Genomic DNA, 54722 nt, shown 5'->3' on the forward strand with positions numbered 1-54722 from the left:
GCCGAGCGGTTCGCCGTCTTTGCCGCGGCAGGGCTGCTCGAGGTCCCCGACCCTCGGCTCGCGGCCGACCAGTTCCTCGCGCTGACCTTCGGCGTCGCCCTGGACAGGCTCGGTTCCGCAAACGCCGCGGAGGACTCCCGCGTGCGGCCACTGGTCGTCGAGGGAGTGCGGACCTTTCTCCGCGCCTACCGGACCGTGTAGGAGACTGGCTGCAGGCTCCGCCCCTTCCGCCTCTGCGGCCCGGGCGAGGCGTTCGACCCAGTCCTGGTGATAGCGGTACAGCACACCGGGATGCTTACGCCCGAGCTCCTTGAGAAGAAGGGACCCTGCCGCGTTTCCTCGGTCAGTACGTGACAACCATCGTCCGTGACTGTGATTACGCAGCCGTGGTACGCGCTCGAACCGGTTTCGTCGGAGTCGACTGTTGTCTCCCACGAGAGCCTTGTGGATGACTCGTAGCCCGTCACCGTGTTGCCGCGGTGTCCAGGTCTCGATCTGTGCAGGTCACCGACGAAGGCTAGGACTCTGAGCGGCTCCGCCGGCATGCTCTCGAAGTAGGTGTGAGCTTGTGGCAAGATCGCGGGATGTTGCGACTCACCGATTTCATTATCGACTGCCCGGACACGATGAAGCTGGCGGCTTTCTACTCCGAGGTGACGGACCGTCCGATCAAGGAAGGCAGCTCTGCGGACTGGGCCGGCATCCAATTCGGCGAGATCGAGTTGGCATTCATCCGCGTGGATGACTACCGGGCTCCGCAGTGGCCCGACAGCGAGCACCCCAAGCAGTTCCACCTCGACTTCGAAGTCGACGAGATCGAGCCCGAGCAGCGTCGCGTCCTCGACCTCGGCGCGACGCTGAGGCAGGACTTCATCGGCCCCAACGGCTATGGCTGGCAGGTCTACACCGACCCGATCGGCCACCCCTTCTGCCTGTGCCGCAACAAGGGCGTCATCTGGACCGACCAGGGCCCGACGTGGCCCGAGCGAGACTAGGCCGCGCTGGCACGGCGGCGAGTCACTCAGCGACATCAGCCGAGCGGCTCCCTTTGTGTATCTGACCGGCTGCTTCGAGCTGCCTGGCCCCGAGCCGGCGCGCCGGGCGGAAAGCGAGTGGCCGCACCATCGCTTGGAGGCGAGCGAACTGTGCTTGGAGGCGAGTGAACTGTCTGCCCCTGGGCGCCCGTCTACCGGAGCTTGATTGAGGCTGCGTACGCCGAGTGGGCGGCCTCGCGCAGCCTGTACTCGTTCACGGGCCATTGGGTGCTGCGCTTCTCGACCGCCACGCGCCCGGGGACCTGAATCCGACGGGGCCGTACCGTGCCTGACGGCGAACAGCGACGGCACGTTCGGGGTGGGCATTGGGGTGGGCAGAGGGTTCCTGACTCCGGATCTCGGCCTGGTCGCCACTCCTGGCGAGGCTGTGGCACGGGCCGTATGCGAGCTGTCGCTCGGGCCAGGTTCGATGACCGACTGATCACGGGTCCTAGCCTCTCTCGCCCGCTTCTGCCGAAGGATCTCGAGCCCAGGACACTCGTGCGGGACCGTGGCTCACCGTTCGCCGCTACGCTCGCCTCGTGAGCGAGATCGTGGTGGTACGTGATGGCTCTGGGCCGGAGGTCCTGTTTGTGCATGGCGGTGCCGGCCCGCGGACGACGTGGGGTCCTGTCGCCCCACTGGCAGACCGGTGGACGCTGGCGTATGTCCACCGCCGTGGCTATCCGCCGAGCCCGCCACCGCGGGAGCGTCAGGACTTCGCGGTGGATGCCCTGGACCTGGCACCGCTGCTCGACAGCCGCCCGCATGTTGTCGCCCACTCCTACGGGGTCCTTGGGACATTGATCGCAGCCGCTGCCGCGCCGGGCAGCGTGCGCTCACTCACTCTGATCGAGCCGCCGCTCAACTACCTTGTCCCTGACGATCCCGAGGTGGCACGGCTCGAGCGCCTCGGCGATACGGTCCTCGCCCGCGGAATGGATACCGCCCCGACCCCACTGCGCGAGTTCCTCCGACTCACGGGTGCGCCCATCGGCGACGGCCCTCTCCCTGAGAACGTGGTCACCGGCGTTCGACGGGCGCACGGTGGCCGGCCGACCAGCGAGGCGCGACCACAGCTCGACGTGATCCGCGATGCTCACATCCCGGTGCTCGTCACGTCCGGAGGCCACGCGGCCGCGCTCGAGCGGATCTGCGACGCCCTCGCGGGTGCGCTCGGCGGCGAGCGCAGCGTGCATCCGGGCGCCGGTCACTTCGTCGCCGCAGCACCAGGCTTCGTCGAACGGCTTGAGACCTTCCTGCGCAAGAACGACATACGATGATCAGCCGCTCATTGTGCTTGCCCGCAGCAGTGCCGATGTGATCGGGCAGACGCTGCCTTTCACGGCCGCATGGAGGGCCCACCACGCCCCGTGCGCTGCGGCCCACCACGCCCCGTGCGCTGCGGGCGTCCGCAATACCGAGCACGAACTGCAGTTGCAGCAGCTGTTGGTGCAGAGCCATCAGTGCATCTGGCCCTATCCCACAAGGAACTCTTCGGCTCCGTGGCGGGCTACCGGGACATCCGCTGCGGAGTTCCACCGTGCTGGCGACATACGAGACGCTGACCGAACAGGTCATGGCCCTGTATGACCGGGATCTGGGCAGCTCGTGCTCGCCGAGTGCGCAGAGCAGGTGGCAGGGCAGGTGGAGGTCCTCCTGGTCATCGGCCACGACGGGGTATTGGCACGCAGCATGGAACAACGTCACTTCGCCGGACAGCGAAGCTTCCAGCAGGGATGCTCGTGCCCTGACCACCACAGCGATTGGAGTGGGCGCCGATATGACGACAGCGCACCGTAGTCCCGAGGTCCTCCGTTACACCGCTTTCTCCGCCGACCCCGCGGGAGGTAACCCCGCCGGAGTCGTCCTTGACGCCACAGGCCTGTCCGACGGGGAGCAATTGGCGATCGCCGCGGAGCTGGGCTACAGCGAGACCGCTTTCCTGACCGCACCGCCGGCGGAGCTCGCGGGCAAGGAACGCGCCTATACCGTCCGCTACTTCTCTCCCCAGGCCGAAGTCTCCTTCTGCGGACACGCCACGATCGCCACGGCTATCGCCTACGCGGAGCGCCACGGCCCCGGCGACCTGGTCCTGGCCACCCGTGCCGGCACCGTCCCGGTGTCGGTGACCAAGACGGCGGACGGCACCCTGCAGGCGACGCTGACCAGCGTCGAGCCCGCCGTCCACGACGTGACCCGGCAGGACGTCGACGAGGCGCTCGAAGCGCTCGGCTGGTCTGCCACCGACCTCGACCCGGCTTTTCCGCCACGGATCGGCTATGCCGGCGCTCGCCATCTGATCCTGGCCGCCGCCACCCGGGCCCGACTGGCCGACCTCTCCTACGACTTCGAGCGGCTGAAGAACTTCATGACCTGTCTTGACCTCACCACCGTGCAGTTGGTGTGGCGCGAGTCCGACACGGTCTTCCACGTACGTGACCCCTTCCCCGTCGGAGGCGTGGTCGAGGACCCCGCGACGGGGGCCGCGGCCGCCGCATTCGGCGCCTACGTACGCGACCTGGGCTCGACCCCGGCTGAATCGGTCCTCATCCTCCATCAGGGCGCGGACATGGGCCGCCCGGGGGTGTTGCGGGTCGAACTGCGCGAGGGCGATGCACGGGTGAGGGTGAGCGGGAGGGGCACCCGGATCGTGGAGCCCGACGTGCGGTAGCTCGTTCCCTACCGATACTTCACAGCGATCACAGACATCAGGAAGGTGTCCTTGATCGCATCCTGATCCTTCAGCAAGCTGGGTGGTACCCGAAGAGACAGGGCCGTCAGATACCTGGCTGCCGCCACGGCTCCATCCCGCGACTACTACTTTCGGAGAGAAGCTGTTGTCCGACACCACCTGCCACATGTCGATCTCACTCGATGGCTTCGTCGCCGGACCCGAGCAGGGCCGGGGCAATCCGCTGGGCAAGCGCGGCCAAGAGCTGCACAGCTGGCATATAGGCGACCCGCGTGCGACCGAAGCCGACAAGACGGCCAACAGTTGGCTGATGCGCCCGCGCGGCGCCTACGTCATGGGCCGAAACATGTTCGGACCGATCCGAGGCGAGTGGAACGAGACGTGGGACGGATGGTGGGGATCCGAGCCTCCCTACCACGCCCCGGTCTTCGTCCTGTCTCACTACGCCCACGAACCGATCGAGATGGAGGGAGGGACCACCTTCCACTTCGTCACCGAAGGCTTCGACGCCGCTTACGCGCGGGCGCTCGAAACCGCCGACGGTAAGGGCGTGGACATCGCCGGTGGCGCTTCGACGGTTCGACAGGCACTCAACGCCGGCGTGATCGATGAACTCACCCTCGACATCGCCCCCGTCCTACTCGGCAGCGGCGAGCGCATGTTCGACGGCGTCGAGACCTTCGATTTCGAGCCTGTCGAGGTGCTCCACTCACCGCTGACCACCCATATCCGCTACCGCAAACGCGACACCGATGCAGGCTGAGCAGCAACTGGGCCTTCGCTGTCTGCGTCCGCGAACGCCGCGTGCCCCGCTCCGCGTATCGCGGAACGGGGCACGGGGCACGGGGCACGTCCGATGGTGCTCCGGAACACGCCGGCTGGTGAAGACGGCGGCCGGTCTCAGCGTTTGAAGGTGTCCTTGCCCTTTTCCTTGCTCTCGCGGGCCTTGCCGCGAGCCTGAAGGGCCGCACCCTTGGCCGCGGTCCTGTCGTCGCCGAGGGCGTGGGCGCCCTTCTTCACGACCTTGCCCGCCTGCTCCGCCTTCGCCTTGGCCTTTTCTCCGGCACTCATGCTCAGTCCCTTCGTTGCCTTGGTGAGCGGTCTGTGGTCCCGCATGCCCGAGCACCTCACGCACAAACGTCGCTCATCGGCTGGCCGTAGAGGACTGAACGAGAGTCGTTTCGCGGTGCGTTGGGGAATGGCTGAGCGCGTCTGGCGTGATCAATCGCGATGGCTCTTGATGTCACTCGCCGCTGGTTCAGCTTTGTCTTCGGGCGTCGATATTGGGTTGCCGCGTTGTTCGGCGCTCAGGAGACTCGTGCTCGTGCCTGCGACTGCGCGTGATCTGACGCTTGAACACTTCCGGTGGATCGATGGTCACGCGGATGTGTGGGCGATCTTCCGGGATGCCAAGGCGCTGGCCGCGGTGGTCGCTGGTCTCGTCGAACCGTTTCGGGACGAGCGGATCACAGCGGTCTGCGGGATCGAGTCGCGGGGATTCCTCCTGGGTGGTGCCGCAGCCGTCGAGCTCGGTGTCGGATTCGTACCCATCCGGAAGGGTGAGGGGCTCTTCCCAGGCGACAAAGTCGTGCGTCAGTCGTCCCCCGACTACCGACGTCTTCGGCACACGCTGCGAGTCCAGCGATCCTCGCTGGGGCCGGGGGACCGTGTCCTGCTGATCGATGACTGGATTGAGACCGGCAGCCAGGCTGCGGCCGTCAGGAGCATGGCCGAGGAGTGCGGCTCCACCTGGGTGGGATGCAGCGTCATCGTTGATCAGCTCACCGATTCGCCGGAGCGCGCTCTCGGCACCGTTCGAGGGCTGTTGTCTGTGCAGGAACTACCACCGTGCGAATCCTGAAAGCGGCTCAGTGAGGGTGAGGCCGGGTGGGTTCGGCCAGTCAGGCTCAGCTCGCGGGCTGATCGGCCTGGGCTGTGGTGTGGGCGAGGCGGGGGAGGGGCCGGTGCCGGTCTGGATGATGGTGCAGTGGAAGGTGAGGCGGTCGACGATGGCCCCGCGGAGGCGAGCTTTCCACGGCGCCGCCGGCGGTGGCGGCTCCCTGGCTGTGCAGCTGAGCCCGCGGGGTGGGCGCCCGCGTGATCGGCACCGGCCGGTCAGCCGACCGTGACACCGCTCTCGACCTGGGTGTGATGCTTGCGTCGATCTCCGGGCTGACAAGCCTGGAGGACATGGGCGAGGCCGACGTGGTTGTTCGACGTGATTGGCGGCGAGATCCTGGCACACGCGGATGAGATGCCACACCAGCCAGACGATCGCATTGGCCTGGCCGTACGGGCGGAATGCGAGCCGGCGGTCAGCAGATCCCTGTCCGGATGCGGGCTCGGCTGGACCGGATGATCCTTGTTGTATGTCCGGAGATGCGCCTGTCATCGTGCACCCGCCCCTGCCGGGCGGTGGACGGCGAGTGATAATCCGCGGCGAGGCTGCGGGGACGGCCTACAACCTGCTCGACGTGATCGAGTTTCTACGCCGTGCGGGCTTGCCCGAGGCTGATACGACGATTGACGATCCTGAGCTGATCGACTGGCTGGGGGGCGGCCCGGATCATTGGGGTGAGGAGCCGCGGTCGGAGCCGCGGTCGTGACTGCTTCACGGCCGCACCCTTCTCGGCGCGTGGGCGGCCGAACGGGACGTGTTGAGCAACGAAATCGGAGTGAGGCTCTGGCTCCGCCGGGACAAGACCTGGGCCGGGAATCGCTGACTTAGGTCAACCCGGGCGCGGACCACCGTGAAGGCGGGGGAGCATTCGTCGGCCCGTCGGCCCGTCGGCCCGTCGGCCCGTCGGCCCGTCGGCCCGTCGGCCCGTCGGCCCGTCAGCCCGTCAGCTCGGCGGGTGGGCTGGTGGGTTTCTCGTCGTGGGCGTCGTCTGGGCCCACCGGTAGGGGGGGGCGGGGCCGGTCTTGCCGCCGATTGCCGGGATCTTTGGAGCGCTGGCCGGTGCGCCTTCGCGTGCCTCGGCCGTGGAGGGCCCGCTTGCCTCGCGCACGGCGGCCGCCGCTTCGGCGGGGCCAGGGGCGCAGCCGCCAACAGGCAACAGGATGAGGTGAGTTGAGGGCCGAAGAATGGCCGGACATCGCTCTGGCCGACGTCCCCAGTGGCCCGTACGCTCCCCTCGCCCCAGGCATTCCGCCTGTACGCACCAGGCTCCCCGCACTACAGCTCCACGCCCCACAGCTCCACGCACCACGGCTCCACGCACCACGGCACTTCTCCAAAACCCCTCCTTCGCAATGGAACGGAGAACCATGGCTGGTGCACTGCTGCTGTCCGGCGCCGTCGCGGCGCTGATCGGCTCGACACTTCCGGCGCAGGACACGACCCCGATCCTTGAACCGCCCCCGGACAAGATCGTGATCGAGGTCGCCACTGTGAACGGCTCGGGCTGCCCGCTGGGCACCGCGGCCGTCGCCGTCTCCCAGGACAACACGGCCTTCACCGTCACCTACAGCGACTACCTCGCCCAGGCGGGCGGCGGTGCGGACCCCACCGCGTTCCGCAGGAACTGCCAGCTCAACCTCATCGTGCACGTCCCGCAGGGGTTCACGTACGCGATCGCGAGCGCGGATTATCGCGGCTTCGCCTCGCTCCAGCCGGGCGCCAAGGGCATCGAGAAGGCCTCGTACTACTTCCAGGGCTCGCCGAACACGACCTCGATCTCCCATGAGTTCAAGGGCGCGTACAACGACAACTGGCAGGCCACCGACACGACGGACTGGGCGCAGCTGGTCTGGGCGCCCTGCGGGGAGCAGCGCAACTTCAACATCAACACGGAGTTGCGCGTCGACGCGGGTACATCGGATCCCGCGAAGGCGAGCTTCATGACGATGGACTCCACGGATGGGGACATCAGCACCGTGTACCACATGGCGTGGAAGGAGTGTCCGCGCCGCTGAGCCGTGGGCGGCGCCCCTGCCGACGGATGCCCAGCGGGCGCCGGATGTCTTCTCCGTGAACGATCGTCTCGCCCGGCATGGCCATGGCAGGGAGGGGAGGTTTGGTCGTACTCGGGACCACGCGCCGGAATCTCTCCAGCGTCTCGGCCGGGTCGCACCCAGCTGCTCGGCCGGCCGCATGGCCACCTGCTTGTCGCAGTCGAACCGACAACGGAGCACACTCGCCAGCCAGCGCACCGAGTTGAGGCTCGCCGCCGGGTGACCGTGGTGAGGTGCGCCAGCACCTCACTCGCCGTCAATTCGCTGCACAGCGACGTCGTTGCCCACTGGTCGTCAGTCAGATCTACGAGATCAGCCGCCAGCGCCGCCCTCTCAGCGCGGATCAGGGGCCAGACTCCAGTCCTCCGGCTGCGGTCTGGTGTCGGTTCCGGATCAGTCATGCGGGAGTGTCTTCTGCCACGGGGCGAACTCTGCGTTACGCCGGGCAGCCGGGACAGTCGCGCAGTCGACAAACGTTGTCCGCTTTCGGGCTCTGGTCCACTTCGTGCGGCGAGTAACGCTGCGTCGTGGCTCGACATCGAACAGCGCGAGGGCGGGAGGCGCTAGGACAAGCGCTTTGCGAAGACGCTTGAGGTTCGCGCGCCATTGCTTCAAGCCTTCGGAGCGACCCCAGTTGGGTGTAGCTCTTCTGCGGGGTGATGCCTGAGGCTGCCACCGACCCCTGGCAGGCCGGCACCTGCGCCTTGGTGTGGGGCGCCTGATCGAGTACAGGTGGCCCCGCCTCGATGCGCCGCAGTACCGGAGCCGGGCGGGCCTGCTTCGCTCCCGCGGCCCGCCCTGTCCAGGGCGGCGTAGGCGAGCATGCCCAGGTCCGCGACGGCAGCAGCGTGGCCAGGTGGCCAGGTCGCAGAAAACGCGTTGGCGGAACCACGGCAGCCACTGCTACCTTTCCGGAGGCCGTGCAAGAGAGCGAGGAGGTGGTACCCGTGAACGTTTCGACATGGGTGCTCTCCTCCGGGGTCACGGTCGGGCGATAGACAGGTCGTCCGGGAGCGCCGTTCCAGTGCACTCCCGAAAGGCACGACCATGCGTTTCACTTCCGAGCAACGTCTCGACGACGGCGTCCTCGAACGCGACTTCACCCTCGGTGAGATCCCCGGCATCCTGTGGACACCCGCATCCGCATCCGCATCCGCACCGGCGCCACTGATCCTGCTCGGCCACCCTCCCCTCGGGCTGCGCAAGATGTACCCCCGACTGGTGACCCGAGCCCAGCACTCTGCGGCGGATGGCTTCGCCGCGGCCACCATCGAGCTCCCCGGAAGCGGCGACCGGCCCCGATGGGCCGCCGCCGAGCAAGCCCGCGCCGACCTGCGCCAGGCGATGGAGGCCGGCGAGCCGGTCAGCGACGAGATCATCGACGCCCTCATCCTCCCGCTCGTCGAGAAGGCGGTCCCGGAATGGCAGGCCGCCCTGGACGCCCTCCTTGCGCTGCCCGAGATCGGCGGCAAGGTCGGATACTCGGGGGGAGTGATCTCCATCGGCGTCCGGCTGGCGGTGGTCGAGCCGCGCATCGCGGCCGCCGGTCTGTTCGCCGGGAGTTTCGTGCCTCGCGCCATGTTCGAGGAGGCCCGCCAGGTCACCATTCCGCTGCACGTCCTGCTGCAGTGGGACGACGAAGGCAACGACCGACAGGCGGCCCTGGACCTGTTCGACGCCTTCGGCTCCAAGGAGAAGTCCCTGCACGCCAATATGGGCGGGCACACCGGCGTCCCGCAGTCCGCGGGGGACGCCGCCGCCCAGTTCTTCACCCGACACCTGAAGTGACGCCGGGCCGTCAGGCCACCAGCAGACGGTAACCGTGTTGGCCAGGATGCTGCCCATCCAGGAGCACGCCCCGGCCCTCCTCGGCGCTCCACACCGCGGGCCCCTGCCAGACTATTGGCAGGGGCCTGTGCCTGCCCGAAGCCACGAATTGCTCGACGTTTGCAGAGCTTCGAGTGCTTCCCAAACTCGTGCACGGCTGCTGTCGGCTCGTGAACAAAGCCGCTCGATCACACCCTTTACCGGAAGACCCCATCAAAGAGCTTCTGCGATCTATGCATGCTGGATCCCGATCTGCTGGAACGGATACCGCGGGGGTGCGGCCTGGCTTCCCAGCTCCTCCGGGGCGAGGTGTCCCAGGAGGTGAAGCTGCGCCTCTACGGCCACCAGAGGAGCTGACGATTCTCGCCCGGCTGGCCCAGCCTCTGCGCTGGAAGCAGCACCTGGCGCATCCGGGGCAAGCCGGAATGCCGTGACGGCCAACTGCCTGCCGCGCGTGCCCCCGCCCCTGCCTGCCGCGCGTGCCCCGCCCTTGCAGGCAGACGTCTTCCCCCCGTCGCGTCCTTCACCCGGTGACGTGCCACTGTGCATGCATGGGCGACTACCGGGAACCCCGCCCACTATGGACTCCAACCTCATCTGTCCCATCACGTCGCACCTGCGCGTCGACGCCCTCGACCTCGTACTAGAAGCCCAGTTGACCCTCGCGTACACCACCAAGGATCCTTTGGCGGTCACTCTCACATTTCCGCCGCCCGCGGCCGAACTGGCCCCGACGACCTGGGTGTTCGCCAGGGATTTGCTGGCGTCAGGCCTCCAAGAGCCAGCGGGGGAAGGCGATGTCGTGATTCGGCCGACGGGGCATCACCGGGTGCTGGTGGCTCTCACGTCTCCAGGCGGACGCGTCTGGGGGGAACTTGAGCGGGCGCCGGTCGAGGCGTTCGTCCGCGAGGCGTACGCTCTGCTGCCCGCCCCCGAGGAGAGCGCGGCCCTCGCCCTGGACGAGCTGGTCACATTTCTCCTCACAGCATCCTGAATCCGGCCCCACCGCCTCAAGTACCTCACAGGCTGTGGGGAGTCCGGCCGCAGTAAGCCATGGCCAGCTGTCGCCGGGCGGACGTGAGGGCCGACTCCACGCCACGGGTGCAGGTGGAGACGCAGAGGGTGCCCGCGATGACCTCGGGCGCGGCGGCCTCCCGCCGTGTCATGCGGACCCGTGGCGGCAGACGCTGCAGCCGTATCTTGAGCGCTCGTGACGGTGACGAGATGAGGAAGGAGCGGTGAGTCGAGGGAATCGTGGGCGCTGAAGAAGCGATGGGCGCCGTTTTGCCTGGGGAAGGAAGGGGACTCGTACGGGCGATCGGTCGGAGGCGGCCGGGAACACGAGAAGAGGCGCAATCACCATGGAGTCAACGTCGGTGCGGGCCGACCGTCCGCCACAGGAGGAACGGGCCTCGTTGGAGGAAGAGATGACCGGAGATGCCGCTCCGGCCGAGGGGCCTTTCGCCTACGGTGTGCACATTGTTGTGGACTCGCGGGACCCGGAGGCGCACATCATCCGCAGCGTGAACTGAAGCGATGCCCACCGGTGGTCACTGTTCATAGAACGGAGCCATTTCCTGCCCTGTCTGAGGTGTCTGAGGGCCGGCGTCTGGACCTGGGGCGCGTCGCGGGCGCGGTTCCATGAGAGTCCAACCGTCCCGCCCTGTGTGCGAGGCCTCCGCGGTGCTGTCCGGGGAATCGGCAGTCCGGTGAGGGCACGGGCCGGGTGGTCATCACCATGGTGACGTAGGAGTGAGTGGCTGGTGGCGTGCAGTGAGGTGGCGGCGGGGGAGTTGGGCATCAACACGGGTAGTCAGCACGCTGAGCCAGGGCCTTCGACAGGTGTCGCCGGGGCGACGAGGGGCGCCGTCTAGAGGGCGACGTAGCGGCAGGCAACGCCGAGGCGCAGCACATCCCACATTCCTGGTCGGCCGATGTCTTCTGAGGGGGATGTGCGTCTGCCTGCGCCACTCACCCCGCACTTCGCACAGCAAGATGCCCGCCCGGGGTGAGGCCGCGTGCAGCGTGGGTACTCGGCGGCCATGCGTATCAGCGTGATTGACGTCGGGTCCAATACGGTGCGTCTCGCGGTGGCGGACGCGGAGGGTGGTGCGCCGCTGCCGGTGCACACGGCGAAGCAGCGGTTGCGGCTTTCGCAGTTGGTCGGGCGTGATCGTGAGCTTGGCCCCGAGGCGGTGGAACGGCTCGCCGTGGCCGTGTCGGCGGCGTGGGCCGAGGCTGGTCGGTGGGGAGCGGACGAGCCGTTCGTCTTTGCGACCGCGGTGGTGCGCGATGCCCCGAACCGGGACGAGGTCCTGCGCACCATTCGTGAGGAGACCCGCGTCCCGCTCCAGGTTCTGCCCGGGGAGGTCGAAGCCGAGCTGATATTCCTGGCGGCACGCCGCTGGATGGGCTGGCGGGCCGGGCCGCTGGCCGTTCTCGACATCGGTGGCGGTTCCTTGGAGGTGGCGTTCGGCCGTGGCCGGCTTCCGGACTTCGCGGTGTCCCTGCCGCTGGGTGCCAATCGCCTGACGCGGGAGCACCTGCACGGCCAGGACCCGCCCTCTGAGAAGGCCATGAAGTGGATGCGCCGCCGGATCCGCCATGAGTTGCGCGACGTCGCCGCCCGGATCCAGTGGGAGGGGCCACTGACAGCGGCCGCCACGTCCCGGACCTTCAGCCAGCTGGGAAGGCTCTGTGGGGCGCTGCCAGGACGTCACGGCCCGTTCGTCGACCGACAGCTGACGCGCCGTGACCTTCGCGGCGTCGTGGAGCAGTTGGCCGTCCTGCCTGCGGCGCGCCGTCGCGAGCTGCCGGGAATCTCGGCGCCACGAGCCGCGCAGTCCCTTGCCGGAGCTCTGGTGGGGCACACCGCGATGAAACTCATGGGCCTGGAATCCCTCACCCTGTGTCCCTGGGCGATCCGGGAGGGCATCTTGCTCCGTCGGATCGAGGACCCGGACTCCTGGCAGTTCGAGCAGCACGCCCACGGCATGGATGGTCCCGTGACCGGGCGGCAGCTCCGATTGGCTGCCCCGGACTGACATGCCGACCGAGTGCCGGAGCGGTCGCAGCTGATGTCGAGGTCTCCGCCACGACCGGGCGTCGCTCGGCTCAGGCTCTGCGAGTCGCCGCCCCGAAGGTTCCGCCACCCGCGCGGCGGGGCGACAGCTGCTCGCCCACCCTTTCTCATTCACGCCCGGAGGAGATCCAGGCCGAGTGGACGCGGCGGTGTTTCCTCGGCCGCCCGAGCGGTTACCCGGGTTTCGCATCGCCCGGGTTTCGCATCGACGGCGCAGCGAAACTGCTTGGGCGGCGGATCCTCGCTGAGGTCCGGTTGTGGGGCAGCGCGACAGAGGAGTGAATGAATTCATGGGATCATCGTCGGCGCCCGGTACACCGGCTCCAGTGCGGGAGACACGGTGAAGCGCGCATCCGTGGACATCGCCGGCCTGGAGCGGGCGCTGCGGGAGCGGGTCGATGGAGAGGTGCGCTTCGACGCGGGCAGCCGCGGTGCGTACGTCACGGACGGTTCCAACTACCGGCAGGTGCCGATGGGGGTGGTGGTCCCCCGTTCGGTCGAGGCCGGTGCGGAAGCGGTCTCAGTCTGCGCGCGGTTCGGCGCGCCGGTCCTTTCCCGGGGCGGCGGGACCAGTCTGGGCGGTCAGTGCACCAACACCGCGGTCGTCATCGACTGGACGAAACACTGCCACCGGGTGCTGTCGGTCGACGCCGATGAACGGAGCTGTGTGGTGGAGCCGGGGCTGGTACTCGATGAGCTGAACCGGCAGCTGGCTCGGCACAGGCTGAAGTTCGTGCCGGATCCGGAACCGACCGACCCACGCGTCGTCGTGCTGTGGCCTGACACCTGGTCACCGCGGCGGCAGTGGCCACTGCCTGTGCGGCAGCGGCGATCGGGGTGAGCGCTCTGGCACGCCGACACCGGCACCGAAGCCGCCGCTGAACATCCACATCTGCCACCTCTGATAGGAAGGGCCATTCCTGTGTCCATGAAAGTCTCGGATTACATCCTTCACCGGCTGCGCGAATGGGATGTGGAGCATGTCTTCGCCTATGCCGGAGACGGCATCAACGGGTTGCTCGCCGCCTGGGGGCGGGCAGACAACAAGCCGCAGTTCATTCAGGCCAGGCACGAGGAGATGGCCGCTTTCCAGGCGGTCGGGTACGCGAAGTTCTCCGGCAGGGTCGGTGTGTGCGCGGCGACCTCGGGCCCGGGTGCCATTCATCTGCTGAACGGTCTGTACGACGCGAAACTCGATCACGTTCCCGTGGTCGCGATCGTCGGGCAGACCAACCGCACTGCCATGGGCGGCTCTTACCAGCAAGAGGTCGACTTGATGAGCCTCTACAAGGACGTCGCCTCAGACTTCTGCGAGATGGTTACCGTCCCCGAGCAGCTCCCCAATGTCATCGACAGGGCCATGCGCACCGCTTACGCACGCCGGACGGTGACGGCGGTCATCATCCCTGCCGATGTGCAGGAGCTGGACTACTCACCGCCGAAACACGCGTTCAAGATGGTGCCCTCCAGCCTGGGAATGGCCTCATACACGCCCGTTCCCGCCGCCACTGAAATCACCAGGGCCGCAGAGGTGTTGAACACGGGGGAGAAGGTCGCCGTGCTCATCGGCCAGGGCGCCCGCGGCGCTCGCGCCGAGGTCGAGGCGATCGCCGAGACGCTGGGTGCCGGCGTCGCGAAGGCCCTGTTGGGCAAGGATGCGCTGTCCGACGATCTGCCGTACGTGACCGGGGCGATCGGTCTCTTGGGCACCCGCCCTTCGTATGAGCTCATGCAGGACTGCGACACGCTGCTCGTCATCGGCTCCAGCTTCCCGTACACCCAGTTCATGCCCGATCTGGACCAGGCCCGCGCGGTACAGATCGACATCGATCCTCACATGATCGGGTTGCGTTACCCCTTCGAGGTCAACTTGGTGGGTGACGCCAGTCAGACACTCAAGGCTCTCCTGCCGCAGCTGAAGAAAAAGAAGCACGGCGCCTGGCGGAAGAAGATCGAGAAGGACACGGCGCGCTGGTGGGAGGTCATGGAGCGGCGCGCTGCTGTGGAGGCCGATCCCATCAACCCCGAGTACGTGGTGCACGCGCTCGACGCCCTGTTGCCGAACGATGTGATCCTCGCCGCGGACTCCGGCTCCGCCGCGAACTGGTACGCCCGGCATCTGCGCATGCGAGGAACGATGCGGGGGTCCCTGTCCGGCACCCTCGCCACCATGGGGCCGGGCGTTCCCTACGTGATCGGCGCCAAGTTCGCCCACCCCGGGCGCCCCGCCATCGCGATCGTGGGCGATGGCGCCATGCAGATGAACGGTCTTGCCGAGCTCATCACGGCGGCCAAGTACTGGCAGGAGTGGCAGGATCCGCGACTGATCGTGGCCGTACTCAACAATCAGGACCTCAATCAGGTCAGTTGGGAGATGCGGGCGATGTCCGGGGCCCCGCAGTTCTTGCCCTCGCAGGAACTCCCCGACGTGCCCTACGCCGACTTCGCCCGATCCATCGGACTCGACGGCGTGCGGGTGGACAAGCCGGGTGACGTCGAAGCCGCTTGGCACCGCGCGCTCGGCGCCGACCGGCCGTTCGTCATCGACTTCCGCACCGATCCCGCGGTGCCACCGATTCCGCCGCACGCCAGCCTCGACCAGATCGAGGCCGCCGCATCGGCCATCGTCAAGGGTGACAGCGACCGCGTCGGCATGATCCGGCAGGGATTCAAGGCCAAGGTGCAGGAAATGCTGCCGGGCCGCCGCTCCGGCAGCGGCTCGGGCGCGGAGGGGGGAACGGACAGCCGATGAGCGCCGACAGCCACCTCGGCGGGGCTCCGGCGGTGGAGAGCGTCGAGGCGGCCGTGTAAACCGTGCCCCGCCGATGCGCCGGAGGGCGACGGCACCCTGACCTGGGATTCGACCACCCTGGTACTCGCCCAAGTGCGCTGCGGCGACACAGTGGGGCCTTGGCTGTACCTACGGAGCTCCGGCCACCGCACGGGTCAACACCAGCCACCTCACGTCCGCGGTGACCGGTCGGAACAGCGCGCACCAACCTGCATGGCGAAGGGCACGGGCAGCGGGCGCCGGACGAACCGGGCGCCGGACGAACCGGGCGCCGGACGAACCGGGCGTCGGACGAACCGGGCGTCGATGCGGTACTTCTGCTGACGCCGGTGAGGGGCGCACTACCGGGCGCGGACCCCCGCACTCTTGCCACGCTGGGCTGGGGGCCCTGGAGTGCGCCGGACGTCTCGCCGAGACACCGCCCGCACGGGCGTAGTGCCGCCACGAGGGAGCCCCGGCGGGCAGCACCGTCACAGAGGACGTGACCGGCATGCGACCCAGCAGCATGAAGGCGAGCGTGAGGGCTGCGAACGCGGCGTGGGGGAGCGTTGCGGGGCAGAGGAGCGTTGCGACGAAGGGGGCTTGTGCTCCAAAGCTGCGCCCGCATCCCGATGAAGTAGGCGAACAGGCCTCACAACAAGCAGCGGTCTGACCGCTGCCGTATGGGCCGTGGACGGTCGCAGTGGCCGAGGCATGCACTGATCAGGAATGATTTGCGGGGACGTCTGCCCTGGGGCACCGTTGACATAGGACCTTCTCTAGGAGGCGCTATGCCGGGCTCGCGGGACGGCGCTTCCGGCGGGGCACTTCCCTACGTGCCCACACGCGGCGGGATTCCGGCCCTGCGTCGTGCCGCTGCTGATTGCCGCGGCTGTTCGCTGTATGCAGATGCCACCCAGACCGTGTTCGGTGCGGGCCCCGCCCGCGCGCGCCTCATGCTGGTCGGAGAGCAGCCCGGGGACCAGGAGGACAAGGCTGGTGAGCCGTTCGTGGGCCCGGCCGGGCACCTGCTCCGTACAGCTCTCGCCGAGGCCGGTATCGATGAGGACCAGGCCTACTTCACGAACGCCGTCAAGCACTTCAAGTTCGCGCCCATCACCGAGGGCCGCAAGCGTCGTATACACAAGGCGCCCAACCTCGGGGAGCTCACCGCCTGTCGCCCCTGGCTCGCGGCCGAGGTGAGACGGGTGAATCCGGAACTGCTCATCGCGCTCGGAGCGACCGCCGGCAAGTCCTTGTTGGGCAATTCCTTCAAGGTGACCGAGTCACGGGGAGCTCTGCTCTCCTTGGCGTCGGGCCGGGACCTGCCCCTTGCTGCCGATGAGGAGGGTGGCGACGGCCACCGCCGGCTCCTCGCCACCGTGCACCCTTCGGCGGTACTCAGGGCGAAGGACAGAGAAGAGGCGTATGGAGGACTCGTGTCGGACCTGCGGGTGGCCACCCGATACCTGGGCTGAGGTCGACCGCCGCACGTCCCGGACCCACATGTGTGCCGGAAGATCCGGACGGGCACAGGAGCAACCCCTTGGGCCCGTCGCGCTGGAGAGGAGTTGGAATGTCGAATCCACAGCAACCCGAGGTACGGCGGAGCGGAAAAGGTGCCGCTACTCCCCAGGAGAGCGGGGAGACAAGGGCATCGGAACCTCGAACCTCGCAGGGCAAGGGCGGCCAGGCACACGGGACCGACCGCGGTGACAAGGGCGGAGGGAAGGGCGGCGGCACACCGCCGGAGCAGGCGCCTGACCACCCGTGACGCCAGCACCGCCGGAGCAAGCGCCTGACCACCCGTGACGCCAGCACGGGACCTGCCCTCTGGCCTCAGCGGCCGGAGGGCAACCATCGAGGCGTGTGCCTCAACCACGCGGCAGGGCGCCGGGCAGCGGACAGCATCGGCGTTCGCCTCGGCGCTGTCACGCTCAACTGCTCCTGAGGCCAAAGGGCAAGCTGGTCAGCACTGAAGTGGCAAGGGTGGCTGTCAGTGTCTTCGAGTGCGAGGCCGTCGCCGCGGTGTACGACTTGGATCGACCAGGGGGCCGTCATCGGATGCTGATCCGCCGGCGCAGCGAGGTCGTGTCCGCCATTCAGCAAGACCGCCGTCGTCATCACCGCGAAGTCCGCCGGGGTGCAAGGTCTTCGGCCTGGCCACCGCAGGCGTCCGTGTCGCTTGACCTCTTGAGCGTCAGTCCGGCAGCCAATGCAGCTCGTGCGCCAGGGTTTTGGCGACGGCACGGATGCGGCGGTGGAGCGGCGACTGCTCGCGTGGGAGGACCAGGTGGATCGTCAGGCTGGGCGCGCCCCGCAGCGGTCGCCAGGTGAGACCGGCCGGTTGTGCCGTGGCCGCGGCTTCTCCGGCCGGGGCGAGGGTGACCCCGTCGCGCAGGTCGCGCTGAGACATGTCGAAAGAGACTGCGGGCGTGTGGAATCGGGGGTGTAGTCGGGTGTCTCGAAAAAGTGCGGACAGCTGCTCGTGGATGACGGGGTTGGCCGCATGGTCCGGGAGTCGCAGGGGATACGCGGCCGCGTCGGCGATCTCGATCTCCGGGTGTTCGGCCAGCGGATGGTGTTGCGCCAGCTGGACCCCGACGCGCGCACGCCGTAGCAGGAACCGGCGCACGCCACGGCCCGGTTGTTCACCGCGGGTGATCCCGGCATCGATACGGCCGTCGGCGACCGCGGGGGAGATCTCCGGTGTCGCCATCGGGACCGCGCTGACCTCGAGTCCGCTGTTGTCGCGAATCAGCCTGTTCACCAGGGCCGGTGCCGTCTCGGCTCCGGCGCTGAGGCTGTATCCGATGCGCAGCGTGCCCAGTTCACCCGCCGCCGCGCTCCGGGCGGTGTCCCATGCCCGGTCCAACGCCGCCAGCGCGGGCGGCGCGGAATCCGCCAAAGCCGCACCGGCCGTGGTCAATACGACGCTACGTGTGTTGCGGACCAGCAGGGCCGTACCGAGTTCCGCCTCCAATCGGCGCATCCGGGCGCTGAGTGCGGGCTGTGCGATACCGATCCGTGCGGCCGCGCGGGTGAAGTTCAACTCCTGCGCCAGCACCAGGAAGTACCGCAAGCTCACCGTATCCGGCGCCACGTGCCCTCCCTGACGATGGATAACGATCCGTTCTGAGTCTATCCCGTACCGGTCTTTCCCTTGACCGCACATCAAGCCCTAACCTGCGCATATGACGAGTCAACTGACCGCTGTGCCCGTCGCCGGGATCGATCGATCTGAGTGTCAATTCGAAGTCGGACGTGTCCGGCCCAACACCGGAGGTTTCCATGGGTAAGGGCTACTGGGTCAGTGTCTACCCCGCCGTTTCCGACGCTGAGACGCTGACCGCATACGACAAGCTGGCCGGTCCGGCTGTCGAAGCTGGGGGCGGGCGCGTCCTGTCCCGGATCCCGTCCAGTGGCGGTCGAGTCGTCGCCCACGAGGCCGGAATCACGCAACGCGTCGTTCTCATCGAGTTCGACAGCTTTGAACAGGCCGTCGCGGCATACGAGAGCGAGGCATACCAGAAGGCGCTGGTGGCCCTCCCCGACGGCGTCGAGCGCGACTTCCGCATCGTCGACGGCATGGACTGACCGGCAGGCCCAGCCAGGCTGAGTACCCGTAAGCCGGTCGCCCAGCCACCCCACAGGAACCACCCTCACCCGAAAGCTCGGGCAGGGTGTCACACACTGCACCCCGTCGGGCAGACCCACCCGGGCCTGCCTGGCAGGCCGTCTCCAGAGAGATCCCGCACAACGGCCAGCTGGGGAGCGGGACTTCGTCAAACCCCTCACACAGGGGCTCGCGCATCCGGCCCCTGCGGATCATCAGGACCGTTCGGTTGTGGTTGTGGTTGTGGCTTCGGCTGCGGCTTCCGGCAAACGTCCATGGTCAGGCAGGTGGTACACGTTGAACGCCTTGCGGATGACCGGCTGAGCGACGTTGCGTACCGGGATGCCACCGCTGGTCATGCCGTGTTCGGTGCCCGCGTGTGCGTGGCCGTGGAGGGCCAAGTCGGCGCCTGCCTCGTCGATCGCCTCGGCCAGGAGATAGCTGCCGAGGAACGGGTAGATCTCCAGGGGTTCGCCCGCCAGGGTGTCGGGCACCGGCGCGAAGTGCGTGAGCGCCACGCGGGCCTCGCAGTCCTGCTCCGCCAGTTCGAGCAACGAAACCCGCAGCCCCTCGGCGCAGCGGCGGGTGTACCGGATGAACTCCTTCATCAGGGGCTCGCCGAATTCGCTGCCGCTCCGGCCGATGAACCCGCCCCCGAAGCCCTTGGTGCCCGCGACGCCCACGCGCCTGCCGTCGATCTCGACGACCGTGCCCTCCCCCTCGAGCACATGCACGCCCGCCTCGCGCAGGATGCCTGTGACCTCCTCGGGCCGCTCGTCGTGATGGTCGTGATTGCCGAGCACCGCGACGACGGGGACCGGTAGACCGGTGACCTCCCGCGCCACTACGCGGGCCTCCTCCGGTGTGCCGTGGCGGGTGAGATCCCCCGCGAGAAGCAGCAGGTCCGCACGGTCGGGGAGGGTCTCGAAGGCGGGCCGGAGTACGCCCTGACTGTCGAGGCCCATGTGGATGTCCCCCACGGCTGCGACGCGGATCATGCGAGCTCTTCCGGGTGGTCGGGGGCGGACGAATCGGCCACCACGATGTCGAAGCGGACCGTCAGGTCCGCCATCTCTTCGTTCACGGTACGCAGCAGTTCCTCGCGGCAGCGTGTCGTGGGAACGGTCCCGGCAACCATCACGGACGATCCACGGTTCTCGATGCGAATGCCCAGTTCGCCCAGCTCCTCCGTGGCGATCCGCTCCTTGAGATGGGCGATGCGGTAATCGGCATGTGCCTGGTCGTTCATGGGTCTGCTCCTTCCGGTGCGATGACCTGCAGGCGCTCCAGCAGATAGAGGAAGGCCGCCGGCATGGGCGTATCCCCGCAATCGCGACGGACCGCCTCCCAGTCGATCTTCTCGCGCAGTTGCCGCGCGATGGGCAGGACGGCGCCGAAGTCGCAGTGATGCTCGGAGAAGGCGGCGATCAGAGCCCGCATCAGGTCCGTGGGCGCCAGGACGGGCATCTGCACCGAGTCCACCGGCAGTTCAGAGGCCCGCCCCAGGAGTTCGGCGTTCACCGGCTGATGGGCCAGCTTGAAGATGAGGTCGATGTCCTGCCCCAGGCACTTGGCCTTGAGTAGCCAGTCCTCAGGCGGCGCGTACACCGTAAGCCCGGCATCGGTCAGGGTGGCCGCGACCGCTTCGGCGTCTTCCGGCTTGATGCAGAAGTCGGCGTCGTGTTGGAGGTTCTCGTTCCCGCCGTGTGCGTGTACGGCGACGCTGCCTGCGAGGGCGAAGTCGTGACCGCCCCTTTTGAGTACGGCGCCGACCTGCTTGGCCGCCTCGAGAATGGCTTGGTTGAGGTCAGGGGGTGGTTCATCCGCGGGGGAGCCGTGCTGTGTTCTCACCCGTGTGGCCTCTTCCGCCGCAGCCTCGGTGACCGGCTTCTGCCGTTCGTCGGTGGCAGGGCCTGGGGTGGCGTCTTCTGCGTTCCGCGTCACCTGCTGCTCCGTTTCCGAACACTGCTGTCGCATCGGTCGTGCAGGTCGGCAGTCTCCGACAAGCTCCGGTCCAGGCACTCCCGATGCCCGGTCACCGCCGATTTCTATCCGGCCCCGTTCGCTGCGGGGAGCCGTCGCGCGCCGGTGCAGGGGGCGACCCGCTTCCCCTCCTGCCACAGGGCAAGGGCGCGCCTCTTCCTGGGGTCTCAGGGGCGTCGCCAGTCGTCGCTTTGGAGGTGGGATCCGGCCTGCGGGCCCATCCGGACCATGCCGCCGTCTGCTACCCAGGATGCGCCGGTCACGTAGGAGGAGTCGGGTCCGGCGAGGAAGACGATGACAGCGGCGATCTCGCGGGCGTCACCAGGCCGGCCGAGGGGGATGCCCGGGCGGCTTTCGTCATGTACGTCTGTGTCCTCCTGCCCAGTCATGGGTGTGGCGATCTCGCCGGGCGCAACGGAGTTGACGGTGATGCCGTGTTCCGCGAGTTCCAGGGCCATCACCTGGGTCAGCAGGCCGAGGCCGCCCTTGGCCGCGCAATAGGGAGCCGCGCCTACGCGGGGCTGGTGCTCGTGCACTGAGGTGACGTTGACGATGCGCCCGCCGTCGCCCTGGTGGATCATGCGGCGCGCGGCGTGCTGGCCGCACAGGAACGGGCCGATGAGGTCGACATCGACGACGCGCCGGACGTCATCGTGCTTCAGGTCCAGGAAAGGAGTCGCGGTCCCTGTACCGGCGTTGTTGACCAGGACATCGATCCGGCCGAGCCGCTCGGCGAGATCCTCGACCACCTGTGCGGCATCTGGAAGCCGGGACAGGTCCATCTGGGCGATGGCCGCGCGCTGTCCGTGCTTGCGTACTTCCTCGGCCGTCCTCTCTGCACCCGTTTGATCGCTGTGCCAGGTGATGCCGACATCCATCCCGGCCTCGGCGAGGCGGACGGCCGTGGCCCGGCCGATGCCGGAATCAGCGCCCGTCACGACGGCCACCTTGTTGGTGGAAGCAGTGCGGTCGGTCATGCAACCTCCTCGTGTCCGGGCCCTGGCCGTTCAAAGGTCCGTGGCGGCGGCAGGTCGGGCCGTCGGACGGATCGCCTCTGGCGCCCTGCGTCCAGGTTCGGTCATGCATGCGTCCGGGTCTCCTCGAGAGCGCGAGGTAACCCTCGCGTATGACCCCGTTTTGGGCGCGGTGGAGAGGTGGGCGGTCGGACGCCATGCGAATGTGGATCACATGCCCCCTCCCCACCCGTCGGACCCGGACCCCCGCCCCTCGGGCCAGGACCCCGGCCGCAGCAATGCCGCAGGACCGCAACCCCGCGGGAGAGTGCCGCCGGGGGAGACCCCGCCCGATGACAGCACCATGTCGGGCGCAGGGCCGGACGAAGCGCACAATCCGCCGAAGGGATGGTCGAAGGGACCACTGGCGGTGATCATCGGCCTCGCTGTGCTGGTCGCGGCGTTCTTCCTTGTCTACGCACTCGTTCTGCTCCTGTGACGCGGGACGGCGTTCATGGACGGGGGAGACGTACGAACGGGTGCGGGCGTGGACGTTGCGGCCAGTAGCCCCGTAGGTCGGATGGCGATGGCCCGGCGGAGTGTGGACGCAGGCACACATCGCTCGCAGTTCTGTCCGACGGGGAGAGCTTGTGGCCACGCAGCCGCAAACGCCGCGGGAACGGCCGTGGACGCAGCCGCCGCACCGCCGCCGGGTAAAGCTTGGGGACGACGAACCACGCGCCACGACGGACGGGAAGCCATCCGCATGAGCCTGCGTACCGCGAGCCCCGTCTGCGCAGTCCCGGGCCCCACTCCCCGCGGCGAACAGTCCCTGTCCCAGGACGTCCATGCCGCGCTCCAGCGCAACGAGCCCTCATGTCTCCCGCTGGGCCATTGGCTCGTGTGACTGGGTAGCGATCATGCCGTTCTGGCCTGCACGAGGCGGGGCGATCTGTCGGGTACAGAGTGGACTCGGTTGGAACCACACCTACATGGTTGCGGCAGTGCAATCGACGTGCTCAACACACACTGGTTTGGCGGCCGGGTGTGTGCGTCAGCGGCGTTGCAGCAGGCCCCGGATGTACGCGGCCTGACCGGTGTGCTGCAGATCGTCGGAGATGACGCTGATCAATCGGACGCCGAGGGTGACGTGCGGCGTCCATCGTTCGTCGACGACGCGGTCGAGTGCCGCGTCGTCGAGTCCGCCCACGAAAGACAGCGTCTGCTCATGGACGGCGTCGTAGTAGCCGCGCAGCTGGTCGGCGGCGACGCCGCGGACCGATGCCACCTGCTTGGCCGTGTGCCCGTAGCCTGTCTCCTTTTCACCGATGGGCAGTTGGAACCGGTCGGACCAGCCCTGGGTGGTCCACACTTGCTCCAGGCCTGCCGCATCGGCGACGTGGTCGTCCTGAATGCGGGTGAGGTGCCATACCAGCCAGGTAATCGAATTCGCCTCGGCATCTGGTCGGAACGCGAGTTCCTCGGGTGAGAGACCGTCGACGGCGGCGTGGGCTTGTTCTTGGACGCGTCCGAACGCGTCTGCCAATACCTCTGCGGTGTTCATCCACCCATGGTCGCCTCCGCTGCGGAAGCACGCCTGGGATGAGGGGTCGGGACAGCCGTTTGGGGACCCCCTGTCAGACCGCCGGACAGGCGCTGACAGGGGCACGCACTGCGCGTGCCCTGGACACGCTATCGCTCGTCGGTGTCGTGCCTCGTAGCGTCGTTGCCGCGCTGGACGTCCTCCTGTGCGGAGGTGCTGGGCGTGAGTGCATCCGCGGCTTCGCTGTCCTTCTCGCTGTCTCGCTCGTCGCCGGGGACACGGGCTTCCGCATCCTCGGCTTCGTCGAAGACTTCCTCGGCGGCGGTTTCCGCGTGCTTGGGCCTCTGCTCCTTCTTGTGCTCGTCGTCGCGCTCGTGGTTCATGCCGGGCCTCCATCCAACTGGTTCGGGCTCTGGTGCGGAGCAAGACACTGTCAGTGTGCTGCGGCGATGACGAAGCCGCTGCGGGGCTTCGTAGGCATCCGGTTCAACGGGATGCGCAGGTCCTGGTCGGGGACGTCGTACTCAAGCTGCGCGAGTCGTGGAAGCAGGGTGCTCAACACGGCCAAGGTGATGTCCTCGCCGGGGCATCGGTGGCCCTCTGAAGCGTCCCCGCCGCCCTGCGGGACCAGCTCGTCGCGACCGGGTTCGCGGCCCACAAAACGGTCGGGGTCGAACATGTAGGGGTTGGGCCACAGCTCTGGGTCGTGATTCTGTCCGTAGAGGTCGAGGAGGACGAGAGAGCCCTCCGGGATCGCTTCGCCGTGCCACTGAACGTCGTCGGGGGCAAGGCCTGCGACGAACGGCGCGAACGGGTAGAAGCGCCGGAGTTCGTGGGCGAACGACCGGGCGTAGCCCTCGCGGTCCTGGGCCAGTCGCTGTCGCAACGCCGGATTCCGGTGCAGCGCGTGGGCGCCGAACACCATGTACCAAGTGACGGCGACGGTGGGGCGGATGACGTTGAGGATCTCGACGGCGGCAGTCCGCGGATCGAGGAGTTCGCCGTCGGCGTCACGGTGCGCGGCCACGGCCCGCACCACGGAGTCCGGCCGCGCGTCGTGCGCCGACGTGCCGCCGTCCGCCCGCGTCTCCTCGACCAGCTCCGCCAGCCGCTTCTCCTGGCGGCGCCGGGCGCGCCGGGCCTGCCAGTGCCGGGGCCCCGCGGTCGCGAATCCGTCGACCATGGCCACCAGATCCTGCGCGGTACGTCGTGCCTCGTCGTCCGGATGCTCCGGGAGAGGCACTCCTGCCCACCGGCACACGGCACGGGTGATCAGGAGACTCACCTCGTCGAACAGCGTCACCCGCGGAAGGCGGGTCCACTCCTTGCTCGACTGTTCCCACTCCGCAGCCACTTGCTGCGCCAGACGGGCGACGTCGGACGGGTCCTTGAGGAGCGAGACGAACAGAGCCTTACGTTCGCGGTGCTCCGTACCGTCAAGGGTGTGCACAGCGCCTTCGCCGAACAGCGTGCTCAGTACCGGCTCGGGCAAGGCCGAACGCCGCCGTACGTGGTTCTCGTCGTAGAAGAACGCGACGGCGTCCGGCCCCCGCAGCGCGATGACGGGTTTGCCCAACAGACGTGTGCGGACGGGGCCGGCGCGCTTGCGGCGACTGAGGTCGGGCAGCCATGCATAGCCTTGCAAGAGGAGTGGCAGGGTGCCGTCCAGCATCAGATTCCTCCCGTATGTCATGGCGCTCAGCGGGGCCCGGCTCCAGCCTCTGCCGGGCATGGCGCGGACACCACTGGAACGGCGCTGAACACTTCGCGATCACGATGGCGGGTGCCGTGGTGAGCCGTGATCATTCATTCCTGCCGGGTATTCAGTGACGTCCGTGAGCGCTGGCTGATGCCCCACCGAAGAGCCGCGCGACGGCTCGAAACGGGAGCGTGACGGCCGTGGCAATGGCTCCACCAATGGCTCGCAGAACGTCGGCAATCGCCCTCAGCATGTCTCTACCTCCACCTTCGTGGCGTGAATCGTGCTCACTCTTCGCAGTCGCTGCTCAGCAGTGCTTCGCACTCGCTCACAAGCAGTCCCCTACGGGTTGCCATGAGAGCGGCGCCGAAACGTAGAGAAATCCGTTCCGAACTTCTATGCATACCGAAAGCACGCGCGGGCGCTGTGTGTCATCAGCGGCACTTCATCGCAACCGCTGAATGGGGTACCCCATGCTCAGGCCACCCCGGATTCCTGCTGAACTTGCTCGAAACCCAGGGTGGAAAGTTTGACCGGGCGCAGCGTGGACACCGGTGTGAAACTAAGGATTGCCCGAAGCGGCCACTGCGAGCACGCGCCGTGACCGGGGCCATCAAGGAAGGCGAGGTCAGCAATGCCGGCTGGATCCAGCAATAAGCGTGAGCGTCAGTACGAACACATCAAGGAGAGTGCCGAGGAACGCGGTTCTTCCAAAGGCAGGGCGAAGGAGATCGCGTCGCGCACGGTCAACAAGGAGCGGGCCCGGTCCGGCGAGTCGAAGACCGCGAGCAAGACGTCGACGAAGGATCCGAAGTCCGCGTCGCAGCGTGGCGGGGAGCGTTCACACAGCGGAGCGCAGGGTCCCACCAAAGATCAGCTCTACGAAGAGGCCAAGAAGAAGAACGTCGACGGCCGTTCGTCCATGAACAAGCAGCAGCTGAGGAAGGCGCTCGGGCATTGAGAGACCGTGCGCCCACGGCGTGTGTGCAGGCTGCGGGCGCAGTCTCCACGCCGACCGCTTACTGCTAGGGCTGCCGGCCGGGATGGTCGCCCAGGCCGTTGTCGCCTGCTCCTTGCCCGCTCCCGAGGTCGGCGACCTCCTTTGCAGGGCGAACAGGGCGAACAGGGTGAATGTGCCCGAGAAGTCGGTGTCAGTGCGCATCGCGTGTTCGCGTACGCGGCGACGTTGAATCGAGCCGCATCAGGAGCAGGCGTTAGGCGTTGACGGCTCAGGGGTACCCATGACCGGTCGCGGCGCAGCGGGCGCCGCCCATGGTTGCTGGGAGGCAGGCGTGCGTAATTCGGTCGATCGAATCGCGCAACCATGGGGCGGCCGCACTCCATATGGTCGTCACGAATCGTGGCCCACGCGAGAGGACCTGCATCTGGCTGCAGGTGTGGAGCCGGGCACGGTGGAGCGGTGGGTGCAGACGGCTTCGCTCTTGCACTCCGATGGTGACGCCATGGATATCGCCGTCAAGGACGGACGCATGGTGGGTGTGCGCGGCCGCACTTCGGACCGGGTCAACCGCGGTCGGCTGGGACCGAAGGATGCATTCGGTTGGCAGGCCAACGGCTCGTCCGACCGTTTGACCAAGCCTCTGATTCGTCGGAACGGGCGTCTGGTCGAATCGGACTGGGACACGGCGATGGAACTCGTGACTGCTCGCGCGTGTGACCTGCTCGAAGAGCGTGGTCCCGGGGCGATCGGCTTCTACACCACAGGCCAACTGTTCCTGGAGGAGTACTACACGCTCGCTGCCGTGGCCCGGGCAGGTATCGGAACCAATCACCTGGACGGGAACACGCGGCTGTGCACATCCACGGCGGCCGAGGCGCTGAAGGAGTCCTTCGGCTGTGATGGGCAGCCCGGCAGCTTCGATGACATCGACCATGCCGACGTCATCGCGATGTTCGGTCATAATCTGGCGGAGACCCAGCCGGTGCAGTGGATGCGCATCCTCGACCGGCTCGAGGGCCGTGAGCCGCCGCGGCTGCTGTGCGTGGACCCCCGGCCCACCCAGGTGGCCCGCCGCGCCGCCGTGCACCTCGCCCCCCGCATCGGGACGAACGTCGCACTGTTCAACGCACTCCTGCACGAGATCATTCGCACCGACAGCATCGACCACGACTACATCCACGCTCAGACCGTAGGTTTCGACGAGCTGGCAAAGTTGGTCAGGGGCTGCACACCTGAGTGGGCGGGGCGTATCTGCGACGTGCCGGCCGCCCGTATCGCTGAAGCCGCAGAGCTACTCGGCACGGCCGACCGGCTCCTGTCCACGGTCCTGCAGGGCGTCTACCAGTCCCACCAAGCCACAGCCGCCGCGGTGCAGATCAACAACCTGCATCTGATCCGGGGCATGGTGGGTCGGCCCGGAGCCGGGGTACTGCAGATGAACGGGCAGCCCACTGCGCAAAACACTCGCGAGCGCGGCGCCAATGGCGACCTGCCTGGATTCCGCAACTGGGAGAACGACGAGCACGTGGCCGACCTGGCCAAGGTGTGGAACGTCGAGCCCACGACGATCCCGCACTACGCGCCGCCCACCCATGCCATGCAGATGTTCCGCTACGCCGAGCAGGGCTCGATCCGCATGCTGTGGATCAGCGGCACCAACCCTGCCGTCTCACTGCCCGAGCTGTCCCGTATCCGCTCGATTCTCTCCCAGAACCGTCTGTTCGTGGTGGTGCAGGACCTGTTTCTCTCCGAGACCGCGCAGTTGGCGGACGTCGTCCTGCCGGCCGCGACCTGGGGCGAGAAGACCGGTACGTTCACCAACGCGGACCGCACGGTGCACCTGTCCGACAAAGCCGTCGAACCGCCGGGCGAGGCCCGGCCGGACCTCGACATCTTCCTCGACTTCGCCCGGCGCATGGAGTTCCGTGACAAGGACGGTGGCCCTCTGGTCACCTGGCATGACCCCGAGTCCGCTTTCGAGGCATGGCAGCGCTGCAGTGCCGGCCGCCCCTGTGACTACACCGGCCTCACCTACGACAAACTGCGTAGCGGCGGTGGCATTCAGTGGCCGTGCAACGAGCAGGCGCCGGACGGCACCGACCGCCTGTACACCCACGGCATCGCCTGGGCGGATGCGGACGTGTGCGAGTCCTATGGCAAGGACCTTGTCACTGGCGCGTCAGCATCGGTGGTCGAGTATCGGTCCCTGAATCCGGCCGGCAAGGCGATGCTCAAGGCAGCCGAGTACCTCCCGCTGCACGAGGCACCGAGCAGCGACTACCCCTTCCAGCTGACGACTGGACGCACGATCTACCACTTCCACACTCGTATGAAGACAGGCCGCGCCCCGCAGCTGAATTCCGCGGCACCGGATGTATGGGTGGAGATCTCCCCTGCAGACGCAACAGAACGACACCTTGACGAGGGGGACTTGGTGGAGGTCGCCAGCCCGCGCGGAACCCTGAGAGGAAGGCTGAGGGTCACGGACATCCGGCGAGGCCTGCTATTCGTTCCGTTCCACTACGGCTACTGGGACACACCAGCAGGCTTCCGCCCGGACGGCGAGACCCCGTCGCGTGCTGCGAACGAGACGACCGTCACCGACTGGGATCCGGTCTCCAAACAGCCACTCTTCAAGACCGCGGCCGCAGCGATCACGCTCGTGGAGAAAGGCTCGGGTCAGGCCGTGGCCGCGCCCACGACTGCGGCCTCGGCGCCCTCCCGCCCCGGCAGCGTTCGGCCGACCGCGGGCGGTGCCACAGCCCATGTATGGGAAACGACCGATACCTGCTCGGACCACGCTGGGGGAGGGGCCCGGTGAACGGCATCACTCTCACGCTGCGTGCACTCCACCACGGCGAGGGGCAATTGGCGAAGGAGCTCGTCTCCGTCGCCGAACGCCACATCACCGAGCACGAGGTCCACCACGTCGCCAAAGATCTGGTCATGTGGTCCAACGAGCACTGCCAACGCCTGGCCGATACGGGCCGCCACTATGCCTTGGATCTCGAAGGGCCGTCGACGAAGTCCTCGTCAGGGCTCATCCCGAGCCTCAGGGAGAAGGCAGCTGAGGCCATCGGTCACCGCCCTGAGCCGGGTCTCCTCCTCCTGCGGGACCTGCGGGTCGTGCACCTGGCGGCGACGGGCAATTCGCTGTACTGGGAAATGCTCGCCCAGGCCGGACAGGCAGCGAAAGACGAACGGCTGTTGGAGCTGGCTGCCGCGTGTCATCCACAGACGCTGCGGCAGATGCGCTGGACCAACACGCTGATCAAGAATCTCGCGCCGCAAGTACTTACGAGCCTGTGAGTGCCTGTCTGTCCTTGAGCCACCCCTTCCCGTCATTGGTACGTCGGGGTGGACGATATGTCTGGCCCGGACCGGGTGGTGCGCCATGCGGTTGCGACTCGTGCGCCGCCTTCGTAGGCGCGGCGCGCCGCGCATCCTTTCGGTCGCAGGAGGTTGAAACGTGCGGATCGTGTGCATGCTCTGCCTGACCGTGGTGATGGGCGGCTTGGCCTACTTCGTCGCGGTGGGGCTGTTGCAGCGATGACTGCCGACAAGTCGCCGCCCTCGCGCGCCGTACAGGGCCAGACCGAGGTTGACGTCACAAGGGGCCATCGCATGCGCCGTTTCGTACGGGACAACGGCATAAGCATGGGCTTCGGCATCGCATTCCTGCTTGCGCTGGCCGGGCAAGCGGTTGCGGGCTGGGCGGAGTTCGATACCCAGCTCACCACCGACGGGCTCGCACACATCGGCTTCCTCGCTTACATCGCGTCCTCCGATTTCGCGGTGGCCGTGACGGAGAACTGGCAGTCGGAGTACCTGCAGTTCTTCCTGTACACCTTCGCCACGGTCTGGCTCCTCCAACGAGGTTCGCCGGAATCGAAGGAGATGCACAGGGTCGGCCCGAAGTCGGATCAGGACCAACGCATGGGCGCGCACGCGGAGCCTGCCTCGCCGCGCTGGGCGGGGGTGGGCGGGGCGCGCCAGGCGGTGCTCTCCCGCTCACTGGGTTTGGTGATGGCCTCGCTCTTCCTGGAGCAGAACCTGCAGAGCCGGCAGTCCGAACTTCTGGCCGTCGCCTTCATGGCCATCTTCTCCGTCCACCTGCGCCAGCGAGGTGCCCCCCGAGTCCAAGCGCGTCGAAGCACGCCCTCAACTGGCGTTGAAGGATGAGTGGACCGCTCGGCGAGCGACGACGGATGGTGGCGCAGGGACCCGGCACGCACGTGGTCCGAAGCAGCGGACTCTGCGCCGTTCTTTCAGCGGGAGTCGGTGTACCCGCCGGTGGCGGCGATGGTTTCTCCGACGGTGTAGCTGGAGTCGGCATCGCTGGCGAGGTAGACATAGGCTGGCGCCAGTTCCTCGGGTTGCGCCACCCGCCCCAGCGGTGTTTCTGCGCCGAGGTTTTCCAGGTAGTCGTCGGTGAAGCGCTGGCCGGCCAGGTTCAGTGCGCTCCATGTAGGTCCTGGCGCCACTGCGTTGGCTCGGATGCCCTTCTTCACCAGGTGCGGGGCGATGGACTTGGTGAAGACCACGACAGCTGCCTTGGAGGCGGCGTAGTCCATCATCAGGTCGCTTCCCTTGAGAGCCTCTTCCGAGGCCGTCGCGATGATCGAGTCACCCCGCGACATGTGCGGGACGGCTGCCATCACTAGGTGGAAGTAGGCGTAGACGTTGGTCTTGAAGACCCGGTCGAAATCCTCTGACGTCAACTGGTCCAGTTCGGTCTGGCTGTTGAGGTAGGCGGCGTTGCTGACCAGGATGTTCAGGCCGCCGAGTTCCTCGACCGTGCGGCGTACTGTTTCGGCGCAGAAGTCGGCGTCGCACAGGTCGCCGGGGAGCAGGAGGCAGCGTCGTCCCAGGGCGTTGACCTCTTGCTGGATGTGTTTGGCGTCTGGTTCTTCTTCGGGCAGGTACACGATCGAGACGTCGGCGCCTTCCCGGGCGTACAGGAGGGTGACGGCGCGTCCGATGCCGGAATCTCCACCTGTGATCAGCGCGACCTTGCCTGCGAGTTTGCTGGCCGGCTGGTAGTTCTCGGCCCGGTAGCGGGGAGCGAGGTCCATCTCGGACTCGAGTCCTGGGCGCCGCAAGCGCTGTACCGGGTAGGGCGGGAAGAGTTCGCCAGACACCTGGGCTGCGGCGGACGCGGCGTTGGGGGCACCGGCGGTGCTATCTGTCATGGGAGGGTTCTCCTAAGAACGTTTTGCGGCCTGCTGCCTGAGGGGGGCGCCGGTAGCCAACTCAGTCGGTGGAGAGAGCGCCGATCAGACGTCCAGCTTCAGAAGTGTCGAGAGCGTCGGCAGCGTGCGCGAGGGGCGAAGCCGACCTGGTCTGTGCCGTCGATGACCGGCAGGCGCGTGACTTTGTGCCGGGACACGGCCGTGAAATTCTCGTCCACGCCATCGTCTGCCCCGATCGTGACGGCTTCACCTGGCACGAGAGTGTCAGTCTTCACTTCGGCCGGATCGAGCCCGGCGCCGAGAACCTTCACGACGAGGCCCCGGTCGGTCATGACGCTGACGCACCGGTGTCCTCACCACCGACAGGCAGGGTGCCCACCTGAAGCTCCTCCAGCGGCGTGCCACTGCGAGGGTGCCGTCGTGCGCCTGCACTGCGACCGCCGTTCGTGGTGTCCCGAGCCCTTGCCGTGGCCATGGTGAAGCGCCGCCCTCTCTCCGAATCGGATGCTCCAGCGCGCCCTTCTGCGTCGGAGCTGCTGGTTCGGGTGACCAGGTTTGGTGCCCGTGAAACAGGTTGACCCGGATTTCCTTATGCTCGCTGTGATGCCTATTGGCTTTGCCGGGCCGGGCCAGCCGACGACCTGCCGCTCATGAGCGCCTCAAAGCTTGGCCAGGTCGGTTGCTTGACCAGTTCGTCACCGCTTCTCTCCGTCCGTGTTCCACAATGCCGAGTCGCACTACAGGGTGGACGCCCTTTCGGGGCTCTTCACAATCGAGGGTGAAGTTGGGGTCGGAAGCCGCCTGTCTCGAGTAGTGATCTGGCGATGTAGTTCGTCAGGTTGCGGAAGCCGAGGGCGGAGCCGCGGAGGTGTTCGAGGCGGCCGTTGATCGCTTCGGTGGGGCCGTTGGATGTGCCGGGCCTGTCGAAGTAGACGAGCACGTCGGCGGCGCGCTTGGTCAGGGTGCGGCCGAGCGTGATGATCTCGCTGAACGGACTGGGGACGCCTCGGCTGATCGACTCGATCAACTGCCTCATCAGCTCGCGGCCCCCGGTTCGGTCGGGCTCACGGTAGGCGGCGATCATCCGCTGGTAGATGCCCCAGGTGGCTTCGACCTCGACGTGGGCGTCGGCCGCGAACAGCTCCGTCAGCCGGTGCTGCTGGGCCTCGGTGAGCAGGTCGGCGCCGGTGTGCAGGGTGCGTCGCGCGGCATACAGTGGATCGCCGGTGCGGCCTCGGTCCCGGTGGGTGGCTTGCTGGACCCGGCGCCGGGCGCTGATCCAGGGCGTCGCCTGCCAGACGGACGACGTGGAAGGGGTCCAGCACCGGCACAGCCTCGGGTAGCTCTTCGGTGGTGGCGGTCTTGAACCCGGTGAACCCGTCCATCGCGACGACCTCGATATTGTCGCGCCAGGACTTGTCCCGTTCGGCGAGCCAGGCCTTGAACGCCTGTTTGGAGCGGCCGGCGACCATGTCTAGAAGCCGCGCCGGCCCGGTGCCGTCGCGGATCGGCGTCAGGTTGATGATTACGGTCACGTACTTGTCGCCACGCCGGGTGTGCCGCCAGACGTGCTCGTCCACGCCGATGACCTGCACGTCGTCGAAGCGGTGCGGATCGTCGATCAGGACCCGGCGGCCCTCGGCCAGGACCGCGTCGTTGGAGGTGTTCCACGAGACCCCCAGAGCGTCGGCGACGCGGGCGACACTCAGGTGTTGGCACACCAGGGCTTCCAGCGCCCATCACAGGCCACGTCGCGACAGCGTCGCCCGCGGCTCGGCGGCCCGCGACGTGTCCTGGCGCCACACGTGACCGCACCCGGTGCACCGGTATCGGCGGAGGCTGACCTCCAACACCGTGGGCCGCCACCCGAACGGCTCGTGCGCCAACCGCCGGACCACCGTGTCCCTGGTCGCGCCCTGGCATCCGCAGCGACGACACCATCTGTCGGGCTCGACAACCCGGCACCGGAGAATCGCCCGATCGGGCTCCAACCGCTGCCCGAGCGCTTCGAGCCCGAGATCATCAAGACGAGCGAACGTGGTCAGGTCAGGGCGGGCGAAGGTAGCGTCAGACACGTCGAGGTCTTCCAGATGGACGGCATAGTCACCTCCATCCTCGGGAGACCTCGACCCCTACCCGGCCACCGACGCGCCGACCGGTCTACACCCTCAACTGCGACTGCGAAGAGCCCAAATAGCCCCCGGTGCGAGGGTCGGCCCGCGTGCTACGTTCGGGCCATGACTAGACCCGGTGAGATCCTCGGCAGCGTGGTCGCCGCCAGCGAGCGCGAACAGCTCGAGACGTTCCTGGATTACCTGCGCGACGCCGTCGTGCGCAAGGCCCGCGGGGTGTCGGAGGAGGACGCCCGGCGCAGCCCGGTGCCGACCGGCACCAACCTCGGCGGCCTGATCAAACACCTGCGGTGGGTGGAACTGGGCGGGTTCGCCGAGCAGATCGGGCAGATCCCCGCCGCGGAGCTGCCCACGCCGCCGTGGACCGACGCAGACCCGGAGGCCGACCTGCGGCTGGAGCCGAACGAGAAGCTCGACGACGTCATCGGCGCCTACCAGGCGGAGTGCGACCGCTCCCGCGAGATCGCCGCCCAGCACAGCCTCGACTACGCACCGCGGGGCAGGGAGCTGACGTTGCGGTGGGTGTACCTGCACGTGATCCTGGAGACCGGCCGGCATGCGGGCCACGCGGACATCCTGCGCGAGATGATCGACGGCAGCGTCGGCGACTGACGGCTCGCGGCGCGTCGTCGGTCCGTGTTCCGGTCGTCGGAGGCGGCGTTACACCGGTATCGGCGGAGGCTGACCTCCAACACCGTGGGCCGCCAAAGCAGGCCCTCTACCACTACCTGCACCAACTGCATCAGTACCTCTTCGTCGAAGGGGCCCGGCAGCCCGCCCCTCGTCGATAGCCCGTGCGGGCGTGCGGGCGTGCGGGCACCGGTCCGCTCCGGGCGCCGCAGCTGAGGGAGCACGGACACAGGCCCGGTAGCGGGACTGGCGACGTGCAGGGTGCCAGGCCCTGATCGGCCCGACCACGGACACCATGATCACAACATAGGCCCGCTGCGAGAAGGGCCATGAGAAAGCAAGCCGGCAGTAGAACTCCCGGCTGCTCGGTGACCGGGCCTCCAGCAGTATGTGGAGAGCCGAGGTGTTTGTCATCTCGCCGACCGCGTACGCGGCTGTCATGGCCGCGGCCACCAACTCGAACCTGCCGACGTGAGCACTCTCAATCGCGATCAGGGCATCGCGGTGCCCAGCGGCCTATTGGCCTGCCCGAACCCGTCGATATCGTCAATCGGGCCTGATCGCTGTCCGATACGGCAGCGTTCGGCTGGAACTTCACCATCAGCACCAAGTCTTCCCGATTGCCCGGTACCCCGGGGAAGCATGCGCCCACTAAGACCGTCGCGGTCGTGCGGTGCCTACCGGGGCATGGCCACCTTGCATAGCGGCGGTTGGGGGTCGCGGACGTTGTAGACCGAGCCCGAGTCCCCCGTAGGGTCGAGGAAAGCGGCCGTTCCTCCCTTGGCGCCGACGTAGAGTACGACGTTTCCTGTCGCCGACTGCCCCGGCTTATACGTCCTGTTGAGCTTCGCGAATCCGTTGGAGTCACCCTGCCTGTTCGCCTCCGTCGGAGGGTGTTCTGCGTTCTCCCACGTCGCAAGGACGGCCGAGAAATCCCCGGCCTCCTTGTCCGTGTTCTTCATAGTGAGGCGGATGACGGCGTATCGCCCGGCTCCCGTCACGGGCCGGCCGAGTTCTGCCCGAGTCGGGTATTTCACGCTGACGACCGTAGCCCGCATTATGTTCGAACCGTTCGAGAAGGTCCCGCTCTGGCCCGACTTCAGCGTAGGGGCGTGGACAGCCTTCCTGCTCGCCGCAGAGTTGCCCGCCCCTGCGGACCCCGTAGCCGACGCTCCGTGCGTGCCGGTCGGTGCATCGCCCGAGGAACAGCCGCTCACGAGCACCGTGACGAGAGCCGCGGGCGCAGCCAACGACGCGGCCCTACGGATGCAGTTGCTCATCGTCACTCCCCTGAACAGCGGCCTCCGCAGCCGCATGAGGACGTAAGCGTAAGACACGGCCAAGCAGAGCGGCTGCCCGGATGAACACGGGGACGCTTGGTCCCTGCCTGGTTGTTGCAGCGACGGTGTCCGAGCAAGAGTTCGGCCAGACGGCCCGCGGTCATCTCCCGCCCGAGACTCAGCCTCCGCAGCGCATCCGCCTGAGTGTCAGTCAGCCCCGCTTCCCGGGCCAGCTCCTTGAGCTCAGCATGCACCTGGGCGCGGATCGCGAACAGGCAGTCGTAAAGCTCTTCGGTCAGCTGCCGATCATCCATGACCCACGCAATACATGGATATTCCAATTACTTGAAAATCCATGTACTGCGTGGGGGGTGCCGCCGTGCCGGAGCAGCTCCCAGTGCGCCACGGTGACGCGCATCTGCCAGTCGGCCGACGTTCGCGTCGGCCCGCGCCCGTCCGGCTGTCAGCTCAGACCGGGAGCGGCAGACCGGCTGCGTGGAAGAGGCGGTCGCGGGAGGCCGCGGCCTCGTCGAATACGGTGTCGCCTCCCTTCAGTACACCGTTCTCCTTGAGGACGTCACCGGCCACCACGACCAGGTCGACATTGCCGGCGTGGCCGCCCGCGACGATTGTGGCCGCGACGTCCGTGGCGGGGAGCATGTTGGCGTGATCGAGGCGGATCATGATCAGGTCGGCCTCCTTGCCCGGGGTCAGGCTGCCGGTGCGGTCGTCGATGCCCGCGGCCCGGGCGCCCTCGATGGTCGCGAAGGACAGCAAGTCGGCGGCGTTGAACGTGGGCAGGCCAGGAGCACGGTCCATGGGTCCGGCCGCACCGGCGAGGATCAGCTGCTGATAGGCGAGCGTTGCCCGCATGACGCCGAACATGTCACCGCTCACGATCGTCTCGGTGTCCACGCTGAGGCTCGGGCGGATACCGGCGGCCAGCAGCCGGTTGGTGGCCGGCTGGCCCAGGCCCGGCATGAAGACCTCTAGGGCGCCGGCCACGGAGGCGGTGGCGCCGCGTGCGGCCAGCATCCGCAGCTCCTCGTCGGTCGACGTGCACAGATGGATGAACGTCATGTCCGAGGCGAGCAACCCGGCCTCCTCCAGCTGCCGTACGGCCTGCTGCTCCGCCCCCCACTCGCCGAGGCCCACGTGCATGCTGATGCGCAGTCCCAGCTCACGGGCGAGCCGGACGTCCTGCTCGGACACATCGGGGGTGGACAGCTCCGGTCCGCGGAGCATCGCGTTGAGGGTCACCCGCGCCGAGTCGTCGAAGAGCACCTCATCGCGGATGCGCCGAATGTCGGCGGGGTGAGTGCGGGCACTGCCGAATTGCCACTGCTCGGCCTCCGTCGACGGCCAGCCGTGGTCGAAGACGGCGCGGATGCCCGACTCCCAGTGCGCGGCGATCGCGGCGTCCGAGTGCTCGGGGCTGTTGCTGATGTGCGACTCGTCCCGCACGGTCGTCACCCCCGAGTCGAGGGACATCAGGTCCGCCGCCAGGTTGCCGACGTGTACGTCCCGGGGATGGAAGTACTGTCCGAGGCCGATTTGCACCTGACTGCGGTACTCCTGGTAGGTCCAGGCGGGGCCGAGGTTGCGCAGCGCTCCCTGCCAGTTGTGGCGGTGGGTGTCAATGAAACCGGGCAGCACGGCGTTCCCTGTGCCGTTGATGACCCTGGCCCGGTCGTCGGACAGGTCCCGGCCGATCTCGAGGATCCTGCCGTCGGCGACGAGGATGTCGCCCACGAAGTTGCCGAGCTTGTCGTCCTGTGTCATCAGGTACGCGCCCTTGATGAGGATGCGTTCCTTGTTCTGCGGCTGGTTCTGGGACACCTGTGTTCCTTTCGTGCCTTGGGCGGCACTGTGTTGCTTGTTCATCGGGAGAGGGATGGTGGGGCGGGTCCGCGTCCGGCCGGGCGCGGACGTGGATCACTTCGCAGGGGTGCCACGCGGGCGCCGGGAGGCAATCCAGACGGCGCCGAACGTGAGCAACGCGCCGAGCACGGTGAGGACGGAGGGAGATCGACCGCCCGAAGGGACCAGGAAGTCCAGGGCGATCGACCCGGTGAGCTGCCCCGCGACAGAGGCCATGCTCAGCAGCAGGACACCGATCCGGCGCACCAGGAATGCCGAGGCGCCGATGAACACCACGCCGCACAGACCGCCGAGGTAGACCCACAAGCTGGTGGGCAGCGGTTGCCCCGGGGCCCCCTGCACGAGTGTTTTCAACCCCCAGGCCACGACAAGGAACACCGCGCCGACAAGGAAGTTGAGCCAGGTCGCTGCGAGCGGCGAGCCCGACGCGGCCGTCGTCGCTCCGTTCAGGGATTGCTGCACACCGAGGAGGAAGCCGGCGACGATGGCGGCGAGGGCCGGCAGGATGATCGTGGCCGGCGCGAGAGTTTCGGCGAAGCGGGGCAGGGCGGAGACGACTGCGGCCACCAGGATGACGGCCGCTCCCGTGAGCCGGGCAGCGCCCGGGCGCTGCCGCAGGCCGCCGCCGATACCTCGGCTGTCCACGACCAGACCGCCGAAGGTCTGACCGGCGATGGCCGACACGGTGAACACGGCGATCCCCGTGACCAGCGCGGCGGTGGACTGAGCCAGGGCGAAGATGCCGCCGAGCACACCGGCCAGCAGGTACCGGCGGGGGAGCCGGCCGTCCCGTGAAGCGTCGGCCAGGCTGCGCAGTGCGCCGCGCAGCCTGGGGGAGAAGAGCGCGAGGAGGGACAGCAGGACGAGTCCGCCCGAGAAACTGATCGCCGCCGCTGCGATGCCGTCGTGGAGACGATGGCTCAGCTCGCCGTTCAGACGGGCCTGTACCGGTACCACCATGCCGGCTGCGATGGCCGCCACGACGGCCGGCGAACCGCCGCGAGGCACGGATGGGCGGGACTGTGGCGTCGGCCGGAGACCGGGCCCACCGGGACGGCGATGACCTGACCCGGGTGGTGCGGTGGGAGTACTCATGTCGAAGTTCCTCAAGAAGGGTTGCGGCCGGACAGGGCCCGGCCGACCCGGCCGCTGATCGTCGGTCGGGTCCGCCTGCGGCGGGGCCTGGGGCGCGGGTCTCTCAGAAGTCCGTCCGCGCGATGTCGTCGAGGAGTGACGGTTCTGTGGGAGACCAGCCCAGGACACGCCGGGCCGTGTCGCCCGAAGCCTGCTGGTCAAGGAGAAGGGCCTCGCCGAGCAGGCCGAGCCGGTCGAGTGTCTGTACGACCGGCTCGGGCTCGACGCGTCCGGCCAGGCCGACAGAGCGGCTCACGGCTTCGGTGATCTCCCGTACGGTCGGGTTCGCGCCGCTGGCGCCGATGAAGTACGAACCGGCCGGGGCCTTCTCCAACGCGAGCACGTAGAGCTCGGCCAGGTCGTCCACGTGCACGGTGCTCCAGTGCTGGTCACCGGGACCGATCATGGTGAGTGCCGGAGTGTTTCCGGCGGTTCGCGGACCGGCGACGACGGCGTTCAGCAGTCCGCCCCCATGGCCGTACACCACCGCCGGTGCGATGACCGAGGTCCGGACGCTCTGCGCGTCGCGCACGAGCTTGCCGAGCGGCACCCGCCAAGCGGTCAGCCGCGGGGCGTTCATGCCGGCCGACTCGGTGATCGCCGAACCGCTGCCGTGCAGCCAGACGCCGGTGGTGTGCACGAATGGCCGGTCCGTGTCCCGCAGCGCACGCAGGAAGCTGGTGACGGCCACCTCGTCGACGGTCGCGCTGGTTTCATCGCCCGGTGACGCCACGTGGATCACGCCGTCGCTCGCAGCCGCGAGTTGCTCCAGGGCGACGCCGTCTGCCAGGTCGGCAACCGCCGGCTCGGCGCCCTTGGCCCCCACCAGCTCGGCCTTCTCGGCGGAGCGGACCACGGCGGTGACTTGGTGGCCGCCGGAGACGAGCCGATCGAGCACCGCGGCTCCGATGTAGCCGGTGCCGCCGGTGAGTAGTACGCGCATGGTCATCCTCTTTCGCTGACATTTCCTGGTGGGTGTGTGTTGGCCCGCATGGAAACAGTCGCTCTGCCCGGCTATCGTGTCCAACGAATGTTTTCGAATGCTCGATCGGATGTATCGATTAATAAGGATGGGTGTGGACCAGAAGCGGCTGGAGTACTTCATCACCGTCGCTGAGGAGCTGAACTTCACGCGGGCGGCCCAGCGGATGCACGTCACTCAGTCCACGCTCTCAGCCGGCATCAAGGCTCTGGAGCAGGAACTCCGGACCGAGCTGCTTCTCCGCTCCACGCGGTCGGTCAGACTGACGGAGGCGGGTTCGGCCTTCCTCCCTGAGGCGCGGACCGCGATCGAGGTACTCGATCGGGCCCGGGCGGCAGTGGAGCCACTGGCCACGGGGCTGCGTGGCAGCCTCACGGTGGGCGTCCTCAGCGGGCTGACGGTAATCGACGTACCCGCGCTGGCCGGTGCATTTCACCGGCGTCACCCCGAGGTCCGGTTCCGTACCGAGACCTCCCCGCGGGGAACCTCCGGGCTGATCGAGCGGATCAAGGAGAGTCACGTCGACGTGGCCTTCGTGGGAGCCGACATCAAGGACGCACACCTAAGATCGAGGGCCATCAAGAGGTACGAGGTCCAGCTGTTGGTCCCCGCCGATCACCCGTTGGCCCGCCGGAGGAGCGTGCGGCTCAGTGACGTCGCCGGCGAAACCTTCATCGACATGCCCGCAGGTTTCGGGCAACGCCAGATCGTCGACGACGCGTTCACGAGGCAGGAGTTGTTCCGGCGGGTCCTCATCGAGGTCTCGGACATCACCACGATCGCGGACTTCGTGGCGCACGGCCTGGGCGTGGCGCTGTTGCCCCCGGACTTCGCCGCGGCGGCCGGGGGCGCCATTAGCACCGTCCCTCTGGCCGACGCCCGACTGGCCTGGACGCTCAGCGTGGTCACCTCCGCGACGCGTCCGCCGACGCGGGCGCTGCATGCCTTCCTCGACCTGATCCCGCACCACATCCGCCGCGACCGCGTGTTCTGAACGGACTTCCCCGGCCGTATGCGAATCACGCCCCCAGATCCACCGGGCTCCCGGGCTCCGCGTGGAAGTGGAACGGGGCGCTTGCTCATGACTGAGCTCCGGTTGAAGGCGTTCATGGAGATCGAGCACGGGCCCGAGACAGCCACGTATCGGTGGCTCGTAGGTCTCAACGAGTGTCGTTTGTCGAGATGAGACCTAGGCAGCCAGCACCGGGGCCTGACAGTCCGGGCACTGCAAAAACTCGGCTTCCTCGCCGAACAACGCGGTGACGCATCCGCGGCCCTGTCCTGTCCCTGCACCACCAGGGCCTCTCCGTCGCCCGTGACAGCGGCGACCCCCGCGCTGTGGCTCTCGCCCACGAGGGCCTCGCCGGGGCATACGTCCTCGCGGGTCAACCCATGCAGGCCGCCCGCTTTCTGGGCACAGCTACCCGAGCCCGGGAGTCTTCCGGCGCCGCGCTTCCGGAGGCCGAGCGCGGCGATGTCGAACGCATCACAGCCAAGGCCCTCGCGGCGCTGGGCACAGAGATGTTCGCTGCTGAGTTCTCTGCCAGCATCGATGATGATCCCAACGCAGGACGCCATGGCGGGGTGACGAGGAGAGAGGGCTGAGCTTGAGCCACCGTTCTAGCGCGGGCCCACCCCGGTCATTCGTAGACGCCTCACGGCGCCAAGAGCCAAGCCGCGGCGGCGAATGGTGCGGGGAAGGCTCTCTGTTCGTCGTCCAGATGGGCGATGGGTCAGGGGGCGGTCCCGTCGCCCACCACACGGGAGAAGCCGAGCTTGTCGACGGCCTGGTAGTAAGTCCAGGCCGTCCCGTTGCACGTGGTCCTCGTCGCGCCGCTGTACCTCGCGCACACTCTTTTCAGGTCTTCGTAGAAGGCGCTGTCGATGCGGGCTTTGTTGGTGTTGTAGGTGCCGGCTTCCTTGTAGTTGCGGTACCCGAAGTCGTGCCGGGCGCAGGCCGTTTTGAAGGGGAAGCCCAGGGGGTTGTCGGGCGAGCTGGAGCAGTAGTCGGTGGACCAGTTGAACCGATACGTGCTCCAGGCCTGCCGGTTTGCGTTGGCCGACGCCCAAGTGTTGTAGCTGCCCGCGTCGGTCTGGGTCCACTGGCTGAGTACCTGCGCCTTGTCGGCGGGCACGGCGGAGGCGGGGGCGGTGACTACTCCTAGTGCCAGTGTGAAGGAAGCTGTGCTTACGGCGAGAGCGGTCAGGCGAGTGCGCATGGGGCCTCCTGCGGGGGATGGCACTTCCGTCTCAACAAGCGCTTTCATTCCCACAGTTGGTGCTTCAATAAACGAGACGTCCGCGTGAACTCCCTTTGACCGACAGGGGTTTACGCCCCCCGTGTGCCACTGCGTGTCCGGCCCTACCGGTGGGCCGGGGGAGGGCAGGGGCATCCAGAGGCGCGAGCGGAGCGCGCCGGCCGTCCCGAGCAGGAAGGCATCCGGCCCCGGACAACGCGCCGTCGATGCCACGCACCGCGCACGCAGCGAATCCGACTGCCAGAGCACATTTCCGCCCTCTTCTTGCCCAGTTCATCGCTGAGCTCGGCCGCCGCCTGGCCGACCGGCTGGCCCGTCAGCCGCGCGAACGGGGAGATCTCATCGACCTGGTGGATCAATACCGGCGCCCGGTTGTCGCAGTGAAGGGCTCGCTGGACCTGATGACCGAGAACGGCAGGGCCATGGCCCGAGTGCTGATGGCGATGGCGATGGTGATAACGAGCAAGAGCAGTGTGGATACCCACCGGCAGGTGGCGCGGGAGCGACTGCGAAGGGTCCAAGAGGGTCGGAGCCTGCCTGAGCCTGCCCAGTAATAGGCCCGTCGGCTGGCAGGACGCCCGACCTTGCTCAAGGGTGCGCCTGCGGCGCGCCAGGCGGCTTCCGCCGCAACGGCGGGCCGGACGTGCGGCCTTGCTCCCGTCCGCACGGCCACCACCCTGCGACCGCAGGCAACTTCGAGCGTGAGCAGGCCGCCCGGGTCGTGAGCCACTTGCCGGGCCCGGTCATCGGGGTCGTTGAGGCGGGCTCGGTGCCGGTAGCCGCGGCGGGCGAACGTCCGCCGCGATCAGCCTGGCTGGTGTGGTCAGCCGGGGCAGGAAGTTCGGCTGGCGGATCACGCACAGCCTGCCTGGCTCGGCCAGGTCAGGAGGTGATGAGGCGGCTGGTGAAGCCGTCGCGGATGAGGGATTCGTACGCTCCATGCACGTCCATGAGGACCTCCCACTGAGACCACTTGGCTACCTACATTTCTCATTTCGGGGGCTGACACTAGCCGTCGGCCTTGGGTCGAGGGTGGCCACGATCAGGCCGGTCAGTGCGGTGACCGAGTCGTCGGCGGTCGCCCGTTGCCGGTTCAGCTCGGCAGCAATCGCCTCGGCCGCACCCAACATGCCGACGCAGCGCAGCCGTAGGGCTCCGGGGGTGAGGCGGGAGTGCGGCTGCAGCGCGGCAGCCATCAGGTCCGTGTAGCTGTCGATCAGTTCGTGCTGGATCGCTTCCATATCCGGGTTACCCCTCAACGCGGCGGAGACGGCGCTGAGTTCAGGCATGTTGGTGGCGCAGGTGAAGTATGCGGTGCTGAGGGCGTGGGCCACCTCGTCAGCGGTGGGTGCAGCATCCTGCAATGTCTGTGATATCGCGGCCCGGTGACGTTCGTCGAGTCGCTGGTAGAGCGCGAGCAGCAGACCGGGGCGTGTGCCGAAGTGGTCATATGTGATCGGCCTGCTCACCCCGGCCGCCTCTGCGAGGGTGACCAGAGTCAGGCCGTCGGCCCCCTGCGTGCGCACGAGTGCCACAGCGGTGTCGAGCAACTGTTCCTGCCTTGCCTGCTTGGACGCGTTGGGAAACCACTGTGGGGCAACCGGAATCAGTACTGATCCTGGGCGGCTCGGGCCAGGCGGGTGCGGGGGCCGCCGCCCTCCTGCGCCGATGGCACCCGGCACTGCCGCTGACGATCGCGGGGCGCGACATCGACCGTGCACAGCGGGTGGCTGACGAGCTCGGCGCCGCAACGGCTGTGACCATTGATCTGGCAAGCGGCGATGTCGGCCTTCCAGCCGGTCACCGCTACTTGGCAGTGGTCGCCGCGCTGTGGGACGACCATCTGCACGGGCTGCGCTATGCGCAGCACCACCAAGTGCCCTACCTCAGCATCTCCAGCGGCCTGGTGGAGATCGCACCGGAGGTCGTCGCGAGCGCCCAGCGGGCGAGTGCCTCAGCGGTCCTGTTGGCCAGTCACTTCTGCACCGGTGCCGGTTCACGGACTACTCCGGGTGAATGGCCCACTCCAAGGGTGAAAGAATGGCCCACATATTTGGGCTGCTTGGATCTTAGGGTCGGAGGTGACCATCGTGGCGCACGGCAGCGCCCACCTTCCGGACTCGGAGGAACCTCTGATGCAAGCCATCATCGTCCAGGACCGCGAGGCCGGCGCCAACGGCCTCGCCCTCGCCGAGCTGCCCCATCCGCACGCCGCGGAGAATGACGTCATCGTGATGGTCCACGCCGCCGGTTTCACGCCGGGCGAGCTGGACTGGCCCGGCACATGGACCGACCGGGCGGGACGCGACCGGACCCCGAGCGTGCCCGGCCACGAACTGTCCGGCGTCGTCACGGAACTCGGCTACGGCACCACCGGCCTGACCATCGGGCAGCGCGTATACGGCCTGACCGACTGGGCCCGCAACGGCACTCTGGCCCAATACACCGCAGTCGAGGCGCGCAACCTCGCCCCGCTCCCCGCCGATGTCGACCACGTCACGGCCGCCGCACTGCCGATCTCGGGACTCACCGCCTGGCAGGCCCTGTTCGACCACGCCCACCTCCAAACCGGGCAGAGCGTCCTCATCCACGGTGCCGCGGGCGGCGTCGGCTCGATCGCCGTGCAGCTGGCCCGCGCGGCCGGCGCGCGGGTGATCGGCACCGGGCGCGCCGACGACCGCGACACTGCACTCGGGCTGGGCGCCCACGCCTTCGTCGACCTCCAAGCCGAGAAGCTGGAGGACATTGGCGACGTCGACGTGGTGTTCGACGTGATCGGCGGCGAAATCCTCGAGCGTTCCGCCGCTCTGGTTCGCCCCGGCGGCACCCTGGTCACCATCGCCGAGCCCGTCAGGGTCCATCCGCGCGACGGACGCGCTGTCTTCTTCGTCGTCGAACCCGACCGCGTCCATCTGAGCGACCTTGCCCAACGGGTACGGGACGGACGCCTCAAGCCGATCATTGGTGACGTGCGGCCGCTCGACGAGGCGGTCGCCGCCTTCACGCCGGACAAGCGGACTCCCGGCAAGACGATCATCCGCGTCGCCGAGGACTGAGCCAGCGAGCCGCCGGGCCGCGTCAGCTCGGCGGCCGCCCGGCACCGGGATAGGGCCGTGGCACCCGACAGCGCGTACGAAGTCTGCCCCGTGCGATCCAGAACCGTTCGCCGACAAGATCGTGCGCATCGCCTGGCTCATTGCGGCCTGCTGAATGGCGGTCGGGAGGGTCGCGGTCTGACCGCAGGTCAGACGCTCTAGTTGGCCACTGAACGTGCTTGTTGGACACGGGGCGTTCATTCGCGCCCGGCGTCTTTCGCCTCGGGCTGCTCCCCGAAAGCGTGTACGCGCGCTTGCCCCACGGACACCCGGGCGTCGTCCTTCCTCCCTCGGACGGCATCCGGGTCTTCGCGTCACGGGTGGCCGGCGTGCCGCCTACCGCTCCAACGCCTCCCAGAAGCGGTCGACGATGTTGTCGACGTACCGCTGTCCGCCGTCGCCGACGGCCGAGTTGGAACCGGCCCGGCTGAGCGTTGCGGCCAGCAAAGTCTGGTACTCGTCGTGCATGGTGCGCAGCGGGTTCTTCAGGTTGCGGTGGTCCAGGGAGGCGAGTTTGGCGATGTCCTTGATGTGGGCCTGCCAGCGGGTAGAGACCGCTTCGGTGAGCAGGCGCGCGAGTTCGCCCTCCAGGCCCGTGACGGCGATCAGGTCGCCAGGGGACAGGCCGAGGAAGCTGCCGAGCTTGGCGGACTGCTGGGCGTCTCCGCTCCAGCGGCTGGTGGCCTCCATCTGCTGGTAGGTCTCGTAGGGCAAGCCGGTCGCGTCGGCGACGTCGTTCGCGGCGACCCCGCGGGCGAGCCGGTGCTCGTGCAGGGTCCGCGGCCGGCCCATCAGCTCACCGGGCGCGCACCACAAGGCGCCGGCCAGTGCGGTGAGTTCGCTCGCGTTCGGCGCGGCGACGCCGCGTTCCCACGCGCTGATGTGGTCAGGGGTGATGTGGGTCATGCCGTACGAAGCGTTCATGCCGTACGCGACGTGCCCGGGGGCCATCCCGAGTTTCTCGCGCAAGGTCCGGGCGGCACGCGCGTTGAAGGGGATCGGTGGATGCACGGACAGAGAGTAGGCACTTACGGACGGCGACAGCATGTCCGCTGTCGCCTGCGTCCGCTTTTGGTGGTGTAGATCCGCAACGATTTTGTAGGAACACACATATTGATCACCAAGTGGGGACTGCCTCAAGTCCGCCATTTGTCACCGGAATTGAGAATTCCGTCACGCCGCGTATGATCCACCCCCGAGGTGCCGCATGTACGTTCGCACTATTCCTTCACAGGCGCCTGCGGCGGCATCTGACAACCCCGAAAATCCCCCTCTCTGTTAGGTCCAGGAGACGCAGTCATGCAGACCAGCACGGGGCCGGCCGCGCCGCCCGCCAGATCCGGTGGCCCCCTCGACCGGTTCTTCCAGATAAGTGAACGCGGCTCTACGTACGTCCGCGAAATACGCGGCGGGGTCGCCACGTTCTTCACCATGGCCTACATCCTGGTGTTGAACCCGATCATCCTCGGCAGCGCCGAGGACAAGTTCGGTGAGCAACTCGACGCCACCCAATTGGCCACTGCCACCACCCTGGTGGCCGCGATGATGACGATCATCATGGGCTTCGGTGGCAACCTCCCCCTCGCCCTCGCCGCAGGCCTCGGTCTCAACGCCGTCGTCGCCTTCCAGATCGCCCCGCTGATGAGCTGGGACGACGCGATGGGCCTGGTCGTCCTCGAAGGCCTGCTGATCTGCATCCTGGTGATGACCGGTCTGCGGCAGGCCGTCATGCATGCCATCCCGCAGGCGCTCAAGCAGGCCATCAGCGTCGGCATCGGCTTGTTCATCGCGTTCATCGGCTTCGTCGACGCCGGCTTCGTCACGCGCGTCCCGGACGCCGCGAACAGCACCGTCCCCGTCCAGATCGGCACCGGCACCCTCGCCGGCTGGCCGATGCTGGTCTTCTGCCTCGGCGTGCTCCTGACCGTGGTCCTCCTGGCCCGCAAGGTCACCGGCGCCATCCTCATCAGCATCGCAGTGATGACCATCCTCGCCCTGGTCGTCAATTCGGTCGCCGACATCAAGTCCTGGGGTCTGATCTCTCCGTCGCTGCCGGACAACGCGGTCGCGGCCCCGGACTTCGGGCTGCTCGGTGAGTTCGACATCTTCGGCTCGTTCGGTCAGGTCAGCGTGCTGACCGTGGTCCTGTTGATCTTCACGCTGATCCTGTCCGACTTCTTCGACACGATGGGCACCGTCGTCGGCGTCACAGCCGAGGCCGGACTCCTCGACGAGCGCGGCCAGGTTCCGAACCTTGGCCGCGTCCTGCTCGTCGACGGCGTCGCGGCCGTCGCCGGTGGCGCCGCCTCGTCCTCGTCGGCGACCACGTACGTCGAGTCCGCCGCGGGTGTCGGCGAAGGCGCGCGCACCGGTTTCGCCAGCGTGATCACGGGTGGTCTGTTCGCCGCCGCGCTCTTTCTCACCCCGGTCCTGACGATCGTGCCCCTGCAGGCCGCGTCGCCGGCCCTGGTCGCGGTCGGGTTCCTGATGATGACGCAGGTCAAGCACATCGACTGGGAGCGCTACGAGCTCGCCGTCCCCGCGTTCCTCACCATCGCCGTGATGCCGTTCACGTACTCCATCACCAACGGCATCGGCGCCGGTTTCGTCTCGCACGTCGTCATCAAGGCCTGCCTCGGCAAGGCCCGCGAGGTGCACTGGCTGCTGTGGGGTACCTCAGGACTCTTCCTCGTCTACTTCGCGATCGACCCGCTGGAACAGCTCCTAGGCCTGAAGTAGCAGCCGCCGAGCCGGGATGCACGCCGGGGCGCCCCATCCGGTCACGGGTGTGGGCGCTCGGGCGTTGTGCCAACCGGCCCCGTCGGCGGTAGGCCAGGGCTCTGGAGGGGCCGCTCGGCGTCGCCAGGGATCGCCTTCGACCGGAGGCGGCGCCCCATCCGGCCCGCGATGCCCGTCGTGTCGCCGCACCGGAGCCGCGTCGTACGACCGGCACCTTTCAGCGGAGCAGTCCCGGAGTCCCGGTCACGGAAGGGAGGACGTGGGCCGCTCCGGCGTCCCGCAGGGCGTCAACTTCAACTGACGCCAGCCGGAGACAGTTGAACAAGCACCACAGCACACCGGTCCCGCGAGAGTCGGAGCGCTCTCGCGGGGCACTGAGCGCGCTACTTGGCGATCGGTGCCAACTACACCGCTCAGTCACAGCTGGAGCGGTTCTTCTATCTCGACGACGTCGACTGTGCGTTGATCGGTAAGCGGCGTGGAGATCAGAACCGGCTGGGGTTCGCGCTTCAGATGTGCACGGTCCGCTATGTCGGGCGGTTCCTGGAGGACCCGCTCGCGGTGCCGTGGTCGTCATCGAGCACCTGGCGCAGGAGCTGGGCATCGAGGACGTCTCCTGTGTCAAGCAGTACACCGAGCGGTTGAAGACGGCGTACGAGCACGCGTGGGAGATCCGCGACGCGTACGGCTACCACCAGTACGAGGACCCGGTGTGGGGCCGGAAGTTCCGTACGTTCCTGCACGGCCGGGCGTGGATGAACGCCGAGGGGCCGGTGGCGCTGTTCAACCAGTCGGTGCACTGGCTGCGTCGGCACCGGGTGCTGCTGCCTGGGGTGAGCGTGCTGGCGCGGCAGGTCGCGGAGGTGCGTGGGGCCGCTGAGCAGCGGTTGTATGCGACGGTGGCGAGCGCGGCCCGCCGGGCGGACCCGTCGCTGCCTGCCGATGTGATCGCGCTGTTGAACGTGCCGGAGGGCAAGCGGCTGTCCGAGCTGGAGCGGATGCGCCGGTCGCGGACGTGGACCACCGGTAACGCGATGAAAGGCGCGCTGGAGCGCGTGGATGACATCGCCGCCTTCTGCCTGGGCAAGGTGAAGGTCGAGTCTGGGCTCGAAGGCGCCGAACCTGGCCCGGACCCCGGAGCCGAAGCGCACGGCGATGGTCACCGCGGTGGTCCGGTCGCTGGAGGCGGCGGCGATCGACGACGCGCTGGATCTGTTCGCGATCCTGATGCAGCTGAAGCTGATCAGTTCGGCGAAGTGGGCCACGGACAAGGACCGGCTGGCGACGATGCCGCGGCTGGAGAAGGCATCACGGGTGGTGGCGGCGGTCTACCGGGTGCCTGCTGAGCAGTTGGGGTTGGTCGAGAAGCACGGCGCCGACCTGGACGTGGCCGCGCTGTGGCGGGCGGTGGAGACGGTCGCCTCCCAAGAGGAGGTCAACGCTGCCGCGGCGACGGTGGAGGAGCTGGTCCCGTCCTGCGACGACACGGCCGAAGCGGCGGTGCGCGCGCTGCTGGCCGACCGGTACAACACCGTGCGGCCGTTCCCGGTGCTGCTCGGGGAGTCGCGGGCGCTGGGCGCCGCCTCGGGCGGGCGCCGGGTGCTGGCGGCGGTGCGGCCTGTTTGCAGCGTCCCGAGCAGAAGCGAGCGTCAAAGCGGCGCTCCAGTCCCGCCAGCCAGGTGAGCCCGCAGACCGGGCACTTTCTGGTCTGCATCCGGGAGGAGGCATCGCGGCGACCGCGGTCGGGTGCCTGCCTCTATTCGCGAGGCGTACGAGAAGGCCAAGTAGCAGGCTGCCAGAGCGTCCGCCCCGTCGGAGCGGGGCCCTGTGGTAGCGGCCGGAGCGCGTTCGTGCGCGGCGGTCCGCACTGGCTGCGGCGGGCACGCCGCCGCGCCCTGGCTCGCCTCGCCTCGGCTTCCCGGCCCGTGGCGCGCAGAGGGTGCGGTCGGCCGCATCGACGCATGCTGTCCGCCGGGCCATCGAGAAGGTGCACTCTGACTCTCTGGCCGGGCTGCTGCAGCCCGCCAATCTGGAACGGCTCACCCTGCGCGGCTGCCGCAGGCCATGGCCATTTGGAGTGCCGCAGTGACTCCGCCTACCGTTCACGCCCATGCGACGATGGAGTGGTCAGCGCAGGGTTTTCCCCCAACCTCAAGATTGAACACTGGGGCGTCGTTGCAACCGTCCTGGCCGTTTGAGTCGGAGCTTCATGTCTTACACAGACGATGTCACCTCATCGTGGACCAGGATCGTCCGCTGGCTGGAGAGTAACGCCCCTGCCAGCGCAGGAGCACTCAACCCTCCGGCCACAGATGCTGACATCCAACACTTGAACAACGCTCTCGGCTACCGCATACCTCGTGCTCTAGAGAGCTTGTTGCGCCTGAACAACGGAAGTACCGCAAAGGACTCGAGAACCCCCATTCCGGGAGGATTCCAGCTCATCCCTCACCTGGACTCCAAGGTCTTCCCCGGGGGAGAGGTGTTCCTCGACTGCCGGAGCATCATCGACCATCACCAAAATTTCCTTCGTATCGCCGGAGAAATCGACGACGAGGACTGGTGGAAGCAGTCGTGGGTCCCTGTGATGGCTGAGACGGATGCCCACTACGGGCTGCTCCTGGACGCCGGACAGACCGATGGGAGCACCCCGATCCTGGCCTACCGAGAGACTGACTACGCCAAATCCTATGCCTCGTCACTTGGGGAATTGCTGGGGGCTGTGGCCAACGCGCTGGAACACCCTGAGGGGGGCAGCGTGCTCACGCGCGGAGAGCACGCATGCGTCCGGGACGGCCGGGTGGTCTGGGACTGACAGGCTTTCGCCAAGCATGCGACGACGGCGGCCTCCAAGACCTGGTAGTGGTCTTGGAGGCCGCCGTCGCTCGGTGCCCAGACGCAAGCGGCAGTCTTCTGGGCCGTCAGGCCCGCTGCCGCGCGGCTGCCGGATTACGGCTTCTGCGCGTCCAGCCAGTAGCCGTCGCCTTCCAGGACCCGGTTGTTCCTCCGGAAGGTCGGGAACAGGCTCATCGACTGCGTGTTCTGGTGGTTGGACATGCTGGACCGGCCGCACGGTTCATTCCACGTCGGCACGTGGTAGCGAGAGACCGGCACGAGCCGCCACTTTCCGTCCGAGCCCTTCTGCGCGATGGTATTCAGGCACTCCCCACCTGAACTGACTCCAGGGGCAGGGGCGTTGGCGTTCTTGCCTCCCCAGGACTTGGGGGTGGCGGCACTCTGCCAGCTCGCGGCGAACGGAAACTCATCGCACGACGGCACATCGTTGGCGCCCAGTTCAGGTGACATGGTCGCCAGCGGGCTGCGCTCCCACGACGTCGGGCAGATCTTGTCACGGTTGTAGCCCACGATCGACTTGCTCGAGTTCGGCGGATCCGGCACCAGAACATCCTCCGAGGGGAAGGTAACTGGATCGCCGGTTCCCCGCAGACCGTAGTTGCCCGGAAGCCTGTTCTGGATTAGCCAGGCGTGGGCCGCAGCCGCCGGGAACTTCTTCGAGTTCATGACGTAGCTGGGCTTGTACCAGCTGAACACGCAGCCTGGCGTGGTCCTCACCTGTACGTCACAGCGGATGTCGAGGGGGCTCTTCTCGATGGTCGGCGTGCTGGCGGTGTTCACCCCGTCGAGCTTCCCGCGGAAGGTCCATCGACGGTTGATGACCGAGTGGTCGGTGCCTTTGTTCCACTTGATCTTCTGCGTGGCGGTGGCGGTGTGGGTGTCGCCCGCGGTGAAGGTCGTGCTTCCGGCCCACACCGGGTCCTCCTTTACGCAGTACCCACCCCAGCGTCAGGAAAGCCTGGGTGGACGCCGGCTACCGCACCACCGCCATCGACCACGGCGCCCGCCTCGGCATCGACGTCCACCCCGTCCAACGCCCGCCAGGCCTCAAGGGATTCAAGATCATCCCCAGACGCTGGACGATCGAACGGAGCATCGGCTGGCTCATGCACCACCGACGCCTCGCCCGCGACTACGAGACACACCCACACCGCTCCGAAGCCATGATCCACCTCGCAATGATCGACCTCATGGCCCGCAGACTCACTGTAGGTTCTCACTTTCGGTGTCAGGCACCGACGCTATGACCTGGACGTTCCCCTCCAGTCTCACGACGTGTCGGCAAGCGGCTGTCTCAGATCGATGTCATTTCCTCAGACTGCCCAGCCGGCTGCGCCGGACCTCATGAACCTGCATCGGCGGCCGTCCGTTCCATCCACTCCCGCACCTTCACTGCTTGCTCGATGCGGTTGACGATGTCCTTCTTGGACGCCGTATCCAAGGTCTCCGAATTCTTGTCGAAGGTGTCGGGAAGGACGTCGAGGAGACCCCAGATCTGCTCGCCGGTGCTGAGAGTCAGCAGTTGCTGGCACCTCCACTGCAGCGGCACCGCGGGACGGTGCGTGAGCCGCTGCACGAGTGTCGGGAACAGGTAATGCGTCGCTTCTGCCGCGAGGTGCTCTCGTAGCCAGTCGACCGGGAGCCGCTGGCTGAAGCCATGCATGGCGGCCTCCTGGGCCAGGTCCAGCAGCTGAGCGGTGTCGACGGCTCGGATGGTGCGGGGAAGGGTCGGAGTCATGTCGCGATGATGCCAAGAAGCCCTCGGAACACCGAGAGGTCGATGGGGTCGGGTTGCAATCTGTCAAGGAACTCGGCCCAGGCTTTCTCAAACTCGCCGGAGGTCACCCTTCCACGGACGGCTCGCCCTTTATGCGGATCCATTCGTGGGTGGTCTCGATGGCGTCGAGGAGGTCCTGGAAGGTGCAGAGATCCCGGTGCTGTTGTCGGACCTGGCCTGTTGCCATGTCCCCGTACTCAAGCTCGGCTTCCCCGCTGCTCCAGACGATGAGCACGGCGACGAAGTCATCGTTTTCGAGCGTCATCCAGGTGCTGTTCTTGGTTCGGCCGTCCTCGGGCGACTGTTGGACCGCACCCGTGATTCCGCAGGACTGCAGGCGTTCCTCATGCTCGGCGAACCAGGCCTGGAGCCTCTGCGGCAGTTCGACCGATATGGACTGCTTTTGTTCGCTTTGTCTCATGACTGGGCGATGAACCCTGCGGATCGGTCGAGCTGGAAAGGAGATCCGGCCTTGGTTGGTTCCCAGCCTCGGTCCCGTGCTTCTCGGATGCTGGCAGCAACGTGGGCTGGGCGGATGGGTACTGCCTCGGCACCCACCCAGTTGCTGGGATGGGCCTGGCCGCTGGTGACGATCAAGGTCGCGCCCGGCTGGCCGCCGCTGGCCGCTTCAACTGCATAGGTCATCGGTGTCCAGCAGAGTCCCTGGATGTAGGAGGGCTTCCTGCGGATCCGCCAGCGGTACTCGATCCCGTCAACGGTTATGCGCCGGGAACCCTTCTTGTTCAGCGCCATCTTCGCCTCCTCCGCTGTTGGACTCTGCTGTGTCGCCGCGGTCGCGAAAAGCAGGTTGCACGCGAACGTACCGAACGTCATCGCCGCCAAGCACCTTCGGGACTACGGATGGGTTGATCAGCCCATAAGTTGGTGTCAGTGCCGAGCGAACCGGCGCATCGCACCCACCCCGGGTGCACTCACCGCGATCGGAGAGCACCGTGAAGAACAGTCCGTTGTGGCGAGTGGTTGACAACGAGAGCGGTACCCAGTCCATCGTCAGCACGCCCTCCGAGGCGGTCGCGTTCGTCAACAGCCGGTTCGACACCGATGATGACGACGAACCCTTCAGCATCACCGAGGTCGGCCCTCTCCTTCCGAAGCCACTCGAGATCATCACCGCATGGGCCGCCGAGAAGGACGGCGAGCGAACCGACGGGCGTACTGCCCCGATCACCATCAGGCCGGTTGTGACGGACAACGCCAGCGAGTGCGACGACGTCGTGCTCTGGGGCGACGTGTACGTCTCCTGGGACCACGACATGTACACCGTCGAGGAGCCGGACAGCTCCGAGTGCAGCGAGGCTTACAGCGCAACCGAGTTGAGCGCGATCCTCGACGAGTACGCCGACGACTATGAGTACGCGCCTGAAGGGCCTGAAGGGCCCGACAGCCACAGGTGGCCGAAACCGGAAGAGTTGATCACCTACGGCGCCCAGGAGTGTGCCAAGCGGTTCGGGCACCTCGACGACGACGCCCTGCTGTGGCTCGCTGCCACCCGCATCACGCTCGCCGTGTGGCGCAACACACCCGTCGAGAACTGGCATGCCGGGAAGAGTCCGCTCCACGACGGCACAATGATGCGGATCAACACGGCAACCACCCGACTCGTGCGCTCGATGCTGTCGTTCGACCATGTCGACTGGATCGGTCTCGGTCTCGCGATCGTCAACCCGTCCCGGGTTCTACCGACAGGGCAGTCCGTACTCGAGCTCGGGCTGGCCTCCCACAACCCTGACGACCCGGCGCACGAGGTTGATCCGCGAGAAGAACTCGCGGAGATGGCACAGGTCGCGATCTCATGGGGGCGAAGGTACTGCCTTCGCGAGAAGGAGTTCGGCCTGCGAACCCTGATCGAATCCTTCTGTGCGTCCGACAACGGCTGGTTCGGAGCACCGAGTTGGGGGCGCATCGTCGATCGGTTCCTTACGGCTGCCGACGACCGGGAGAATGCGCACTGGCGCATACACCGGGACAAGCCTTGGTTCGACGAGTGGTTCACCAACCGGCCGGCCGACATTGCGGACACCACGGAATTTCGTCGGCTGCTCCTTGCCGGGCCCGACCTGCTGTCCGAGGAGGCCGCCGAATGGTGCGTGGATGGTGCCATCGGCTACGTCTGCCAGGACGACCACGCGAACGACTGCTGGCGGTGCGGTATCCCGCTGGCAACGGAGTCCACCAACGAGTGAATGTGTGCCAGCACAGAAAAGCAGCAATCCACTGACCGCGCTCTCTCCCGCCTACTCGGCGGCCTCCCCTGCTTGGGGAGCCAGTCGCGGCTCCACTGACTGGAGATGTGCGGGTGCTTCTGACGGATCTGTGGCAGCAACGCTGGCCCGGCTGCCCGCCGGTCGGCCACAAGCTCCGTGAGCCCTACAGGAATGTCTGGGTCCGCTTCCACAGTCCGTCGGGTCTTTGACATCCGTATCACCGGCCTGCCGGTTTCTTGATAACCACGGCTTCCACGACACGGAGGTCGAGCAGGTCGCCGGACCTCCGGGACCATGACGCCATGCAACTCCGATACTTCAATCAGACCGGATGGACCGCCATCTTCAATGGCACTGAGACCGAGATCGGTCGCATGGTGCGCGTGGAGGGATGGGATCCCGCAACCGGGACAGCCTTGGTGGT

55 protein-coding genes and 5 pseudogenes (1 of these 60 running past the window's edge) are annotated in these 54722 nt (G+C 67.5%); 33 read left to right on the top strand and 27 right to left on the bottom strand.

Annotated elements, in window-relative coordinates:
- The 6 genes from AC5P1C_RS34505 to AC5P1C_RS34530 form a co-directional block, all read left to right on the top strand.
- The coding region (locus AC5P1C_RS34505; RefSeq protein WP_493869924.1) for a TetR/AcrR family transcriptional regulator C-terminal domain-containing protein at window positions 1-201 on the top strand (201 nt) is incomplete at its 5' end.
- Between the two features lie 383 nt (window positions 202-584).
- Window positions 585-995 (top strand): VOC family protein, encoded by a 411-nt coding sequence (locus AC5P1C_RS34510; protein WP_493869925.1) that lies wholly within the window; start codon window positions 585-587, stop codon window positions 993-995.
- A 201-nt stretch (window positions 996-1196) separates the two neighbouring features.
- On the top strand, window positions 1197-1301 hold the full coding sequence (locus AC5P1C_RS34515) for a DUF6193 family natural product biosynthesis protein (RefSeq protein ID WP_493869926.1): 105 nt from the start codon (window positions 1197-1199) through the stop codon (window positions 1299-1301).
- 275 nt (window positions 1302-1576) lie between these two features.
- Complete coding sequence (locus AC5P1C_RS34520; RefSeq protein ID WP_493869927.1) at window positions 1577-2317, top strand: alpha/beta fold hydrolase; 741 nt, start codon at window positions 1577-1579, stop codon at window positions 2315-2317.
- 500 nt (window positions 2318-2817) lie between these two features.
- A complete protein-coding gene (locus AC5P1C_RS34525; RefSeq protein ID WP_493869928.1) occupies window positions 2818-3708 on the top strand; it encodes a PhzF family phenazine biosynthesis protein in 891 nt (296 codons plus the stop codon).
- Between the two features lie 166 nt (window positions 3709-3874).
- Window positions 3875-4492: a dihydrofolate reductase family protein gene (locus AC5P1C_RS34530; RefSeq protein WP_493869929.1), complete on the top strand. Its 618-nt coding sequence runs from the start codon at window positions 3875-3877 to the stop codon at window positions 4490-4492.
- Window positions 4493-4629: 137 nt separating this feature from the next.
- On the opposite strand, the gene AC5P1C_RS34535 is transcribed toward AC5P1C_RS34530, so the two are convergent.
- A complete protein-coding gene (locus AC5P1C_RS34535) occupies window positions 4630-4800 on the bottom strand; it encodes a hypothetical protein (protein WP_493869930.1) in 171 nt (56 codons plus the stop codon).
- 127 nt (window positions 4801-4927) lie between these two features.
- Between AC5P1C_RS34535 and AC5P1C_RS34540 the strand changes: the two genes are divergently transcribed.
- The 3 genes from AC5P1C_RS34540 (at window position 4928) to AC5P1C_RS34550 (ending at window position 7644) form a co-directional block, all read left to right on the top strand.
- Entirely contained in the window at window positions 4928-5590 is a 663-nt protein-coding gene (locus AC5P1C_RS34540; RefSeq protein ID WP_493869931.1) for a phosphoribosyltransferase family protein, read from the top strand.
- A 508-nt stretch (window positions 5591-6098) separates the two neighbouring features.
- Window positions 6099-6335, top strand: a complete 237-nt coding sequence (locus AC5P1C_RS34545; RefSeq protein WP_493869932.1) for a hypothetical protein — start codon at window positions 6099-6101, stop codon at window positions 6333-6335.
- A gap of 661 nt (window positions 6336-6996) precedes the next feature.
- Window positions 6997-7644: a DUF4360 domain-containing protein gene (locus AC5P1C_RS34550; RefSeq protein WP_493869933.1), complete on the top strand. Its 648-nt coding sequence runs from the start codon at window positions 6997-6999 to the stop codon at window positions 7642-7644.
- Window positions 7645-7663: 19 nt separating this feature from the next.
- Here AC5P1C_RS34550 and AC5P1C_RS34555 read toward each other — a convergent pair.
- Window positions 7664-8084: pseudogene (locus AC5P1C_RS34555) on the bottom strand (maleylpyruvate isomerase family mycothiol-dependent enzyme); the annotation flags it as partial.
- Between the two features lie 646 nt (window positions 8085-8730).
- Between AC5P1C_RS34555 and AC5P1C_RS34560 the strand changes: the two are divergent.
- Together AC5P1C_RS34560 and AC5P1C_RS34565 are read left to right on the top strand one after the other, a co-directional pair.
- Window positions 8731-9471 (top strand): dienelactone hydrolase family protein, encoded by a 741-nt coding sequence (locus AC5P1C_RS34560; protein ID WP_493869934.1) that lies wholly within the window; start codon window positions 8731-8733, stop codon window positions 9469-9471.
- Between the two features lie 619 nt (window positions 9472-10090).
- Window positions 10091-10504, top strand: a complete 414-nt coding sequence (locus tag AC5P1C_RS34565; protein WP_493869935.1) for an SsgA family sporulation/cell division regulator — start codon at window positions 10091-10093, stop codon at window positions 10502-10504.
- A gap of 25 nt (window positions 10505-10529) precedes the next feature.
- Here AC5P1C_RS34565 and AC5P1C_RS34570 read toward each other — a convergent pair whose 3' ends face one another.
- Window positions 10530-10676, bottom strand: a complete 147-nt coding sequence (locus AC5P1C_RS34570) for a DUF5133 domain-containing protein (RefSeq protein ID WP_493869936.1) — start codon at window positions 10674-10676, stop codon at window positions 10530-10532.
- Window positions 10677-10871: 195 nt separating this feature from the next.
- Between AC5P1C_RS34570 and AC5P1C_RS34575 the strand changes: the two genes are divergently transcribed.
- The 5 genes and pseudogenes from AC5P1C_RS34575 to AC5P1C_RS34595 all read left to right on the top strand — a co-directional run bounded on the left by AC5P1C_RS34575 (window position 10872) and on the right by AC5P1C_RS34595 (window position 16840).
- Entirely contained in the window at window positions 10872-11042 is a 171-nt protein-coding gene (locus tag AC5P1C_RS34575) for a hypothetical protein (RefSeq protein ID WP_493869937.1), read from the top strand.
- 510 nt (window positions 11043-11552) lie between these two features.
- The gene (locus AC5P1C_RS34580; protein WP_493869938.1) at window positions 11553-12554 is read left to right on the top strand and encodes a Ppx/GppA family phosphatase; all 1002 of its coding nucleotides are present in this window, start codon (window positions 11553-11555) and stop codon (window positions 12552-12554) included.
- Between the two features lie 378 nt (window positions 12555-12932).
- Window positions 12933-13337, top strand: a pseudogene (locus AC5P1C_RS34585) (FAD-binding oxidoreductase); the annotation flags it as partial.
- A gap of 183 nt (window positions 13338-13520) precedes the next feature.
- Window positions 13521-15344: a thiamine pyrophosphate-requiring protein gene (locus AC5P1C_RS34590; RefSeq protein WP_493869939.1), complete on the top strand. Its 1824-nt coding sequence runs from the start codon at window positions 13521-13523 to the stop codon at window positions 15342-15344.
- 809 nt (window positions 15345-16153) lie between these two features.
- Complete coding sequence (locus AC5P1C_RS34595; RefSeq protein WP_493869940.1) at window positions 16154-16840, top strand: UdgX family uracil-DNA binding protein; 687 nt, start codon at window positions 16154-16156, stop codon at window positions 16838-16840.
- Between the two features lie 722 nt (window positions 16841-17562).
- Here AC5P1C_RS34595 and AC5P1C_RS34600 read toward each other — a convergent pair.
- Window positions 17563-18465 (bottom strand): LysR family transcriptional regulator, encoded by a 903-nt coding sequence (locus AC5P1C_RS34600; protein ID WP_493869941.1) that lies wholly within the window; start codon window positions 18463-18465, stop codon window positions 17563-17565.
- 188 nt (window positions 18466-18653) lie between these two features.
- Between AC5P1C_RS34600 and AC5P1C_RS34605 the strand changes: the two genes are divergently transcribed.
- Window positions 18654-18959, top strand: coding sequence for a DUF1330 domain-containing protein (locus tag AC5P1C_RS34605; protein ID WP_493869942.1), 306 nt, complete (start codon window positions 18654-18656; stop codon window positions 18957-18959).
- Between the two features lie 234 nt (window positions 18960-19193).
- Here AC5P1C_RS34605 and AC5P1C_RS34610 read toward each other — a convergent pair whose 3' ends face one another.
- The 4 genes from AC5P1C_RS34610 to AC5P1C_RS34625 all read right to left on the bottom strand — a co-directional run bounded on the left by AC5P1C_RS34610 (window position 19194) and on the right by AC5P1C_RS34625 (window position 21938).
- Complete coding sequence (locus AC5P1C_RS34610; protein WP_493869943.1) at window positions 19194-19976, bottom strand: metallophosphoesterase family protein; 783 nt, start codon at window positions 19974-19976, stop codon at window positions 19194-19196.
- Window positions 19973-20227 (bottom strand): hypothetical protein, encoded by a 255-nt coding sequence (locus AC5P1C_RS34615; protein ID WP_493869944.1) that lies wholly within the window; start codon window positions 20225-20227, stop codon window positions 19973-19975. Before AC5P1C_RS34615 ends, AC5P1C_RS34610 begins: the two co-directional genes overlap by 4 nt.
- Window positions 20224-20829, bottom strand: a complete 606-nt coding sequence (locus AC5P1C_RS34620; RefSeq protein WP_493870006.1) for a nucleotidyltransferase family protein — start codon at window positions 20827-20829, stop codon at window positions 20224-20226. Before AC5P1C_RS34620 ends, AC5P1C_RS34615 begins: the two co-directional genes overlap by 4 nt.
- Before the next feature lie 299 nt (window positions 20830-21128).
- Window positions 21129-21938, bottom strand: coding sequence for an SDR family oxidoreductase (locus AC5P1C_RS34625; RefSeq protein WP_493869945.1), 810 nt, complete (start codon window positions 21936-21938; stop codon window positions 21129-21131).
- 211 nt (window positions 21939-22149) lie between these two features.
- Between AC5P1C_RS34625 and AC5P1C_RS34630 the strand changes: the two genes are divergently transcribed.
- Window positions 22150-22413 carry a DUF6480 family protein gene (locus AC5P1C_RS34630; protein WP_493869946.1) on the top strand — a complete coding sequence of 88 codons (264 nt, stop codon included), beginning with the start codon at window positions 22150-22152 and terminating at the stop codon, window positions 22411-22413.
- Window positions 22414-22968: 555 nt separating this feature from the next.
- Here the strand turns inward: AC5P1C_RS34630 and AC5P1C_RS34635 are convergent.
- The 4 genes from AC5P1C_RS34635 to AC5P1C_RS34650 form a co-directional block, all read right to left on the bottom strand.
- A complete protein-coding gene (locus tag AC5P1C_RS34635; RefSeq protein WP_493869947.1) occupies window positions 22969-23478 on the bottom strand; it encodes a mycothiol transferase in 510 nt (169 codons plus the stop codon).
- 128 nt (window positions 23479-23606) lie between these two features.
- On the bottom strand, window positions 23607-23840 hold the full coding sequence (locus AC5P1C_RS34640) for a hypothetical protein (protein ID WP_493869948.1): 234 nt from the start codon (window positions 23838-23840) through the stop codon (window positions 23607-23609).
- Window positions 23841-23890: 50 nt separating this feature from the next.
- Window positions 23891-25129 carry a cytochrome P450 gene (locus AC5P1C_RS34645; protein ID WP_493869949.1) on the bottom strand — a complete coding sequence of 413 codons (1239 nt, stop codon included), beginning with the start codon at window positions 25127-25129 and terminating at the stop codon, window positions 23891-23893.
- A gap of 151 nt (window positions 25130-25280) precedes the next feature.
- Window positions 25281-25409 carry an LPFR motif small protein gene (locus AC5P1C_RS34650; RefSeq protein WP_493869950.1) on the bottom strand — a complete coding sequence of 43 codons (129 nt, stop codon included), beginning with the start codon at window positions 25407-25409 and terminating at the stop codon, window positions 25281-25283.
- Window positions 25410-25790: 381 nt separating this feature from the next.
- On the opposite strand from AC5P1C_RS34650, the gene AC5P1C_RS34655 reads away from it, so the two are divergent.
- The 4 genes from AC5P1C_RS34655 to AC5P1C_RS34670 all read left to right on the top strand — a co-directional run bounded on the left by AC5P1C_RS34655 (window position 25791) and on the right by AC5P1C_RS34670 (window position 30299).
- Entirely contained in the window at window positions 25791-26117 is a 327-nt protein-coding gene (locus AC5P1C_RS34655; RefSeq protein ID WP_493869951.1) for a plasmid stabilization protein, read from the top strand.
- A 280-nt stretch (window positions 26118-26397) separates the two neighbouring features.
- Complete coding sequence (locus tag AC5P1C_RS34660) at window positions 26398-28938, top strand: molybdopterin oxidoreductase family protein (RefSeq protein ID WP_493869952.1); 2541 nt, start codon at window positions 26398-26400, stop codon at window positions 28936-28938.
- Complete coding sequence (locus AC5P1C_RS34665; RefSeq protein WP_493869953.1) at window positions 28935-29426, top strand: hypothetical protein; 492 nt, start codon at window positions 28935-28937, stop codon at window positions 29424-29426. The genes AC5P1C_RS34660 and AC5P1C_RS34665 overlap by 4 nt, the downstream gene beginning before the upstream one ends.
- Before the next feature lie 315 nt (window positions 29427-29741).
- On the top strand, window positions 29742-30299 hold the full coding sequence (locus AC5P1C_RS34670) for a DUF6766 family protein (protein WP_493869954.1): 558 nt from the start codon (window positions 29742-29744) through the stop codon (window positions 30297-30299).
- A gap of 86 nt (window positions 30300-30385) precedes the next feature.
- Here the strand turns inward: AC5P1C_RS34670 and AC5P1C_RS34675 are convergent, their stop codons facing one another.
- The 3 genes and pseudogenes from AC5P1C_RS34675 to AC5P1C_RS34685 all read right to left on the bottom strand — a co-directional run bounded on the left by AC5P1C_RS34675 (window position 30386) and on the right by AC5P1C_RS34685 (window position 33384).
- Window positions 30386-31192 (bottom strand): SDR family oxidoreductase, encoded by an 807-nt coding sequence (locus AC5P1C_RS34675; protein ID WP_493869955.1) that lies wholly within the window; start codon window positions 31190-31192, stop codon window positions 30386-30388.
- 215 nt (window positions 31193-31407) lie between these two features.
- The gene (locus tag AC5P1C_RS34680) at window positions 31408-31641 is read right to left on the bottom strand and encodes a CBS domain-containing protein (protein WP_493869956.1); all 234 of its coding nucleotides are present in this window, start codon (window positions 31639-31641) and stop codon (window positions 31408-31410) included.
- Window positions 31642-32075: 434 nt separating this feature from the next.
- Window positions 32076-33384 (bottom strand): annotated as a pseudogene (locus AC5P1C_RS34685) (ISL3 family transposase).
- Between the two features lie 162 nt (window positions 33385-33546).
- Between AC5P1C_RS34685 and AC5P1C_RS34690 the strand changes: the two are divergent.
- On the top strand, window positions 33547-34053 hold the full coding sequence (locus tag AC5P1C_RS34690; RefSeq protein ID WP_493869957.1) for a DinB family protein: 507 nt from the start codon (window positions 33547-33549) through the stop codon (window positions 34051-34053).
- Window positions 34054-34748: 695 nt separating this feature from the next.
- Here AC5P1C_RS34690 and AC5P1C_RS34695 read toward each other — a convergent pair.
- The 4 genes from AC5P1C_RS34695 to AC5P1C_RS34710 all read right to left on the bottom strand — a co-directional run bounded on the left by AC5P1C_RS34695 (window position 34749) and on the right by AC5P1C_RS34710 (window position 39309).
- On the bottom strand, window positions 34749-35351 hold the full coding sequence (locus AC5P1C_RS34695) for a hypothetical protein (RefSeq protein ID WP_493869958.1): 603 nt from the start codon (window positions 35349-35351) through the stop codon (window positions 34749-34751).
- 468 nt (window positions 35352-35819) lie between these two features.
- Window positions 35820-37190, bottom strand: a complete 1371-nt coding sequence (locus AC5P1C_RS34700; RefSeq protein WP_493869959.1) for an amidohydrolase family protein — start codon at window positions 37188-37190, stop codon at window positions 35820-35822.
- A gap of 96 nt (window positions 37191-37286) precedes the next feature.
- Complete coding sequence (locus tag AC5P1C_RS34705) at window positions 37287-38240, bottom strand: DMT family transporter (RefSeq protein ID WP_493869960.1); 954 nt, start codon at window positions 38238-38240, stop codon at window positions 37287-37289.
- 190 nt (window positions 38241-38430) lie between these two features.
- The gene (locus tag AC5P1C_RS34710; RefSeq protein WP_493869961.1) at window positions 38431-39309 is read right to left on the bottom strand and encodes an NAD-dependent epimerase/dehydratase family protein; all 879 of its coding nucleotides are present in this window, start codon (window positions 39307-39309) and stop codon (window positions 38431-38433) included.
- Window positions 39310-39406: 97 nt separating this feature from the next.
- Between AC5P1C_RS34710 and AC5P1C_RS34715 the strand changes: the two genes are divergently transcribed.
- Window positions 39407-40342, top strand: a complete 936-nt coding sequence (locus tag AC5P1C_RS34715) for a LysR family transcriptional regulator (RefSeq protein WP_493869962.1) — start codon at window positions 39407-39409, stop codon at window positions 40340-40342.
- A gap of 398 nt (window positions 40343-40740) precedes the next feature.
- The gene (locus AC5P1C_RS34720; protein ID WP_493869963.1) at window positions 40741-40953 is read left to right on the top strand and encodes a hypothetical protein; all 213 of its coding nucleotides are present in this window, start codon (window positions 40741-40743) and stop codon (window positions 40951-40953) included.
- A gap of 128 nt (window positions 40954-41081) precedes the next feature.
- Here the strand turns inward: AC5P1C_RS34720 and AC5P1C_RS34725 are convergent, their stop codons facing one another.
- Window positions 41082-41567 carry a phospholipase gene (locus AC5P1C_RS34725; protein WP_493869964.1) on the bottom strand — a complete coding sequence of 162 codons (486 nt, stop codon included), beginning with the start codon at window positions 41565-41567 and terminating at the stop codon, window positions 41082-41084.
- 245 nt (window positions 41568-41812) lie between these two features.
- Between AC5P1C_RS34725 and AC5P1C_RS34730 the strand changes: the two genes are divergently transcribed.
- The gene (locus tag AC5P1C_RS34730) at window positions 41813-42160 is read left to right on the top strand and encodes a recombinase family protein (RefSeq protein WP_493869965.1); all 348 of its coding nucleotides are present in this window, start codon (window positions 41813-41815) and stop codon (window positions 42158-42160) included.
- A gap of 423 nt (window positions 42161-42583) precedes the next feature.
- On the opposite strand, the gene AC5P1C_RS34735 is transcribed toward AC5P1C_RS34730, so the two are convergent.
- A complete protein-coding gene (locus AC5P1C_RS34735; protein WP_493869966.1) occupies window positions 42584-43156 on the bottom strand; it encodes a TetR/AcrR family transcriptional regulator in 573 nt (190 codons plus the stop codon).
- 56 nt (window positions 43157-43212) lie between these two features.
- On the bottom strand, window positions 43213-43479 hold the full coding sequence (locus AC5P1C_RS34740) for a hypothetical protein (protein WP_493869967.1): 267 nt from the start codon (window positions 43477-43479) through the stop codon (window positions 43213-43215).
- Between the two features lie 262 nt (window positions 43480-43741).
- On the opposite strand from AC5P1C_RS34740, the gene AC5P1C_RS34745 reads away from it, so the two are divergent.
- Entirely contained in the window at window positions 43742-44662 is a 921-nt protein-coding gene (locus tag AC5P1C_RS34745; RefSeq protein ID WP_493869968.1) for an NADP-dependent oxidoreductase, read from the top strand.
- Between the two features lie 375 nt (window positions 44663-45037).
- Here the strand turns inward: AC5P1C_RS34745 and AC5P1C_RS34750 are convergent, their stop codons facing one another.
- Window positions 45038-45712 (bottom strand): helix-turn-helix domain-containing protein, encoded by a 675-nt coding sequence (locus AC5P1C_RS34750; RefSeq protein WP_493869969.1) that lies wholly within the window; start codon window positions 45710-45712, stop codon window positions 45038-45040.
- Window positions 45713-46000: 288 nt separating this feature from the next.
- On the opposite strand from AC5P1C_RS34750, the gene AC5P1C_RS34755 reads away from it, so the two are divergent.
- From AC5P1C_RS34755 to AC5P1C_RS34765, 3 genes and pseudogenes are all read left to right on the top strand, one after another.
- A complete protein-coding gene (locus AC5P1C_RS34755; protein ID WP_493869970.1) occupies window positions 46001-47440 on the top strand; it encodes an NCS2 family permease in 1440 nt (479 codons plus the stop codon).
- Window positions 47441-47827: 387 nt separating this feature from the next.
- Window positions 47828-49099: pseudogene (locus tag AC5P1C_RS34760) on the top strand (DUF4158 domain-containing protein); the annotation flags it as partial.
- 550 nt (window positions 49100-49649) lie between these two features.
- Window positions 49650-50255 (top strand): SMI1/KNR4 family protein, encoded by a 606-nt coding sequence (locus AC5P1C_RS34765; protein WP_493869971.1) that lies wholly within the window; start codon window positions 49650-49652, stop codon window positions 50253-50255.
- A gap of 134 nt (window positions 50256-50389) precedes the next feature.
- Here the strand turns inward: AC5P1C_RS34765 and AC5P1C_RS34770 are convergent, their stop codons facing one another.
- Window positions 50390-51211, bottom strand: coding sequence for a hypothetical protein (locus tag AC5P1C_RS34770; protein ID WP_493869972.1), 822 nt, complete (start codon window positions 51209-51211; stop codon window positions 50390-50392).
- A gap of 23 nt (window positions 51212-51234) precedes the next feature.
- Between AC5P1C_RS34770 and AC5P1C_RS34775 the strand changes: the two are divergent.
- Window positions 51235-51543 (top strand): annotated as a pseudogene (locus AC5P1C_RS34775) (transposase); the annotation flags it as partial.
- A gap of 95 nt (window positions 51544-51638) precedes the next feature.
- Here the strand turns inward: AC5P1C_RS34775 and AC5P1C_RS34780 are convergent.
- The 3 genes from AC5P1C_RS34780 to AC5P1C_RS34790 form a co-directional block, all read right to left on the bottom strand.
- Complete coding sequence (locus tag AC5P1C_RS34780; protein ID WP_493869973.1) at window positions 51639-52034, bottom strand: hypothetical protein; 396 nt, start codon at window positions 52032-52034, stop codon at window positions 51639-51641.
- A 103-nt stretch (window positions 52035-52137) separates the two neighbouring features.
- A complete protein-coding gene (locus tag AC5P1C_RS34785) occupies window positions 52138-52494 on the bottom strand; it encodes an immunity protein TriTu family protein (protein ID WP_493869974.1) in 357 nt (118 codons plus the stop codon).
- Window positions 52491-52907, bottom strand: coding sequence for a hypothetical protein (locus AC5P1C_RS34790; RefSeq protein WP_493869975.1), 417 nt, complete (start codon window positions 52905-52907; stop codon window positions 52491-52493). Before AC5P1C_RS34790 ends, AC5P1C_RS34785 begins: the two co-directional genes overlap by 4 nt.
- A gap of 143 nt (window positions 52908-53050) precedes the next feature.
- On the opposite strand from AC5P1C_RS34790, the gene AC5P1C_RS34795 reads away from it, so the two are divergent.
- Window positions 53051-54277 carry a hypothetical protein gene (locus tag AC5P1C_RS34795; protein ID WP_493869976.1) on the top strand — a complete coding sequence of 409 codons (1227 nt, stop codon included), beginning with the start codon at window positions 53051-53053 and terminating at the stop codon, window positions 54275-54277.
- Window positions 54278-54600: 323 nt separating this feature from the next.
- Window positions 54601-54722, top strand: the 5' portion of a protein-coding gene (locus AC5P1C_RS34800; RefSeq protein ID WP_493869977.1) for a hypothetical protein. It continues 277 nt past the right edge of the window; 122 of the gene's 399 nt are visible here — the first part of the coding sequence; its start codon is at window positions 54601-54603; the stop codon falls past the right edge of the window.

The sequence above is a fragment of the Streptomyces sp. A18 genome, from assembly GCF_059026065.1.

Bases quoted from the DNA above. Each gene is read 5' to 3' on its own strand.
- AC5P1C_RS34510 (WP_493869925.1), top strand. From the start codon at position 585: ATGTTGCGACTCACCGATTTCATTATCGACTGCCCGGACACGATGAAG.
- AC5P1C_RS34525 (WP_493869928.1), top strand. From the start codon at position 2,818: ATGACGACAGCGCACCGTAGTCCCGAGGTCCTCCGTTACACCGCTTTC.
- AC5P1C_RS34535 (WP_493869930.1), bottom strand. From the start codon at position 4,800: ATGAGTGCCGGAGAAAAGGCCAAGGCGAAGGCGGAGCAGGCGGGCAAG.
- AC5P1C_RS34540 (WP_493869931.1), top strand. From the start codon at position 4,928: ATGGCTGAGCGCGTCTGGCGTGATCAATCGCGATGGCTCTTGATGTCA.
- AC5P1C_RS34545 (WP_493869932.1), top strand. From the start codon at position 6,099: ATGTCCGGAGATGCGCCTGTCATCGTGCACCCGCCCCTGCCGGGCGGT.
- AC5P1C_RS34550 (WP_493869933.1), top strand. From the start codon at position 6,997: ATGGCTGGTGCACTGCTGCTGTCCGGCGCCGTCGCGGCGCTGATCGGC.
- AC5P1C_RS34560 (WP_493869934.1), top strand. From the start codon at position 8,731: ATGCGTTTCACTTCCGAGCAACGTCTCGACGACGGCGTCCTCGAACGC.
- AC5P1C_RS34565 (WP_493869935.1), top strand. From the start codon at position 10,091: ATGGACTCCAACCTCATCTGTCCCATCACGTCGCACCTGCGCGTCGAC.
- AC5P1C_RS34570 (WP_493869936.1), bottom strand. From the start codon at position 10,676: ATGACACGGCGGGAGGCCGCCGCGCCCGAGGTCATCGCGGGCACCCTC.
- AC5P1C_RS34575 (WP_493869937.1), top strand. From the start codon at position 10,872: ATGGAGTCAACGTCGGTGCGGGCCGACCGTCCGCCACAGGAGGAACGG.
- AC5P1C_RS34580 (WP_493869938.1), top strand. From the start codon at position 11,553: ATGCGTATCAGCGTGATTGACGTCGGGTCCAATACGGTGCGTCTCGCG.
- AC5P1C_RS34590 (WP_493869939.1), top strand. From the start codon at position 13,521: ATGAAAGTCTCGGATTACATCCTTCACCGGCTGCGCGAATGGGATGTG.
- AC5P1C_RS34595 (WP_493869940.1), top strand. From the start codon at position 16,154: ATGCCGGGCTCGCGGGACGGCGCTTCCGGCGGGGCACTTCCCTACGTG.
- AC5P1C_RS34605 (WP_493869942.1), top strand. From the start codon at position 18,654: ATGGGTAAGGGCTACTGGGTCAGTGTCTACCCCGCCGTTTCCGACGCT.
- AC5P1C_RS34610 (WP_493869943.1), bottom strand. From the start codon at position 19,976: ATGATCCGCGTCGCAGCCGTGGGGGACATCCACATGGGCCTCGACAGT.
- AC5P1C_RS34615 (WP_493869944.1), bottom strand. From the start codon at position 20,227: ATGAACGACCAGGCACATGCCGATTACCGCATCGCCCATCTCAAGGAG.
- AC5P1C_RS34625 (WP_493869945.1), bottom strand. From the start codon at position 21,938: ATGACCGACCGCACTGCTTCCACCAACAAGGTGGCCGTCGTGACGGGC.
- AC5P1C_RS34630 (WP_493869946.1), top strand. From the start codon at position 22,150: ATGCCCCCTCCCCACCCGTCGGACCCGGACCCCCGCCCCTCGGGCCAG.
- AC5P1C_RS34635 (WP_493869947.1), bottom strand. From the start codon at position 23,478: ATGAACACCGCAGAGGTATTGGCAGACGCGTTCGGACGCGTCCAAGAA.
- AC5P1C_RS34640 (WP_493869948.1), bottom strand. From the start codon at position 23,840: ATGAACCACGAGCGCGACGACGAGCACAAGAAGGAGCAGAGGCCCAAG.
- AC5P1C_RS34645 (WP_493869949.1), bottom strand. From the start codon at position 25,129: ATGCTGGACGGCACCCTGCCACTCCTCTTGCAAGGCTATGCATGGCTG.
- AC5P1C_RS34650 (WP_493869950.1), bottom strand. From the start codon at position 25,409: ATGCTGAGGGCGATTGCCGACGTTCTGCGAGCCATTGGTGGAGCCATT.
- AC5P1C_RS34655 (WP_493869951.1), top strand. From the start codon at position 25,791: ATGCCGGCTGGATCCAGCAATAAGCGTGAGCGTCAGTACGAACACATC.
- AC5P1C_RS34660 (WP_493869952.1), top strand. From the start codon at position 26,398: ATGACCGGTCGCGGCGCAGCGGGCGCCGCCCATGGTTGCTGGGAGGCA.
- AC5P1C_RS34670 (WP_493869954.1), top strand. From the start codon at position 29,742: ATGCGCCGTTTCGTACGGGACAACGGCATAAGCATGGGCTTCGGCATC.
- AC5P1C_RS34675 (WP_493869955.1), bottom strand. From the start codon at position 31,192: ATGGACCTCGCTCCCCGCTACCGGGCCGAGAACTACCAGCCGGCCAGC.
- AC5P1C_RS34680 (WP_493869956.1), bottom strand. From the start codon at position 31,641: ATGACCGACCGGGGCCTCGTCGTGAAGGTTCTCGGCGCCGGGCTCGAT.
- AC5P1C_RS34690 (WP_493869957.1), top strand. From the start codon at position 33,547: ATGACTAGACCCGGTGAGATCCTCGGCAGCGTGGTCGCCGCCAGCGAG.
- AC5P1C_RS34695 (WP_493869958.1), bottom strand. From the start codon at position 35,351: ATGAGCAACTGCATCCGTAGGGCCGCGTCGTTGGCTGCGCCCGCGGCT.
- AC5P1C_RS34710 (WP_493869961.1), bottom strand. From the start codon at position 39,309: ATGCGCGTACTACTCACCGGCGGCACCGGCTACATCGGAGCCGCGGTG.
- AC5P1C_RS34715 (WP_493869962.1), top strand. From the start codon at position 39,407: ATGCTCGATCGGATGTATCGATTAATAAGGATGGGTGTGGACCAGAAG.
- AC5P1C_RS34720 (WP_493869963.1), top strand. From the start codon at position 40,741: ATGCAGGCCGCCCGCTTTCTGGGCACAGCTACCCGAGCCCGGGAGTCT.
- AC5P1C_RS34725 (WP_493869964.1), bottom strand. From the start codon at position 41,567: ATGCGCACTCGCCTGACCGCTCTCGCCGTAAGCACAGCTTCCTTCACA.
- AC5P1C_RS34730 (WP_493869965.1), top strand. From the start codon at position 41,813: ATGCCACGCACCGCGCACGCAGCGAATCCGACTGCCAGAGCACATTTC.
- AC5P1C_RS34745 (WP_493869968.1), top strand. From the start codon at position 43,742: ATGCAAGCCATCATCGTCCAGGACCGCGAGGCCGGCGCCAACGGCCTC.
- AC5P1C_RS34755 (WP_493869970.1), top strand. From the start codon at position 46,001: ATGCAGACCAGCACGGGGCCGGCCGCGCCGCCCGCCAGATCCGGTGGC.
- AC5P1C_RS34765 (WP_493869971.1), top strand. From the start codon at position 49,650: ATGTCTTACACAGACGATGTCACCTCATCGTGGACCAGGATCGTCCGC.
- AC5P1C_RS34780 (WP_493869973.1), bottom strand. From the start codon at position 52,034: ATGACTCCGACCCTTCCCCGCACCATCCGAGCCGTCGACACCGCTCAG.
- AC5P1C_RS34785 (WP_493869974.1), bottom strand. From the start codon at position 52,494: ATGAGACAAAGCGAACAAAAGCAGTCCATATCGGTCGAACTGCCGCAG.
- AC5P1C_RS34790 (WP_493869975.1), bottom strand. From the start codon at position 52,907: ATGACGTTCGGTACGTTCGCGTGCAACCTGCTTTTCGCGACCGCGGCG.